Source organism: Nostoc sp. LPT (assembly GCF_017115165.1).
Lineage (GTDB): Bacteria > Cyanobacteriota > Cyanobacteriia > Cyanobacteriales > Nostocaceae > Nostoc.
In genome coordinates, this window is sequence record NZ_JABXKF010000113.1 from 1 (window position 1) to 52,581 (window position 52,581).

The 52,581-nt window shown below is 42.3% G+C and carries 25 protein-coding genes and 1 pseudogene; 21 read left to right on the plus strand and 5 right to left on the minus strand.

Annotated elements, in window-relative coordinates:
* Nucleotides 1–443 precede the first annotated feature (443 nt).
* From HWQ58_RS21610 to HWQ58_RS21645, 8 genes are all read left to right on the plus strand, one after another.
* Entirely contained in the window at nucleotides 444–1,220 is a 777-nt protein-coding gene (locus tag HWQ58_RS21610) for a COP23 domain-containing protein (protein ID WP_292866987.1), read from the plus strand.
* Nucleotides 1,221–1,609: 389 nt separating this feature from the next.
* Entirely contained in the window at nucleotides 1,610–6,544 is a 4,935-nt protein-coding gene (locus HWQ58_RS21615; RefSeq protein ID WP_292866989.1) for a putative Ig domain-containing protein, read from the plus strand.
* A 141-nt stretch (nucleotides 6,545–6,685) separates the two neighbouring features.
* Entirely contained in the window at nucleotides 6,686–12,157 is a 5,472-nt protein-coding gene (locus HWQ58_RS21620; RefSeq protein WP_292866991.1) for a phytase, read from the plus strand.
* Between the two features lie 488 nt (nucleotides 12,158–12,645).
* Nucleotides 12,646–17,418 (plus strand): esterase-like activity of phytase family protein, encoded by a 4,773-nt coding sequence (locus HWQ58_RS21625; RefSeq protein WP_292866994.1) that lies wholly within the window; start codon nucleotides 12,646–12,648, stop codon nucleotides 17,416–17,418.
* A 411-nt stretch (nucleotides 17,419–17,829) separates the two neighbouring features.
* Complete coding sequence (locus tag HWQ58_RS21630; RefSeq protein ID WP_292866996.1) at nucleotides 17,830–20,502, plus strand: alkaline phosphatase family protein; 2,673 nt, start codon at nucleotides 17,830–17,832, stop codon at nucleotides 20,500–20,502.
* A gap of 1,511 nt (nucleotides 20,503–22,013) precedes the next feature.
* Nucleotides 22,014–25,502 (plus strand): beta-ketoacyl synthase N-terminal-like domain-containing protein, encoded by a 3,489-nt coding sequence (locus HWQ58_RS21635; RefSeq protein ID WP_292866998.1) that lies wholly within the window; start codon nucleotides 22,014–22,016, stop codon nucleotides 25,500–25,502.
* A gap of 295 nt (nucleotides 25,503–25,797) precedes the next feature.
* The gene (locus HWQ58_RS21640; RefSeq protein WP_292867000.1) at nucleotides 25,798–29,208 is read left to right on the plus strand and encodes an amino acid adenylation domain-containing protein; all 3,411 of its coding nucleotides are present in this window, start codon (nucleotides 25,798–25,800) and stop codon (nucleotides 29,206–29,208) included.
* Complete coding sequence (locus tag HWQ58_RS21645) at nucleotides 29,205–33,476, plus strand: amino acid adenylation domain-containing protein (RefSeq protein ID WP_292867002.1); 4,272 nt, start codon at nucleotides 29,205–29,207, stop codon at nucleotides 33,474–33,476. The genes HWQ58_RS21640 and HWQ58_RS21645 overlap by 4 nt, the downstream gene beginning before the upstream one ends.
* Nucleotides 33,477–33,505: 29 nt before the next feature.
* On the opposite strand, the gene HWQ58_RS21650 is transcribed toward HWQ58_RS21645, so the two are convergent.
* A complete protein-coding gene (locus HWQ58_RS21650; RefSeq protein WP_292867004.1) occupies nucleotides 33,506–33,766 on the minus strand; it encodes a hypothetical protein in 261 nt (86 codons plus the stop codon).
* A gap of 288 nt (nucleotides 33,767–34,054) precedes the next feature.
* On the opposite strand from HWQ58_RS21650, the gene HWQ58_RS21655 reads away from it, so the two are divergent.
* From HWQ58_RS21655 to HWQ58_RS21675, 5 genes and pseudogenes are all read left to right on the plus strand, one after another.
* Nucleotides 34,055–36,223, plus strand: coding sequence for a DUF4347 domain-containing protein (locus HWQ58_RS21655; protein ID WP_292867006.1), 2,169 nt, complete (start codon nucleotides 34,055–34,057; stop codon nucleotides 36,221–36,223).
* Between the two features lie 1,072 nt (nucleotides 36,224–37,295).
* Nucleotides 37,296–40,307 (plus strand): peptidase domain-containing ABC transporter, encoded by a 3,012-nt coding sequence (locus HWQ58_RS21660; RefSeq protein ID WP_292867008.1) that lies wholly within the window; start codon nucleotides 37,296–37,298, stop codon nucleotides 40,305–40,307.
* 87 nt (nucleotides 40,308–40,394) lie between these two features.
* Nucleotides 40,395–41,978 carry an HlyD family efflux transporter periplasmic adaptor subunit gene (locus tag HWQ58_RS21665; protein WP_292867010.1) on the plus strand — a complete coding sequence of 528 codons (1,584 nt, stop codon included), beginning with the start codon at nucleotides 40,395–40,397 and terminating at the stop codon, nucleotides 41,976–41,978.
* A gap of 109 nt (nucleotides 41,979–42,087) precedes the next feature.
* The gene (locus HWQ58_RS21670) at nucleotides 42,088–42,585 is read left to right on the plus strand and encodes a DUF427 domain-containing protein (protein WP_292867032.1); all 498 of its coding nucleotides are present in this window, start codon (nucleotides 42,088–42,090) and stop codon (nucleotides 42,583–42,585) included.
* A 65-nt stretch (nucleotides 42,586–42,650) separates the two neighbouring features.
* Nucleotides 42,651–43,136 (plus strand): annotated as a pseudogene (locus tag HWQ58_RS21675) (GrpB family protein).
* A 172-nt stretch (nucleotides 43,137–43,308) separates the two neighbouring features.
* Here the strand turns inward: HWQ58_RS21675 and HWQ58_RS21680 are convergent.
* Nucleotides 43,309–44,301: a zinc ABC transporter substrate-binding protein gene (locus tag HWQ58_RS21680; protein ID WP_292867012.1), complete on the minus strand. Its 993-nt coding sequence runs from the start codon at nucleotides 44,299–44,301 to the stop codon at nucleotides 43,309–43,311.
* Nucleotides 44,302–45,074: 773 nt separating this feature from the next.
* Between HWQ58_RS21680 and HWQ58_RS21685 the strand changes: the two genes are divergently transcribed.
* The 3 genes from HWQ58_RS21685 (at nucleotide 45,075) to HWQ58_RS21695 (ending at nucleotide 46,723) form a co-directional block, all read left to right on the plus strand.
* A complete protein-coding gene (locus HWQ58_RS21685; RefSeq protein ID WP_292867014.1) occupies nucleotides 45,075–45,410 on the plus strand; it encodes a hypothetical protein in 336 nt (111 codons plus the stop codon).
* 411 nt (nucleotides 45,411–45,821) lie between these two features.
* Complete coding sequence (locus HWQ58_RS21690; RefSeq protein WP_292867016.1) at nucleotides 45,822–46,172, plus strand: YtxH domain-containing protein; 351 nt, start codon at nucleotides 45,822–45,824, stop codon at nucleotides 46,170–46,172.
* Nucleotides 46,173–46,183: 11 nt separating this feature from the next.
* The gene (locus HWQ58_RS21695) at nucleotides 46,184–46,723 is read left to right on the plus strand and encodes a DUF948 domain-containing protein (protein ID WP_292867018.1); all 540 of its coding nucleotides are present in this window, start codon (nucleotides 46,184–46,186) and stop codon (nucleotides 46,721–46,723) included.
* A gap of 265 nt (nucleotides 46,724–46,988) precedes the next feature.
* Here the strand turns inward: HWQ58_RS21695 and HWQ58_RS38545 are convergent, their stop codons facing one another.
* From HWQ58_RS38545 to HWQ58_RS21705, 3 genes are all read right to left on the minus strand, one after another.
* Nucleotides 46,989–47,120, minus strand: coding sequence for a PIN domain-containing protein (locus tag HWQ58_RS38545; protein WP_366838387.1), 132 nt, complete (start codon nucleotides 47,118–47,120; stop codon nucleotides 46,989–46,991).
* Between the two features lie 68 nt (nucleotides 47,121–47,188).
* Nucleotides 47,189–47,431, minus strand: coding sequence for a type II toxin-antitoxin system VapC family toxin (locus tag HWQ58_RS38550; RefSeq protein WP_366838389.1), 243 nt, complete (start codon nucleotides 47,429–47,431; stop codon nucleotides 47,189–47,191).
* On the minus strand, nucleotides 47,431–47,751 hold the full coding sequence (locus HWQ58_RS21705; protein WP_292867020.1) for a DUF2281 domain-containing protein: 321 nt from the start codon (nucleotides 47,749–47,751) through the stop codon (nucleotides 47,431–47,433). The genes HWQ58_RS38550 and HWQ58_RS21705 overlap by 1 nt, the downstream gene beginning before the upstream one ends.
* A gap of 755 nt (nucleotides 47,752–48,506) precedes the next feature.
* Between HWQ58_RS21705 and HWQ58_RS21710 the strand changes: the two genes are divergently transcribed.
* From HWQ58_RS21710 to HWQ58_RS21730, 5 genes are all read left to right on the plus strand, one after another.
* Nucleotides 48,507–49,313: a TPM domain-containing protein gene (locus tag HWQ58_RS21710; RefSeq protein WP_292867022.1), complete on the plus strand. Its 807-nt coding sequence runs from the start codon at nucleotides 48,507–48,509 to the stop codon at nucleotides 49,311–49,313.
* A gap of 223 nt (nucleotides 49,314–49,536) precedes the next feature.
* Nucleotides 49,537–50,166, plus strand: a complete 630-nt coding sequence (locus HWQ58_RS21715) for a precorrin-8X methylmutase (protein ID WP_292867024.1) — start codon at nucleotides 49,537–49,539, stop codon at nucleotides 50,164–50,166.
* A 105-nt stretch (nucleotides 50,167–50,271) separates the two neighbouring features.
* Nucleotides 50,272–51,687 (plus strand): right-handed parallel beta-helix repeat-containing protein, encoded by a 1,416-nt coding sequence (locus HWQ58_RS21720; protein ID WP_292867026.1) that lies wholly within the window; start codon nucleotides 50,272–50,274, stop codon nucleotides 51,685–51,687.
* Between the two features lie 278 nt (nucleotides 51,688–51,965).
* Nucleotides 51,966–52,187: a hypothetical protein gene (locus tag HWQ58_RS21725; protein WP_292867028.1), complete on the plus strand. Its 222-nt coding sequence runs from the start codon at nucleotides 51,966–51,968 to the stop codon at nucleotides 52,185–52,187.
* A 212-nt stretch (nucleotides 52,188–52,399) separates the two neighbouring features.
* Nucleotides 52,400–52,581: hypothetical protein (locus HWQ58_RS21730; protein WP_292867030.1), on the plus strand; the 182-nt coding region annotated here is incomplete at its 3' end.

The following is a 52,581-nucleotide window of genomic DNA, read 5'->3' on the forward strand; positions in this document are numbered from 1 at the left end:
TGCTAGATGCAAGTTTTCAGCTTACCTGCTTTGTATACCAATTAGATAGCTAGGGGGTAATTTGTTATCTTTGGGCAGTGGAACAAATTGAACAGGAACGCCAGCAAAAAGAACGGCTAATTGCTTATTTACAATCTCAAGGTATCGATCTAAATAATTTGCCTTAGCATATATTATGGATACGTGGCCCCCAGCACGAAACGAATTCTTCGCACCCAGGCGATGGTGAGCGAGTAATTTAGAAAACCTAATTAACCATAATAGCTAGAATCGTTACATTTACGAAAAAGTGGAGCGTCATGCAAAAATTCAAGCACGGGTGAAAAAGCTACTCGCAGACGAAAAAGCACGAGATAAAAAAATAAGTTTTTGCTGAATCAAAAGCCAGAATTATTCGTCACTTAAACTATCAATTCCCTACTTATTTCTCCTGGAGGATGATTATGTCATCACAAATGCTGCGGTTGATATCTTTGGGCAGTCTTGGCTTATCTTTATGTCTGGGCAATTCGGCAGCAATGGCACAATATGATTCTAATGGCGATGGTGTAGTAGTACCAACAGTACCATCAGGCGGCACATCAGCACCAGTCCCAATAGACACATCGACAGGCGTACCACCCTCAGCTGACGGTACAACCCGGTTTACTTGTCAGACTTACAATGGACAGTATACTGTTATGTATCAGCCCCAAAGTCAACCAGGACAATTCTTTCCTTGGGCAGCGCCTGCGGCTTTGGGCGGCGGTTGGGATGCACAAAGGCGTTGTGCAGCAATTGCTAGCCGTTTAGAACTTTATCGCCCAGATGGCTTACAAGAACTCCAGACAGCCGTAGAAAATAACGAAAATATTGTTTGCGTCACAACTGAAACTAACCCAACCTGTAGAATTGTGCTAACAGTCCCCAATGGGAAAGATCCGTATGTTATCCGCAATAGCATTTTTCAAAACTTGACTACTGCTGACAGTGGACAGCAGACTATAGCCGTTAACACTTATGGCGATCGCAGTAGTGGAGGCAACGAATTATATAATTTAGGACGTACACTTCTAGGCGGTGGCAATAATCGGGTTAGTTCATCTAGAAGTGCGATTAATTTGAAACCTTTCCTTGATCGCCAAGATGGCGGTACTGGAAACAATTTGCGGAGTGGAGTAGCAATTCGTCGTCAGTCTCAACCTAACGGTGCTCGTCTAAATCCTGGTAAGTTCCGGTAAGCAAGAGTGGCTTTTAATACAAAATGACTTTCAAATAAAAAATATCCAACTACTTCTTGTGGGGCGGGCATCTTGTCCGCCTTTTTTTATGAGCGTGAAGTTGCTGTCCCCCGACTTATTACAAGTATATTCTGAGGGCAACTCACTACCAAATATTTGTTCTTTTAACCTTTTGCTAGCGGTTTCTTAACATTCCTGAGATAACTTGAGGTTGCTGAATATGGATTAATACAAGTAAATTACGTAGCTTTTTTTACTAAAAAATAGTTTTTTTGATAGTGATACTGCGATTTTCAATATGACTTGATTATGTTTACAAATTATTCCTGAATATCGGCTCTTCAAGGGGTTCTTAAACAATACAAAATAAATTGAAGGAGACGTTATTAATGGCTTTGACACAAGGCGATATTGCTTTTATCTCTTTCAATGCCGATGAAGATGGCTGGTCTATTGTCACATTTGTAGATATAGATCCGAATACTACCATTTACTTCACCGATAATGAAGCTACTAGCCTTACAGCTTTTAACACTGGGGAGTCATATTTTCAGTGGAACTCAGGAGTTAATACAATTAATGTTGGTACTGTAATTCGCTTCAGCGCAATTGACAATGCTGCTAATCTAGCAGCGTCAATCGGTACATTTAACCGAGTTAGCGTTTCTGGTAGTTCTAACTACGGTCTGAGTGCATCTAGTGATACTATTTATGCTTATCTTGGCAGTAGTGCTAATAGTCCTACTGTATTTCTGTCAGGCATATCAAATGATACTAACAGCCAAGGAACAACTGATTTAACTGCTGCGGGTTTAAGGATTGGGACTAATTCAATTTTGCTCAATAGTAGCGCTGATTACGGTGTATACAATGGCTCACGCAGTGGAGAGTCCAGTTTTGCAACCTATAAACTGCCTGTTAACAACGTCAACAATTGGACAGTCGATACCGTTAATGGGGACTATACTACGACAGTTCCGAACACCACAAACTTTGCGATCGCCAATGGAATTCCCACAGTCAACTTATCTGTCAACACTAACTCAGGAACTGAGGCCGGGACAACCCAAATTACCGTCACTGCTACGGCTTCTAGTGTTGTTTCTGGTAATCAAACAGTTAACTTGGCTGTAACGGGAACTGGCATCACAGCCACAGATTACAACCTCAGCAACACTGCGATCGCAATTCTTGACGGACAAACCGCAGGTTCAATCGCTTTCACCATTGTCGATGATGCTGTGATTGAAGGTACAGAAACCGCTACTTTAACCATCAGCAACCCTTCCCCTGGTATCAGCCTCGGCAACACTACTACTCAAAACATCACCATTACTGATAATGATCTGGTAGTGGGACAAGCCCCAACTATTCAACTAGATACAGCCAGCACCACAGACCTTTTAGATGCTAACGGTGCTTTGTCCGCGACAGGAACAGGGGCAATTAGCGGCGTGATTGGCAATGCCAACGATCCGGCAAAGACACTAGGTGTAAACTTTGTGATCGCTGACTCCGATACCCCTGTAGAAAATTTGACCGTTACAGTCACTAGCAGTAATACCGCAGTGGTTCCTAACGGGAATTTAACTCTAACTGGCACTGGAGTCAGCCGCAATCTGAAAATTAATCCTGCAAGTGTTAGTAATGCAAATATTACAGTAACCGTCAGTGATGGTATTAGTACGGCTGAGTATGCGATCGCATACTCAGCATCGGCGAATGACGGTACTGCCACAACTCAATTTTTAACGGGTACGAGTGATGCTTCTACAGCTATTCCCGTTGGCGGGACATTTTTCTTAGAAGCTGATGACGAAAATCAAGTTTTGCGCCTCTACGATGACAGCAAGTCGGGACTCCCTGTAACTGGCTTTGACTTCACAAGTTCTCTAGGACTGACACAGACTGACGGTTCTGGCGTGTTACGAGAAGTGGATCTGGAAGCTTCTACTAAGGTAGGCAATCGCATTTTCTGGTTAGGATCGCAAAGCAATAGCGATGATGGGAAGAATCGCCCTAACCGCGATCGGGTTTTTGCTACAGATATTAGCGGTACGGGAGCAGCCACTACACTTAGCTATGTCGGTCGCTACGACTTTTTAAAAGAAAACATCATCAACTGGGATGTGAATAACGGTCACGGTAAAGGAGCTAATTACTATGGCTTGGCTGCCAGCGCTGCAACTAATGTCGGCTCAAAGCAAGCGGACGGCTATAACATTGAAGGCTTGGAAATTGCCCCCGACAATATCACAGCCTATATCGCCTTTCGCGCTCCCCAAATTCCCCCTACTGAACGCTCCAATGCGCTCATCGTTCCCGTCACCAACTTCGCAAGCCTGATATCAGCTAGCGGTGGTGGTATACAAAGCTCGGCACAATTTGGCGCTCCCATTGAATTAGATTTAGGCGGTCGTGGTATTCGAGAAATTCGCAAAAATGCCAATAACCAGTATGTGATTATTGCTGGCCCAGCAGGAGATGCAGGAGCAGCACCCAATGATTTCCGCCTCTACACTTGGGATGGCAAACCCAACAGCGCTCCGCAATTGCGTGCAGCAACATTTTCTGCCAGCTTCAACCCAGAAGGAATTATTAGCATCCCTGATAACTTAACAAATACCTCTCAAATTCAATTCCTCAGCGATGATGGCAACAGCGTTCTCTACAACGACGGTACAGCAGCCAAAGATTTATCAGAGAACAATTTCAAAAAGTTTCGCACCGATAGTATTACACTTGGCGCTGTAGTTTTCACTCCTCGCATTCATGACATCCAGGGCGCATCTCACATCTCTGGGTTAAACGGGCAAAAAGTCGCTGATGTCGCGGGAATTGTCACAGTCCTAAAATCTAATGGCTTCTATTTGCAAGACCCCAACCCAGATAGCGACGATCGCACCTCGGAAGGTATTTTTGTTTTCACCTCATCAGCACCAACTGTGCAGGTGGGCGACTTTGTACTAGTTGACGGTACGGTGAGCGAGTTCCGTCCTGGTGGTGCTACCAGCGCCAATCTGACTACTACTGAAATTATTAGCCCCACAATTGCTAAACTCTCCAGTGGCAATGCTTTGCCAACTGCCACAATTCTGGATAATGGCGGTAGAACTATTCCAACGTCGGTAATTGATAACGATACCACTGGTAATATCGAAACTGGAACGACCACCTTTGACCCTGCCCAAGATGGCATTGATTTCTACGAAAGTTTGGAAGCAATGCGAGTACAGGTAAATAATCCTGTAGCAGTTAGTCCGACTAATTCTTTTGGGGAGATTTGGTTACTGGCAGACAATGGCGTTAATGCTACCGGACGCACAGCAAGCGGTGGTGTCGCGATTAGTCCCAATGATTTCAATCCAGAGCGCATCCAAATTGATGATACCCTATTTTCCTCTGGTAGCTCACCCCAGGTTAATGTCGGTGCTACATTCAGCACGATTACGGGTGTGGTTGATTATAGTTTCAGCAACTACGAAGTTCTGCCCACCTCAGTGACAGTGACTTCTAACACGCTGAACAAGGAAGTTACTAATTTAACTCCCACCACTGACCAACTGACAGTTGCTACCTTCAATGTCGAAAACCTTGACCCCGGCGATGGTGCAACCAAGTTTAACAACCTTGCCAGCCGCATTGTCAATAATCTCAAAGCACCAGATATCATTAGTCTCGAAGAAATTCAGGACAATAACGGGCCGACGAACGATAGCGTAGTTGATGCTAGCACCACCTTCCAAACATTAATTGATGCAATTACTGCTGCTGGTGGCCCCACATATCAATATCGCCAAATTAACCCAGTAGACGATACGAATGGCGGTGAACCTGGTGGAAATATCCGAGTGGGTTTCTTGTTTAATCCCAATCGTGTCAGCTTTGTAGATCGTCCCGGTGGTACTTCCACTTCCAACACCACAGTCAGCAATGTTTCTGGTGTTCCTACAGTTTCTAATAGTCCTAGTTTGATTGACCCCAGCAACTCCGCCTTTACTAGCAGTCGTAAGCCCTTAGTTGGTGAATTTACTTTCAAGGGGAAAACTGTTTACATAATTGGCAACCACTTTAATTCTAAAGGTGGCGACCAACCGCTATACGGGCCAAATCAACCGCCAACCCTCACCAGTGAAGTACAACGTCAGCAACAAGCGACGGTGGTGAAAAACTTTGTTGAGAGTATATTGGTGATCAACCCCAATGCCAACGTAGTAGTGGCTGGTGACTTAAATGACTTTGAGTTCTCCAACCCCGTCAGCATTTTAGAAAGCGCTGGACTGACTTCTCTAATTAAAACCCTGCCTCAAAATCAGCATTACACCTACAACTTTGAAGGCAACGCCCAAACCCTTGACCACGTTTTAGTTAGCAACAACTTACGCAGCAAGCTAGATGGGTATGATGTAGTTCACGTTAACTCAGAGTTTGCCGATCAAGATAGTGACCATGACCCTAGCGTGGCTCGGTTTAATCTGGCTAAAAACAATGCTCCCACAGTGCAACCGCTTGACGACCAAATCATCTCTACTAACAAACCCTTCTCTTTCAATGTCAGTAACAAATTTGCTGACATCGATGGCGATCCCCTCACCTACAGCGCTACGGGCTTACCTACTGGATCTAGTATTGTTACTAATACAGGTGTGATATCTGGTACTATCTGCCAAATTGGTATCTTCGGAGTCACAGTTACAGCTGCTGATGGCCAAGGAGGTAATGTTAGCGATACCTTTGACCTAACTGTTGCCAATAATAAGGCGACATCTGGCAATGATATCATCTTTGTCAGCGAACTTACTGGTTTAAACAAATACATAGTCAATGTTCTAGCTGGGAGCGATCGCGTCATCGGCACTAATAACAATGAGTTAATCGACGGTGGATCGGGCAACGATTACCTTGATGGCAAGGGAAGCGCCGACGTACTCCTTAGCGGCGATGGCAATGACACAATCTTAGGTGGGCTTGGCAGTGACGGACTTTCTGGGGACAATGATAATGACCGTCTGATTGGTTGGGGGGGTGGCACAAACGAAATCGACCTCCTCAACGGCGAGCAGGGTGCAGATACTTACGTCTTAGGTGATGCCACTTCAGTTTTTTATACTAGTTCTCGCAACAATGATTATGCTGATATTCTCAGCTTCCAAGCAAGCGATCAAATTCAGCTTAAGGGAGTTGCTAACAATTACTCACTAAAGTCAGTTCGATCGGCTGTGGGCATTTTCACCAACAATGGAGCGGAATTGATTGCTGTTGTGGAAAACGGGTTAAACCGCAATACGAATTTGGCAACAGATACTCGTTTCGTTTTTGTTTAACGCAGATTTAATAGGACTTACGCAAAATAGCTCTCAAACTCCGATTTCTTTGTGTACTCTGCGCCTCTGCGGTTCCTTATTCCTCACTCCCAATTTTCAAAGCAGTCTCATTCACGTCTAGAATCTATTTCAGAATTAAACATGGTAACTACTAATACAATTCGCTTTTCCCAGTTCAACGCTTCTTTAAACCGTAATGCTGAAGGTCAGTTAGTCAGTGACTTATCTACCCCTGACAATGCTCAGGTAAAGGCGGTTGCTGAGATTATCCAGCGCAATAACCCAGATGTATTGCTAATTAACGAGTTTGACTACTCCCCGGAGGCAGTTCAACTATTCCGGCAAAATTACTTAGCCGTTAGCCAGAATGGTACAACTCCCGTTGACTACCCCTACTTCTATATCGCTCCTTCCAATACAGGTATTGCCTCTGAGTTTGACTTAAACAACGACGGTACAGCAGTTACAACCCCAGGTGCAGCAGGATACGGCGATGATGCTTTTGGATTTGGAAATTTCCCTGGTCAATACGGGATATTGCTGCTGTCCAAATATCGTATTGACACTGCCAACATCCGCACCTTCCAAAACTTCCTTTGGAAGGATATGCCCAGTGCCTTACTTCCCGACGATCCGACAACCCCACAGCCAAATGATTGGTATTCTGACCAGGAATTGGCAGTTCTACGCCTTTCTTCTAAAAGTCACTGGGATGTACCCATCCAGGTAAACGGCGAGACAATTCACATCCTCGCCAGCCACCCCACACCCCCAACCTTTGATGGCGCGGAAGACCGCAACGGTAAGCGCAACCATGACGAGATCCGCTTTTGGGCAGACTATGTTACCCCTGGTAATGGTAATTACATTTATGATGACGAGGGTAAAACGGGTAGTATTGATGCTGGGTCAAGCTTTGTGATTGTGGGCGACCAAAATGCCGATCCGTTGGATGGTGATAGTTTTGACAACGCTATTCGCCAACTGTTGCAAAATCCTAATATCAATACTAATGTCATTCCTACCAGTCTGGGTGGTTTCCAACAAACAGACTTACAAGCTGGTGCAAACGCTAGCCAAAAAGGTAATCCTAGCTTTGACACCGCAGATTTTGCCGATACCACTCCCGGAAACCTGCGGACTGACTATGTGCTACCCTCAACTGATCTAACAATTGCCGACTCAGGAGTATTTTGGCCTCTAAATACCGATTCGACGTTTCTCTTGGTAGGTACTTTTCCTTTCCCCAGTTCTGACCATCGCTTGGTGTTTGCAGATGTACAAACTGGGCCAACTAAAGCAGGTAAAACCATTCCCAGTATAGGATTTCTAAAACAAACTACCTTTGTTACTGGCTTTATTCCTGCTGACGCGGCGGGAACTGTGAATGGGGTACAGACTCCAGCGGGTGGATTATCTGGTGTTACCTATGATCCTGCGAATAACCGCTATTACGCTATCTCAGATGATCGCTCCCAAGTTGCCCCTGCCCGTTTTTATACCTTCACTGCCACCGATTCCGGGGTGACTTTTACTAATGTTACTCCCCTAAAAGATACCAAAGGCAACTTTTTTGCAACCAACAGCCTCGACACAGAAGGTATTGCTTTAACTAACAATGGCACAGTCTTCATCTCTTCAGAAGGCGAAGTTAATCCTGGTGCTGGTCGCGTTACTAATCCCTTTATTAAAGAGTTTTCGCTGACTACAGGGCAAGAAGTGGCATCGCTACCTGTCCCCAGCAAATTCCTACCAGTAGTTGAAGATACCAATAACGACGGCGTTGTAGATATAGGTGATATGCAGACATCAGGTGTTTACAATAACTTAGCCTTTGAAAGCCTCACGATCACACCCGACCAGAAAACTTTATTCACCGCCACCGAAAACGCCCTTTCCCAAGATGGATTAAAGGCTTCACTTACCAGTGGCAGCCCTGCCCGAATTCTGCAATACAATTTAGTTACTGGACAACCAGAAAAAGAATACCTCTACATTACTGATGCAATACCCGAATCGCCCGACCCTAGCACAGGCTCAGCTGACAATGGTTTGGCAGATTTACTAGCAATAGATAATCGTGGCACTTTCCTAGCGTTGGAACGCTCCTTTGCCCAAGGTGTAGGCAACACGATCAAAATCTACGAAGTTTCTTTGCAAGGTGCAACTGACATTAGTTTCGACAATTCTCTCAATAGTTTGAGTGCTGAAAAACTAGCTAGTATTAAACCCGCTCAAAAGCGCTTACTATTGAATTTAACTGACCTGAATCTGGCTACTGATGTAAACCACCCGATTACAGGAGTGGATAACATTGAGGGTATTGCCTTCGGCCCCAAACTAGCAGATGGTCGTCAGTCCATTGTGTTAGTGAGTGATAACAACTTTGGTAGCACTCAATATACCCAAATCCTTACCTTGGGTGCAGACTTAGTTCCCACTGCTGCACCCACACTAGAAACTCGCCCTGCTTTATTTGACGATGACGATCCAGCACTGCCTGCTGTAAATCAAAATGCTGATGCTGATGACCCTGCTATTTATGTTAATGCGACAAATGCTGCTGATAGCCTAGTATTAACCTCAGTCAAAAATGCTGGACTGCGGGTTTATGACCTGTCTGGTAATTTATTGCAAACAGTTAATCCCGGTGGTATTCGCTACAACAACATTGACCTGCAATACGGTTTTAAATTAGGCAATCAATCTATTGATATTGCCTTAGCTAGCGATCGCCAAAATGATAAACTAGCAATCTTCAAAATTAACCCCAACCCCACCACTCCCCGTCAGTATTTGGAAGATATCACCGATAGCAATATTGGTACTATTTTCCAAGGATTGCCTTTTGAACCTCCTTATTCTGCATCCACTCGCAGTTCTTACGGACTTGCCCTATACCGTAGCCCCGAAACTAATGATTACTATGTTTTTACCAGTCGCCGACAAACTGGAGATATCGCTCAGTTCAAATTGATCGATAAAGGTAATGGCAAAATTGGAGCGGAACTGGTGCGGGAGTTCACCATCCCCTCGCCCACCACAGCAGAGCGTTCTCCCCAAACAGAGGGTATGGTGGTTGACCAAGAAACCGGCTTTCTCTACATAGCCCAAGAAGATGTGGGCATCTGGAAATTCCAGGCAGAACCGGACGGTGGTACAACAGGCAAGCTAATCGATCGCGTTCGTTTTGAGGGTGGTTCTCACCTCACCGATGATGCCGAAGGGTTGACCATCTACTACGGCAAAAACGGCACAGGCTACTTGCTAACATCCAGCCAAGGCGATAGCACCTTTGTAGCCTACACTCGTGAAGGTAATAACGAATACGTGGGTAACTTTGCCATTGGTAACAATGGGTCAATTGATAGCGTGCAAGAGTCAGATGGTGCTGATGTCATTAACGTGCCACTGGGGTCTAACTTCCCATTTGGTTTATTTGTCACCCAAGACGGCTCCAATGAACCTGCCAAGACCATCGATGGCGAAAATGTCAGTTCTAACTTTAAGCTGGTGCCTTGGGAAAATATTGCCAATTCTTTCCCTAATTCTTTAAATATCGACACTACTAGTTACGATCCTCGCAATCCTACCGCCCAACCCAAACTGACTATCTATGAATTTGAAAACTTACCCAAACTAGGCACAACCTCTGAAAATCAAGATATTTTCTTAGGTGGTTTTTCTGGGTTGTATTTCCAAGGGTTTGCAGCAAATGGCAACCTGAAATTTGTCACCAACACAGACCGTGGCCCCAATGGAGAACCTGATGGTGTCAAAAGACCATTTTTATTACCCGATTTCCAGCCAGAAATAGTTAGCTTTGAACTCAACCGCACCACAGGTGAAATCAGCATTACCAACAGAACAAAGCTATTTTGCCAAGATGGAACAACGCCATTAACGGGACTACCTAACTTGCAAGGTGTAGGAAACGGTTTAGCCTACACAGATGAAATTGCCGTTGACTTAGACAACAAGGTTCTAGCTAACGATCCTTTGGGTGCTGACTTAGAAGGAATTGTAATTGCAGAAAATGGAGATTACTGGTTGGTGGATGAGTACCGTCCGGCAATTTACCACTTTGATGTTAATGGTAAGCTGATCGACCGCTTTATCCCTCAAGGAACTGCTACTGCACCCAACCCAGATCAACCTTCAGGAACTTTTGGCACAGAGGTATTGCCAGAAGTTTATGCCCAACGTCGCAATAACCGAGGATTTGAAGCTGTTGCACTAGAAGGTAATAAATTATATGCCTTTATTCAGAGTGCGATCGATAATCCAGATGTTGCCAATGATGCGACTTCTAAAGCTTCTCTCAACCTGCGAATTCTAGAGTTTGATATTGTCAGCAAGCAGGTAACAGGAGAGTATTTATATCGCCTAGAAGGTCTACCAGGAACCGATAAGATTGGCGATGCAGTTTCTTTGGATAACGGCAAATTTGCAGTAGTTGAGCGAGATGACAATGCTACATCTGCTGGCAATAAATTAATTTACCAAATTGATTTAGCTGGGGCGACCAACATCAACAACCTTACTAACTTTACCTTGCCAGTTGGTAAAACTATTGAACAACTGACCTCTGCGGAGTTAGCTACTGCCAATATTACCCCTGTCAGCAAGAGTTTGATTGCTAATGCTGCTCAGTTGGGTTACACCGGGGTGGAAAAGTTAGAAGGTCTAGCATTGGTCGCACCCAACACCCTAGCCTTGATTAACGACAACGACTTCAACATTACGGGTAATACGGCTGCTGAGAAACTTGGCATTCTTGAACTACCCAATAACCTGACAACTGTGCAGCCTACTTTCCCGAACGGTTTTGGTTCTAGCAACAGCGATACTGTCAATCTTGAACCAGGACAATTCTTTAATGCAGGTGACGGAGCAGACTTTATAGAAGGCGCTCAAGATAACAAAATCCTGGCTGGAAACGGTGATGATACAGTGCTTGCAGGAAGCGACTCTTCAGTTTTCGGAAATGACGGTAACGATCGCATATTTATTGGTCAAAATGGCTCGGTTCAAAATACTAGTGCTGATGGTGGCATTGGTGATGATGTTATTACCGTGGTGGAAGCCAGTGGTAGCAATAATTTGTTTGGAGCAGCAGGTGATGATAATCTCACAGTAATTGAAGGTACTCGTCAATCATTATTCGGTGGCTCAGGTAACGATACCCTCACGAGTAACGGTAGCAATAACCGTCTCTATGGTGGTTCTGGCAATGACAAACTCTTCTCTAATGTCAATGACTCCCTGTTTGGTGGCGATGGTGATGATGTGTTATTTGCTAGTCAACAGGGTAGCGATCCCTACGGGGGGCTGCGCCAACGCCTCAGTGGTGGTACTGGTGCCGATCAATTCTGGATTGCTAACGCCAGTCTACCAACTAGCAAGAACATTGTGACTGATTTTGCGATCGGCATTGATAAAATCGGTCTTGGCGGTGTTGGTATCGCTCAATTTAGTGCTTTAACACTGTTGCAACAGGGTAGTGACACCTTAGTGAAAACCGGGAATACCGAATTAGCTTCATTGCTGGGAATTACATCAAATATTCTCACAGCAAATGACTTCGTTTTCTCTGCCAGTATTGTCGCTTAATTTGTTCGCCTTGTTACAGCTTCATTACACAACCAAAGTTAATGAAGCTGTACTCCATTATTGTTGCAAAACCTATTAAAGATAAGGGTTACAAAGAAATTATTATCTGACGATACTGACAATAAATACATCATGGAAGTATATAGAAAACAACCTTTACTTCGTCAAAAATACGCATGAAGTTGTTAATCGTCTATTAGGTGCAAGATTACAATACAAGATTTCTTAACCAGCCCACAATTTTTTCACAACTTTGGCTATGTATGTTAATTAATATGCAATTTTAATCGTTAATTTTGATACCAAAACGCTCTAGTGAGAAATCAATTGTAGTGGTGGTTGAAATTTAATAGTTCAGACTCAACAAGCTTACAAGTCAATTACATCTTTGAAGCCTAAAACTATTAGTTTTTACTCACCATATTACTTTTTTGATTCCACTGGAGCGAAGACCATCTCAACAATTAAACACAGGGAGATTCTCTTTCATGGCTAAGAACGTCATCATTATGATTGGAGATGGTATGGGCTGGGAAATGGCTCGTGCTGCATCAATCTATAAAGAGATTCAAAATGGAAAGACAGGTGCTAATTTAAGCGATTTTTATACACAAGGTAAGGGTCAAGGACTTAACTTTCAAACACTCCAAGGCTACGGTTTGGCAACCACCTATGGGACAACGATCGCTGATAGTAATGGAGTTTTTAGTACTGCTAATTCCGCTCTTGACGGGACTAATCCGATCACAGGAGAAAGCCTAGTTCGCCCTGGTTTCACCTTCGATCCAACTTTTAACCCAGGTAATACCCCAACAGGTAGAGCAAAAGTCAGTGATGGTGCTGTTGGGAATCTAGTAGGTTATGACCCTACCAGAGGTGGTGTTAATCCTTGGACTCCTGGTAACGATCCTGAATATATTAAGTACAGCTATCCTGACTCTGCAAACACCGCTACAACTCTGTACACTGGGGTCAAGAGCTACAACAACGCTGTTGGCGTTGATATTTTTGAGAATCCTCTAGAAACAATTCTCAAAACTGCAAACGAAGTTGGTAAATCTACTGGTTTAGTAACTTCAGTTCCCATTGACCACGCGACACCTGCTGCTGCTTCTGCCAACGTTAACCGTCGCAGCAAGTATGATGCTGACTATCCAGCATTAGACAACATCCTGCAACAGCAACTCCGTGTCTATCAACCGACGGTATTACTTGGTGGTGGACACCCACTTTCAGCTCCTGGAGACTTACTACCAGCAGGGGTTGAGCCGAATACGAGCAATGAATATATTAGTCAATCTACCTACACAGAACTTAGCACTAAACCAACAAACAACCTCTACGATTACACCTTTTTGGAGCGGGGTGAAAATGCCGCACAGAAACTCGCTGAAACTGCGGCGACAATCGATCCAGAAAAAGGCGATCGCCTCTTCGGTCTATACGGTGCACGTGGTCAAAATGGTAACTTGCCTGTAAGTTCTGCCAACGGCGACTACAGCACCACTGGTTTAGATATGTTCAGCGTTTTCACTAACCAAGGTGATAACACCAAAGTGGACACCACACGTCCACTGCTTCCTGGAGAGACGGATGCATCTTTCATTGCCAAAGAGGTTAACGAAAACCCAACCCTCAATGACTTGACAAGTGCTGCATTAAATGTATTGGGTAAAGACCCCGATGGTTTCTGGTTAATGGTTGAAGGTGGCGATATCGATTGGTCTGCCCATGATAACAACATGGACAATTTGATCGGCACCACATTAGACTTCGATAAGGCAGTCGGATCTACAATTGACTGGATCGAAAAAAATGGTGGTTGGGAAGAAAACCAACTTATCGTTACTGCTGACCACGATCACTACCTGACTCTTAATGGTGACTTTCCGACTTTAGTAAAAAATCAAGGTGCTGAAGCATTAACCAATTTGGATACTCCAGCAGAAGTTGGACACTATTGGGGGTCAGATCCTACTGTCAAGTATGGTTGGGGAACTCACACTAACCGTCCGGTACCTGTTTACTACCAAGGTGCTGGTTCTGAAGTGTTAAACAGCTTGGTAGGTAAAGGTTATAACGCCTACGGTTCTGATATTCCAGGAATTGCGGGTTTAAACGATCAAACCCACATCTACCAAACGATGTTTGCCTCAATAGTGCCAAAAGTTGAGTTAGTAGGCTTTGCCTCATTACCTGCTGATACTTTTAGTGATGGGCCTGCTTCTGGCGAAGATGTTTCAGCCAATGGTAGAACCGGGCCTTTCCCAGGACAGCCAATACAAGGCTTTAGTGGTGTTCAATTTGCTAACAACAACTCTTTCTACTTCCTGTCAGATAACGGTTACGGTAGCAAAGATAATAGTGCAGATTTTCTATTGCGAATCAATCGTCTAGACCCAAATTTTAAGGGAACAGAAAATGGAGACGGCAGCGTTAAAGTTTTAGACTATATTCAACTGTCTGACCCTAACCACAAAGTTCCTTTTGGAATTGTTAACGAAGGAACTAATGACAGATTACTAACTGGTGCAGACTTTGATGTAGAGTCATTCGTCTTTGATAAAGATGGGACAATCTGGATTGGAGACGAGTTTGGCTCCTACTTACTGCATTTTGATGCCACTGGTAAGTTATTAGAGGTTCCCATTGCTACACCCGACCAATTCAAAACGTTAGATGGAGAAGCACCTAAAGTTATTGGTCATAGAGGTGCAAGTGGCTATCGTCCAGAACACACCTTAGAGTCTTACAAGCAAGCAATTGAGCGCGGCGCTGACTTCATTGAGCCTGATTTGGTTGTGACAAAAGATGGTGTGCTAATTGCCCGCCATGAGCCAGCTTTAGCAGTTTTGAATGCTGATGGCACTGTCAATTTCAACAACACAACCACAGATGTTTACAAGCATCCAGAGTTTGCCGATCGCAAAAAAACGGTAAGTTTAGATGGAAACACAATTACAGGTTGGTTTGCTGAAGACTTCACTTTAGCCGAAATCAAGACTTTACGCGCAGAAGAGCGTCTACCTTTCCGCGATCATTCCTACGACGATAAATTTGAGATTCCTACTCTTACGGAAATTATCGATTTAGTTAAGCAAGTAGAAGCCGACACAGGTAAAAAGATTGGCATCTACCCAGAAACTAAGCATCCGACTTACTTTGCCGGTGAAGCTACCTATGTAGGCACCACGGACAAAATAAACAGAAACACCAGTCAGTTACTCATCAATACGCTCAAGGCAAATAATTTTACCGATCCCAGTCGGATTTTTATCCAGTCCTTTGAAGTAAGTAACCTCAAAGAACTGCACGATCGCATTATGCCTGCGGCAGGGGTAGATATTCCACTTGTCCAACTTCTAGATGCCAGTGACATTGACATCAACGGCAAGATTATCGAGAGTCAGCCTTATGATTTGAAAGTCAGTGGTGACACTCGCACTTATGGCGACTTACGAACTCCAGAAGGTTTAGCTGAAGTTGCCACTTATGCTGATGGCATTGGCCCTTGGAAGCGGATGATTGTTAGCGTCAAAGGTACTGATGCTAACAATGATGGCAAAGCCGATGATGTCAATAACGATGGAGTAGTTGATGATGCCGACAAGACAACATTACCTCCCACTACTTTAATTCAAGATGCTCACAATGCAGGGTTGCAAGTTCATCCTTACACCTTCCGGGCGGAAGATCAGTATTTAGCAGCAGATTACAATGGCAAGCTAGAGCTAGAAATTCAGCAGTTCTATCAATTAGGTGTAGATGCGCTATTTACAGATTTCCCAGATATCGGGGATAAAGTACGGGATCAACTCAGAGACGATCCTGAATATAATGTAGTGCGATCGCCACAAAATCCCGATGTGCTTTCAGGTGATGCTTTTGCTAACTTGGGTGGCTCCAAAGGTTTTGAAGGTGGAGCAATTAACGCCAGTAAAACCAAGCTTTATTTTCTTCTAGAAGGTACGGTTCAAGGCGATACTCCCGGTGCTTTGCGGATTAACGAATTTGATCTCGCTAGCCACAAATACAGCGATCAGTTACGTTACTACAGATTGGATAATCCGTCAAATGCGATCGGGGATTTAGCAGTCATTAATGATAATGAATACCTAGTCATTGAACGGGATAACAATCAAGGGGCTGCGGCTAAATTTAAGAGGATCTACAAAATAGATTTGTCTAAAACAGATTCTAACGGCTATGTCGCTAAAGAAGAAGTTGCAGACTTGTTAAATATCAAAGACCCCAACGACCTGAATGGGGATGGTAAGACCACCTTCGATTTCCCATTCCAAACTATTGAGAATGTTCTGGTTGTTGACAAAAACACTATTTTGGTCGCTAATGACAACAATTATCCCTTCTCTACAGGTCGTCCTGGGAACGATCCTCAAAATCCAGTCATAGACAACAATGAAATTCTACAGCTAAAACTGGAGAAGCCCCTTAATCTTGCTCCTGGCTTAGGTCAACCTCAAGCTGAAGAAATTAATTTTGGCTCCACTACCAGTGATGATATTACTGTTGAGCCAAATCAAACCTTATTCACAGGTAACGGAGCAGACTTTGTAGAGGGTACTAAAGGTAACACAATTCAGACTGGAAACGGTGAAGACACGGTGCTAGTCGGTAGTAACTCCTCGGTGTCCACAGGAGACGGTAACGATCAAATCTTAATTGGCGCAAATGGCCCTGCAAACAGCACTAATGCTGATGGTGGTGCTGCTGATGATGAAATTACCGTAGTAGAAGCCAATGGTACTAATAATTTACTTGGGGCAGCAGGTAATGATACTTTGACAGTTGTTGAAGGTTCGCGTCAATTATCCTTTGGTGGCTCAGGTAACGATACTCTCAAGAGTCAAGGTAGCAATAACCGTCTCTACGGTGGTTCTGGTGATGACAAACTCTTCTCTAGTGTGAATGATTCGCTATTTGGTGGCGATGGTGATGATGTGCTATTTGCTGGTCAAGGGGGCGGCGATCGCCTCAGTGGTGGTACTGGTGTCGATCAATTCTGGATTGCTAACGCCAGTCTGCCAACTAGCAAGAATATTGTGACTGATTTTGTGATCGGCATTGATAAAATCGGGCTGGGCGGTGTTGGTATCGCTCAATTTAGTGCTTTAACACTGTTGCAACAGGGTAGTGATACTATCGTGAAAACTGGAAATACAGAATTGGCTTCGTTGCTGGGAATTACAGCAACTAGCCTTACAGCAAATGATTTCGTTTTTTTTGCTAGTGTCGTTTAGCCAAAAGATAGATTACAGCTTAGATTCAACATTCATTCATTAGTTAAGCTGTAGCGATTTTGCTAATGCGGGGGAATCATATTCCCTCGCTTTTTATATCTATTAGTAATTTTGTCTTTAAAAATTATTCTACTTTTTGTCCCAAATCTTAACTTGTTTATAACTTTCCTTAAACATTGAAAAACTATCTTTTGAAACAGTAACCAAAATTAAGTTTATTTAATTGTCTGCACTAGTTTGTGTGGACACTAAGCATTTTGTCGCCAAATACTACTTAGGTTTCTGTAGCCAATAATTTTTTGCTTGGGTTGAGTGTAATTAATCGCTCAGTCTATAAACACACAATTGCTGCGTAGGCGTAGCCATCTGTAGGCATCGCTCGTAGATCACAATACTTAAGGAGTAATCGGTATGGCTGATACAAATGGCAACGGTAGAAATGTGATTATTTTTGTTGCAGATGGCTTGCGTAACGGTTCTGTAAACCCCATTGATACCCCAACTTTATATAGCATCCGTCAGCAAGGAGTTAGTTTCGCCAATAGTCATTCGCTATTTCCGACATTTACCACCCCGAATGCTGCTGCGATCGCCACGGGACATTATCTTGGTGATACAGGTGACTTTAGTAACACTATCTACACTGGTTTTCCTAGTGCTAATGCCAATGGTAGTGTCACGCCATTCATCGAAAATGATGCGGTTTTGGGGGATATCGATGAAAAGTTCCCAGGTAACAACTTTTTAGATGAAGAGTCACTATTAGCTTACGCGCGATCGCAGGGTTTCAACACCGCAGCCGTTGGTAAATTAGGGCCAGTTGCCATCCAAGATGTTACACAAGTTAACCGAGAAGGTGGTACTACGGGTACTATTCCTACTCCCGATACAATAATTATTGATGATACTACAAATGGTGCAACACCGCCGACTACAGCCGCTGGTTCACCTTCTGGTGTTCCACTCGATCCAGATATTGTCAATCGCTTACAAGCCGCTGGTCTAGATGTAAAACCGACACCGCGAGTCCAACCAGCTGGTAACAACACAACTCCAGGCACCCTGAACGCCAACGTGGCTCAACAACAATACTTTGCAGATGCCACTACCAAAGTAATTTTACCCAAGTTTCAGGAAGATGCTAAATCATTCGCATTAGTTTACTGGTCAAGAGATCCTGATGGTACTCAACATAATCAAGGTGATAGCTTAAACACCTTGACACCAGGTATTAATGGCCCTACTTCCAAAGCTGGGGTCAAAAATGCTGATAATAATTTAAAGCAACTTCTTGACTATCTCAAAAGTACAGGCTTGGACAAGACTACTGATGTCTTTATTACTTCCGACCACGGTTTTTCTACCATCAGCAAACAAGCTATTGATAGCCAAGGCACAAAAACTACAAGTTATGCTGCCACCCAAACTTATGCAGGTGTAAATCCAGGATTTTTACCCGCAGGCTTTGTTGCGATTGATTTGGCTCACGATCTAAATCTACCTCTATACGATCCTAACCCTACGACTCTTCCCCCAGACCTGAACCACATTCAGTATGCCACTGTTGATGCTACACAAGGTCAACGCCCTATTTCTGGGAATGGTGTAATCGGAGGTACAGGTCAGGTAATTAATGGCCAACTTGACCCAGCTACAAAGATAGTTGTAGCTGCCAATGGTGGTTCTGACCTGATTTATCTACCTAATGGCAATGCTGATTTAGCTAAACAGGTAGTGAATTTGCTTTCGCAAAAAGACTACATCAGTGGTATTTTTGTAGACGATGCTTATGGAAACATCCCAGGTGCTTTACCATTGAGTGCGATCGGGCTAAAAGGTGATGCTCAAACACCAGTTCCATCTATAGTTATCAACTTCAAAACCTTTAGCAGCGACCCAAATAACCTAAACAACCCTCAAGCTCAAGTAGAAATTGCTGATACAACTTTGCAGCAAGGGCAGGGGATGCATGGCAGCTTTGGCCGAGGTGATACCTTCAATAATATGGAGGCTATTGGCCCTGATTTTAAACAAGGTTATGTGGACTATGCACCCGTCAGTAATGCTGATGTAACACCTACACTTGCTCGTATTTTAGGGTTAGAAATTCCCAGTAATGGCGATTTGAAAGGTCGTGTCATTACAGAAGCACTAGTGGGAGGCCCGGATGTAGTTCCCTCGACGAAAGAAGTCTTGACTTCGGAAGAAACTACTAATGGTCAAGCAACAATTCTCGATTCTCAGAGTGTAGGTAATACTCATTACTTTACAGCCGCAGGGTTTGATGGTCGCACTGTTGGACTAACAACACTAGACCTTCAATTTGGTACCAATAGTGATGATGTCACCCTTAAGCCAAATCAAACCTTATTTACAGGTGACGGAGCAGACTTTGTAAACGGTACTAAAGGTAATACAATCCAGACTGGAAGCGGTGATGACACGGTGGTAGTCGGTAGTGACTCCTCTGTGTCCACAGGAGAGGGTAACGATCAAATCTTGATTGGTGCAAACAGCCCTGCTAGCAACACTAGTGCCGATGGTGGTAATGGTGATGACGAAGTTACTGTAGTTGAAGCCAATGGTAGTAATAATTTATTTGGGGCAGCAGGTAATGATACTTTGACAGTAATTGAAGGTTCGCGTCAATTATCATTTGGTGGCTCAGGTAACGACACCCTCACCAGTAATGGTAGCAATAACCGTCTCTATGGTGGCTCTGGAAATGACAAACTCTTCTCTAGTGTGAATGATTCGCTCTTTGGTGGCGATGGTGATGACGTGCTATTTGCTGGTCAACAGGGTAGTAATAGGCTGAATGGTGGTGCTGGTGCTGACCAGTTCTGGATTGCTAACGCCAGTCTGCCAACTAGCAAGAACATTGTGACTGATTTTGCGATCGGTATTGATAAAATCGGGCTGGGCGGTATTGGCGTTACTCAGTTTAGTGCTCTAACCCTATTGCAACAGGGTGCTGACACTATCATAAAAACCGGAAATACAGAGTTGGCTTCATTACTACAAATTACCTCAACTAGCTTGAGTGCAAATGACTTCGTTTTCTCTGCTAGTGTTGTGGCTTAGCCTGTTCGGCTAGCGCTGCGTGGCAGAAATAACTATCAGTTGAAACAGCGGTTTTCAATTACGTAGACTACAGCAAATAGTTCGTTATTGTAGGGTGAGCATTAAAATGCCCACCCTATTCTCGTTTCACTGAAGTTCAACCTATCTCGAAAAAGTTACATTACTTATTAATTGTTAAAATCGCTGTATTCCTTGTTATTCAAGGTATTAATTATTATTGTTTTCTCAAACTAAACCTACGTACAGTTAATATTCCCATTGCAAATATCTCTAAAGTTTTAATTTTTAATGAAGATGTATTGAAAATAACTACGATTTTGAGGAAATAGGTCAAAATAGGAGAACTAAATATTAGAGCCAGTGCCCTTTCGTACAAACATTGTAAAACTGCGGAATAATTTGTTGCGAAATTCGTTTTTTAATATAATTTCAAAGTTAACGACAGAACTATACTTTGTAAGTTAAGAATACTAATGCTTAAGTATATAAAGGCTTAAGCATCCTTGCGTAGTGTTACAGCTACATTAATTTTCATACATCATTATGTTGGTTATCTCATACCTAATTTAGCTAAGAGTATGACTTCGTGTAGTAATTTTTTTAATTAATGGATATTTATGTGTTGACTTCTTTTTTATTTTGAGCGGTTTGATATTAAGTCATGTTTATACTGAAAATTTTAAATAGTAATTATCGGAAAATCTAAATCTTCACTTTACTGTAAGTTTATTCTTATAAAGGTTAATTATTCTGTATGATAATATCAGGAAATCCTGATATTATCAATTTTAATTTTATTTGTTTTTACAAATACTAGAAAATAACAATATTATATTAAGTACACCTAATTATTCGTTACTCATTTATCTCAGAACAATATCGTACTCAATTTATATAGTTCCCTGGTTTATCGAAAAATCTATATCGTTAATATACAAAAGTGTCTTTAATGTAAATTTTTGAATAACCTTTAATATTTCTCACTCAGTAATCATTCTGATTTTATATATTTTAGTAGTTACATTCAGGGTAAGCGCATTTCAAACCCTATTGAACGGTAGTTTTGGGGTTCACCCAAAGCACAAATAAGTTTAAAATTACTACACTGAGCCAAGGGGTGGGATTGACATTTTCGTCTTTATATGGCCAAAAAACATAAACAGCTATTTGAACCATGTTTTTTCAATCATTTATGACAATTCGTCCTATTTTGAATGAAAAATTAATATTTAGATAGAGCTTTAAGCTTTTTCTTTGTATCAAGAGTTACAAAACTAGATGTGCTTACCCTGAGTTACATTAACTGCATCGTTAACCCATAAATTGCTTAAGTGAAAAATGCAGCAACATTTAAAAACTACACATTTTGTAAAACAATATATTTTTTGCGGAAATTAAATTTGTATTCAAATCAGAATAGCCAGCCGTCTTCTCACAAGCTGCAAAATCGCGCCCAACGCCAACAAGCCGCTCGTACTCGTCGCCGTAATCATCAACAAGGTGTTTAAGCAATGGTAAATATGCAAGCATCCGAGAACCAAGATCCTATTGATGGTGTTGCCATTATTGGCATGGTAGGAAGATTTCCTGGCGCTGGAAATGTCGATGAGTTGTGGCGCAATCTGTGTGAGGGATTAGAGTCAACGACTTTTTTTGAAGATGAGGAACTAGATCCCAGTATTGATCCGAACCTTTGCAAAGATCCTAGCTACGTAAAAGCTAAAGGAATCATTTCTGGGGGAGAAACCTTTGATGCTGCATTCTTTGGCATTAATCCCCTGGAAGCTGTAGTTATGGACCCACAGGCTAGAGTTTTTCTAGAGTTGGTTTATGAAGCCCTAGAAAATGCTGGTTATGAATCAGAGTCTTTTGAGGGTTTGATTGGTTTGTACGCTGGTTGTGGTCAAAATACTTATTTTGCTAACCACATTTCTGGACGTATGGAAATTGTCGATCGCATCGGTGAATTCCAGACAATGCTAGCAAATGAAAAAGACTTTTTGACGACCCGTGCTGCTTACAAGCTCAACCTCAAAGGCCCAGCTGTCAGTGTCAATACAGCCTGTTCCACTTCTTTGGTAGCAGTCATTCAGGCTTGCCAAGCCTTAACCAGCTATCAGTGCGACCTGGCTATGGCGGGTGGTGTATCTATGACTACACCTCAAAACAGTGGTTATGTGGCTCAAGAAGACAGTATGTTGTCTGGTGATGGGCATTGTCGTCCCTTTGATGCCAGCGCTCAGGGCACAATGTTCAACAATGGCGCAGGAGTGGTTGTCCTCAAGCGTTTAGAAGATGCACTCAATGATCGCGATCGCATCTATGCAGTAATTCGGGGTTGTGGTATCAATAATGACGGTGCTGATAAGGTAAGTTTTACAGCTCCCAGTGTAGACGGACAAGCAGAGGCCATTGCGATGGCGCAAGCTTATGCCAACTTTCACCCAGAAACCATCTCTTATATTGAAGCTCACGGCACAGCTACACCCTTAGGCGACCCGATTGAAATTGAAGCGCTGACGCAAGCATTTCGTATACATACAGATGCTAAACAATTCTGCGCCATCGGCTCTCTTAAAAGCAATGTCGGACATTTAGTTACTGCGGCTGGGGTAGCAGGATTAATAAAAACCGCTCTTGCTCTGTATTATAAAAAGATTCCACCTAGTTTAAATTTTGAGGCTCCCAACCCCAAGATTGACTTTACCAACAGCCCCTTTTATGTCAATACCAAACTAGCTGAATGGTCAGAAGGTGAAACTCCACGACGAGCTGGTGTGAGTTCTTTTGGTGTCGGCGGTACTAATGCTCATATAGTGCTAGAAGAAGCGCCACAAATCCAAAGTTCAGGATCTTCGCGTCCACAGCAGCTATTGTTGCTCTCAGCAAAAACTAGTAAAGCCTTAGAGGCTGCAACAGCGAATTTACGGCAATATTTACAGTACAATGCCGAAATTAACTTAGCTGATGTAGCTTATACCCTACAGCGAGGGCGCAAAGCCTTCAACTACCGACGCAGTGTAGTTTGTCACGATATCACAGATGCGATCGCAGCCCTGCAATCTTTAGATCCAAATCAAGTAAATACCCGTCATACAGAAGTCCGCAATCCAGCCGTTGTCTTCATGTTCCCCGGACAAGGATCGCAATATGTGAACATGGGACTGAATCTCTACAACCGTGAAACTGTGTTTCAGGAGGTAGTAGATGAATGTGCTGAAATACTTAAACCTTTACTGGGCAGGGATTTACGAGAAATCATCTATCCTGTACCGAGCGATCGCGAAACTGCGGCTATCTACCTGCGGCAAACCTGCTTTACCCAACCAGCATTATTTGTCATTGAATATGCGTTAGCGCAACTGTGGCAAAGTTGGGGAGTCAAGCCGCAAGGCATGATTGGTCACAGTATTGGCGAATTTGTCGCTGCCTGTATTGCGGGTGTATTTACCTTAGAAGATGCGCTGATGTTGGTTGCAACTCGCGGTCGCTTCATGTGGGAGTTACCCGCAGGAGCTATGCTCTCAGTGCGCCTACCAGCCAAAGAGTTAGAGCCGCGATTGAATACAGAACTAGCGATCGCCGCAATTAATAGCCCTTCCCTGTGTGTAGTTTCTGGCCCCACAGAGGCGATTGCAGTTCTGCAAAAACAATTAGAAAGCGAAGAAGTTGTCTGTCGTCATTTACACACTTCCCACGCTTTCCACTCTCCCATGATGGATAGCATCATAGCCCCCTTTGCAAAGGTAGTTGGGAAGGTTAAATTATCACCACCCCAAATTCCCTTTGTTTCCACAGTTACCGCCGACTGGATTACAGCCCAGCAAGCAACCGATCCGATGTATTGGGCTACGCATCTACGCCAGACTGTGCGATTTGCTGAGGGCGTACAAACCCTATGGCAGCAGCCAAAACGAGTGCTGTTAGAGGTGGGGCCGCGAATCACAACGACGACCTTAGCCCGGCAACAAGCAAAAGATATTAAACAACAGATGGCGATTCCTTCTCTAGGTGATAACGCTGAGAATGAAGCCGAATGGACGGCATTACTCAAGGCAGTAGGACAACTGTGGCTAGCAGGAGTATCTATTGACTGGAGCAACTTCTATCAAAGAGAAACGCGACAACGAATTCCTCTGCCTACTTATCCCTTTGAACGCCAACGCTTCTGGATCGATCCTTTACCTCATCCCAATCGTGCAGCAACTCCCAAACTTTCAAATCCCCAGTTATTAGAAAAGGCCAAAACTCTGACAACATCTCCTCAGCAAAAACTCATTCCCCTGCTCAAAGAAACTATCGTAGAAACTTCTGGATTGGAAATCGCTAGTGTTGACGACTCGACAACGTTTTTAGAAATGGGATTAGATTCCTTATCTTTAATGCGAGTCGGGTTAGCTTTGAAGAAAAAATTTCAAGTCAAGATAACACTTAGGCAGTTACTAGAAATTTGCCCGAATTTAGAAACGCTAGCTGACTTAATCAATCAAGCCTTGTCTCCCGAAGCTTTATCCACACTAGGATTAACAGAAACTGTTGCAGATCCCACTCCAGAAGCACCATCACCAGCACTTACAATCACATCACCCACTTTGGTAGTCCACGAAGTTCATACAAATGGATCTGCACCTCAGATTTCTCCCCAACCAGCTGCATCTAGTTTCCTAGAAAATATAATTAATCAGCAGCTACAAATTATGAGCCAGCAATTAGCACTATTGGCTAATAACAGCCAATCAACAATTCCAGTTGTACCTGCAGTGACATCTGAAAATAATAGTATCAAGCCACAAAATGTTGTATCTGTTCCCCCAACCCAAACCAGCAAAGAATCAGCATCGGTAGACACAGAATCAGCAGAAGTTACCAATAACAGCCTACGCAATCGTCCTCCGCAACCTGATGCCAAATTAGGACGAGATCCCCAAGGGAACCCCGCTTGGTATATTCCTGATACTGAGCGACCTGGCAAATATCTACAAGTTGCCAGTTTTTCCTGAAGCGGGGGTAGTAAATATTTAGTAAAAAATTGATATGTCAATTACCTCCGAAAATTAGGTTTTGAACCGACCCATCTGGTTAATTTACAATCAAAGATTACGCCAAAATATTAACACTGGTAATCTTATCTAAGTGTCAGGTAAAATTGAATTATTGTGTTCAGGAGCAAAAAAGCAGAATGTTTACAGAAGTCAACAATAAAACTAAGTAATTTGTTTTATCGTTAGTCGCATTCAGTTTAAATACCTCCAATTTTGAGCCATTAAAAAAAAGCTAGAACATCAAGTTTTTTTTATGAGTTTATTACCCTTGAATTCACAATCTGTATTAACATCTGTTGATTTCGATCCATTTTCAGGTGGAGAGTTATTATTGACTGCCCCTGCAACCGAATCTCAAAAAGAAATTTGGGCTTCTGTACAAATGGGAGACGGTGCCAATTGTGCTTATAATCAATCCCAATCTCTGCGACTAAAAGGAAATCTGGATGTAGAAGCTCTCCAGTCTGCTATGCAAGAGTTAGTCCAACGTCATGAAGCGTTACGGACAACCTTCAACACAGATGGCAATACACTCTGCATTGTTGCTTCCCTGAGAATAGAAATCCCCATCATCGATCTTTCTAGACTGGAGTCACACGAGCAAGAAACAAAAATAGCTAGTATCTTGCAACAAGAGGTAAAACAACCCTTTGATTTAGAACACGGCCCTCTATTTCGGGCAAAAATTGTCAAATTGCATCTGCAAGAACATCTAGCAATTTTGACTGCCCATCACATTATTTGCGATGGTTGGTCATGGACGGTGTTGTTGCCAGATGTGGGTAAACTCTATTCTGGCTTGCAACAGGGTATTGTTTCTGAATTGGAAGAACCAGATCGCTTCAGTGAATATGCGACGTTGCAAGAAGAAGAAACCCAAAGTTCAGAAGCGATCGCTATAGAAAAATATTGGTTAGATCAATTCTCTGATTCTCTGCCTGTACTGGATTTCCCCAGCGATCGCCCACGTCCATTATTCAGAACCTTTAATGCTGCCCGTGAAGATTGGCATTTAAATCCCGAACTAGTTGTCAACCTCAAACAACTAGGAACAAAACTTGGTTGTAGCTTTATGACTACCATCTTGTCAGGATTAGAGGTATGGCTCTACCGCCTGACAGGACAGAACGACTTGGTTGTAGGTGTTTTTGCCGCCGGACAAGCTGCTTTAGGTCAATATAATCTCGTAGGACACTGTGTTAATTTACTACCGCTGCGTAGCCGCATCAATGGAGAAAAATCCTTTATTGACTACTTGCAAACGCGGCGTTCGGCTGTATTAGATGCTTATGACCACCAACAATTTACCTTTGGCAGTCTGATCAAAAAATTAGTGTTTCCACGGGATTCTAGTCGTATTCCCTTAGTACCAATCACCTTTAATATCGAGCAGGGCTTGGACGGAAACAGTCTGCCATTTGCAGGGCTAGAGGTAGAGTGTTTCTTCAATCCTCGCGAATTTGAGAATTTTGAACTATTTATCAATGCTACGGAATTACGTGGTCAGCTTATTCTGGAATGTCAGTACAACACCAATTTATTTGATGCTGATACTATCCGTCGCCGAATGGCAGAGTTTGAGGCTCTGTTAGCAGGTATAGTTGCTAACCCCAATCAAATTATTGCCAAATTGCCAATCTTGCCAACAACTGAGCAACAGTTGTTGGCAGCATGGAACAATACTCAAACAGCTTATCCTCAAGATAAATCCATTCACCAGCTGTTTGAAACTCAAGTGGAGCGAACACCAGATGCGATCGCTGTTGTGTTTCAAAATCAACAACTGACTTATCTGGAACTTGAGGAGCGTGCCAATCAGCTTGCTCATTATCTCCAAACCTTGGGAGTGAAGCCTGGAGTGCTAGTTGGCATCTCCTTGGAACGGTCAATAGAAATAGCGATCGCTCTGCTAGCTGTACTCAAGGCAGGTGGTGCTTATGTCCCCTTAGACCCCACCTATCCCAAAGAACGCTTGACCTTCATGCTTAATGATGCTCAAGTATCTGTGTTACTTACCCAAGCCAACCTACTTGATTTGTTACCAAATCAGGTAGAAGTAGTTTGTTTGGACACAGATAAAGAAAAAATTACCCATTATCCAACTCACAAACCTGCTTACCTAGTAACTGCTGAGAATCTAGCCTACGTCATTTACACTTCCGGCTCCACAGGAACACCCAAGGGAGTAAAAGTTTCTCACCAAAATGTTGTCAACCTCCTGGGAAGTATGCGTGAGCAACCAGGTTTGACGCAGCAAGATATTCTGCTATCTGTCACCACACTCTCCTTTGATATTGCCGTTCTGGAAATCTTCTTGCCGTTAATCGTGGGGGCAACTACTCTGATAGTCAGCCGTGAGGTGGCTACGGATGGTGAGAAACTGCTCAAAACTCTCAACCATTCAGGAACAACAGTCATGCAGGCCACTCCTGCAACCTGGCGATTGTTGCTGGCGGCTGGCTGGCAAGGTTCCAAACAACTCAAGATTCTGTGCGGTGGGGAAGCATTACCACCTACTTTAGCTAAGGAACTGGTGAATCGTGCCCACAGTGTTTGGAATATGTACGGGCCAACTGAAACAACAATCTGGTCTACCTGCTATCAAATTAAAGCAGACGGAATGCCTCTGATTGGTCAGCCCATTGCCAATACTGAAATTTATCTATTAGATGCCTATCAGCAGCCCGTACCTGTAGGAGTTGCTGGTGAACTTTATATCGGCGGTGCAGGTGTAGCGTTGGGTTATTTGAATAGACCTGAGCTAACTACAGAAAGGTTTATCTCCAACCCATTCAGCCAAGAACCTCATGCTCGACTCTATAGAACAGGTGATTTAGTTCGTTACCTCGCCGATGGCAACCTTGAATATCTGCAACGAATTGACAATCAATTTAAAATTCGCGGTTTTCGGATTGAATTGGGTGAGATTGAAATGGTGATGGCTCAACATCCTGCTGTGAAAGAAGCTGTCGTTGTTGTGCGAGAAGATATCCCCGATGAGAAAATTTTAGTCGGTTATCTAGTTTCAAAACCACCATCGGAAGTTGAGTCTTCAGCGGAGTCTGCTAGCAGTACTCAACATATTCAAGCCTGGAATCAAAGGTCGGACTTACTGTCTGAATCAGAATCTTTACAAGACCAGACTTTAAGTGATGCTTATGTCAATAGCCCCATACAGAAGCAGACAGTAAATAATCAGCTAATCCCACAATTACGCCAGTTCTTGAAGGAAAAGCTCCCAAATTATATGGTGCCCACTACTTTTGTGACACTGGATGCGATGCCCCTTACTCCTAATGGCAAAGTAGATCGGAAGGCTCTACCAATACCCGATTTTGCTCGTCCAGAACTGACGGAGGGTTATGTTGCACCTCGCACCTTGGTTGAACAGCAGATTGCTGGCATTTGGGCACAAGTCCTCAACTTAAAAAATATCGGCATTCATGACAACTTCTTTGAGTTAGGGGGACATTCAGTACTAGCAATTCAAGTCACTTCACCATTGCGTCAAACCTTTCAAGTAGAAATACCTTTACTCAACTTATTTGAAGTATCAACTGTAGCTGACTTAGCTGAACGAGTTGAAACACTGCAATGGGCAGCGCAAAATTATCAAGCTTCTTTGACTGAAATGATCGGCGACTACGAAGAGGGACAACTATGAAAACCATTCATGAGTTTTTATCAGAACTACGTCATCTAGATGTGAAATTATGGATCGAAGACGGTAGCCTGCGCTATCGCGCTGCTAAGGAGAGCCTGACACCAGATTTACTAAAGCAGATGCGAGAACGGAAAGCCGAAATCTTAGAATTTCTCTTCCAGGCTAACTCTGTTGGTAGTAACAATCTTCCTCATATATTACCTAACATCAGAGATGGCAAACTCCCTCTTTCTTTTGCTCAACAACGTTTATGGATTTTAGAGCAATTTGATCCTGGTAATGTCTACAATATACCTCTAGCCTATCGCCTCACAGGTTTACTGAATGTGGCACTACTGGAGCAATGTCTAGTAGAAATTGTCCGCCGTCACGAAATCCTACGAGTTACCTTTACATCTATAGATGGGCAACCCAGCCAAGTCATATCTCCAGATATGACCCTGAATCTGCCACTTGTCGATTTGAGTCAGTTGCCTCTAGAACAGCGGGAAATTGAAGAAAAAAGACTGGCTGCTCAGGAAGCTCAACAACCTTTCGATCTTTTGCAAGGGCCATTGTTTCGCTTTAAACTGCTACGCCTAACTGAACAGGAGAATATGCTGCTCCTGAACCTGCATCATATTATTGCAGATGGTTGGTCTTCAGAGGTTTTCTTTCAGGAACTCACAACACTTTATGAAGCCTTTGCTGCTGGCAAACCCTCCCCACTATTGGAATTACCTATCCAGTATACTGACTACGTTCACTGGCAGCGTCAGTGGTTACAAGATGCAGTCCTAAAATCTCAGCTTGATTATTGGAAGCAGCAGCTAAGTGGCAACTTACCCATACTAGAGCTACCCAGCGATCGCCCACGGCCACCCGTCCAAACTTATTCGGGCGATATCTGTCGCCAGATGCTACCGCAGACGTTAACTGATGCCCTCAAGGCTTTGAGTCAGCAGTCAGGGGTAACACTGTTCATGACTTTATTAGCAGCCTTCAAGGTATTGCTTTATCGCTATACAGGACAAGAGGATATTCTTGTTGGCTCCCCAATTGCCGATCGCAACCAGATAGAAACCGAAGGATTGATGGGTTTATTTGTCAATACCTTGGTCATGCGGACTGACCTTTCCGGCAATCCCAGTTTTCGGGAAGTACTCGATCAAGTGCGTCAGGTAGCTTTAGGTGCTTACGATCACCAAGATTTACCTTTTGAAAAACTGGTGGAAGAACTTAATCCAGAACGTGATCGCAGTCATTCACCACTGTTTCAAGTAATGTTCGCCATGAATCCTCCTTGGACAAAGGGGGCACGAGAAGTAGCAGGTTTGAAAATTGCCTCCACCTTTGGATACACTCACAGCGGTACGGCAAAATTTGATTTAACCCTGATGATGCGTGATACGGGCAAAGGATTGAGAGCCTCTTTTGAATACAATACTGACTTATTCGATGAAGCCACGATCGCTCGGATGCTTGGACATTTCCAAACAATGCTTGCAAGTATTGTTGCTAACCCAGAGCAACGCATCTCAGAGTTACCGTTATTAACGCCAGCCGAACGGCAGCAGTTACTTGTAGAGTGGAACAATACTCAAACTGACTATCCCCGGCAGGCTTGCATTCATCAACTGTTTGAGTCACAAGTCGAAAGTACACCCAATGCTGTAGCACTCGTATTTGCAGGACAAGAACTAACATACCAACAGTTGAATGAACAAGCCAATCAGCTAGCACACTACTTGCAAAGCCTGGGTGTAGGGCCAGAAGTAATGGTGGGATTGTGTGCAGAGCGATCGCTCCAAATGGTAATCGGGTTACTGGGTATTCTCAAGGCAGGTGGAGCTTATGTTCCTTTAGATCCCATGTACCCCCAAGAGCGCCTTAGCTTGATGTTAAAAGATGCTCAAGTGGAAATCTTGCTCACTCAACAACATCTGCTCGAAAAATTACCTGTGTGTGGAGCAAAGGTGGTTTATTTGGATAGTGATGCTGAAGCGATGTCTACGACGGGCTACGCCTACGCTCAACATAGTCAAGAGAATACAGTTAGCCAAACTACCCCTGAAAACTTGGCTTATGTAATCTACACATCTGGTTCTACAGGCATCCCCAAAGGTGTTACCGTCACACATCGGGGTGTCGTGCGCTTAGTTAAAGACACCAATTACATTAGTTTGGGTGCAGAAAATGTGTTTTTACAGTTAGCGCCCATATCCTTTGATGCTTCCACTTTTGAAATTTGGGGATGTTTGCTCAACGGCGCAAAGTTAGTGCTCATGCCACCTCACGCACTATCGTTATCAGAACTAACAGAAGCTCTGAAATATTATCGTGTAACGATACTGTGGTTAACTGCTGGTCTTTTCAACTTAATGGTAGATGAGTATGTTGAAGACTTAAAACAAGTTCGACAACTTTTAGCTGGTGGAGATGTTTTATCTGTCCCTCACATCCAAAAACTTTTGCAAGCAGGTGGAGATTGTCACCTGATTAATGGTTATGGTCCAACGGAAAATACAACTTTTACTTGTTGCTATTCTTTAGACAGCAATATTAAAATTAATGGTTCTATTCCTATTGGCCGACCTATTTACAATACACAAACTTACATACTGGATAGCAATTTGCAACCTGTCCCGATTGGTATACCAGGTGAGTTATATATTGGCGGTGATGGTTTGGCTAGGGGTTATCTCAATCGACCAGAATTAACCACCGAAAAGTTTATTTATAATCCCTTTAAAAATTCAGAATTTGAATCGGATCATCTATATAAAACTGGCGATTTAGCTCGTTACTTACCAGATGGCAATATTGAGTTTATCGGACGTTTAGACCATCAAGTAAAGATTCGCGGCTTCCGCATTGAGTTGGGAGAAATTGAGGCGATGCTGGGTCAACACCCAGGAGTACAAAAAAATGTCGCTGTTGTTAGAGAAGATGTTCCTGGCAATAAATTGATAGTTGCTTATCTTGTTCCTCAGTTAGGTGAAACTATTGTTAGCGATGAAATGCAAAGCTTTCTCAAGCAAAAATTGCCCGATTATATGTTGCCTGCGGTCTTTGTCATACTAGACTCTCTGCCACTTAATGCTAATGGCAAAGTTGATCGCAAAGCTTTACCTGTGCCCAATTTCACTAATTCCAAAATAGAAAAAACATTTGCTACAGCAGAAAATCCACTACAACTTCAATTAACAGAAATCTGGGAAAATGTTTTAGGAGTTCATCCGATTGGAATAACAGATAACTTTTTTGATTTAGGTGGACATTCACTGCTGGCAGTACGTCTGTTTTCTCAAATTGAAAAGATCGCAGGCAAAAATCTAGCTCTATCTATCCTATTGCAAGCACCAACTATTGAGCAGTTAGCTAATGTTATTGAGCGAGAAATATGCTCAAAACCTGGGATTGCAGCAACACCAATAGCTGATATCAAGTCTGAAACATCAATTCCTTGGTCATCTTTAGTACCTATTCAGCCCAACGGTTCTAAGCCTCCTTTCTTCTGTGTACATGGTTTTGGTGGAGAAGTTTTACGTTTCCGTGAATTGGCAGTGCATTTAGGATCAGATCAACCATTTTATGGACTACAACCACAAGGGTTAGATGGAAAACAGCTTCCATATACCCGGATTGAAGACATGGCAGCGCACTATATTCAACAAATCCAGACTATTCAGCCCCATGAGCCTTATTTGATCGGCGGATACTCTTCTGGGGGTATAATTGTTTACGAGATGGCTCGGCAATTAGTCATGCAAGGTAAGAAAGTAGCTTTGCTAGTTCTATTTGATACCTACGGTTCCAGAAATATTGAATCTGTGCCTTTGCAAAAACCAACCTCTGGTAATTGGAAGAGTCTTTTCGCAACTGCATCTAACTATGTTATTAAGCAGGTAAAAGGAAATACAGAGCTGCTTAAGTATCAGATCAAAGAGATACTCTGGCGGATTGTTTTTTACTTTCACCTGATTCTCAAACGCCCTTTACCTTACTCCAACCGGAAATTCATGGTGGAACAGGCCACCAGAGAAGCGCTCAGAAAGTATGTTTTACAAGTTTACTCAGGTCGAGCAACCGTATTCCGAACAGAAGATAGTCTTGTAGTTGGACAACAGGAGGGTGATCCTAAAATGGGTTGGGGTAAATTGGCATTAGGAGGAGTGGATATTTATGATGTTTCTGGGATTCATAATTCCATTTTTAAAGAACCCCATGTACGAACTGTATCCGAAAAAATGAAGGCTTGCATAGATGAAATTATTGCAGAAACCTAAATCTTTCTAGACTTATAGGAATATTTAACTCAGTGAGGTACAAAACTTAAGTCTTTAAGCCAGATATAAAGCCTGTTTTGCTTGTGACTCTCAAAATTTAAGTAGACGATCAAAGTTATTTCTAAATTCTGTTTTAGTGATAGCTTTCTGACCTCATCTCGCTTGCGGGATGGGGTTGTTTTATGCACGGGTAATAACTTTAACTTGCGGCTTGTATAGATGTGTAAATGCGATCGCCAATAAAGCCTTTGCATCAGTCCTAAACCTGTGTGTAGGCGTGTTACAGGCATTTTTTGACGGTGAATAAGGAAAGCATTTTACACCGCGACTTTCAAAGCTGATTTCCTGTTTGCACTATTTATTGCTATTGATGCTAGACCTGATGTTATTTTCGATGGCAATGGTAATATTGATCCGCAGGTTTAGGCAGTAAATTTACTGGAGTTAACTATTTGCCTTTTATATAAGTTTAATAATTGACTCCTTTACTATGCCAAAAAAATCCTGCTTCTACGTGATTTACAGGATATAGCACGTAACGTCTGTAACGAAAAAACTATTAATTAATAAGAGTAATTATGTCAGACACCATCCCGATCGCGATTGCAAAAGAGCCAACTCAAGACTTGTATGAGCAAATACCTGCTACTCACCTAGTTTTTATCGACCCACAGGTTGAGAACTACCAAAGTCTGGTAGCAGGTGTATTGCCGAACACCTCTGTTGTAGTCTTAGATCCTCACCAGAATGGCATTGAACAAATTAGCCAAGTGCTGGCAACTCATCGTGAAATCAATACCTTACATATTGTTTCTCACGGGGCACCAGGGCAAGTTTATCTGGGGAACAGTCAACTCAGCTACGAAACCCTCAACCATTATGCTCGGCAACTCATGGACTGGGCAAATGTTTTGAGTGCAGATGCACAACTGCTGTTGTATGGTTGCGAAGTCGGGCAAACAGAGCAAGGTAAAGCATTTGTACAGCGCCTGAGTGAATTGACAGGTGCAATAGTAGCGGCGTCTGATAACTTAACGGGGAGTACTGCATTCGGTGGTGACTGGGAACTGGAAGTTTCTACGGGGGCAATTGTTCCTACTCTGGCGTTTCAGCCAGAAGTAATGGCAGCCTACGCTTCAGTACTAAGTGTTCCAATAGTAGCGAATGCAATTCAGGATCAAGAAGCCACCGAAGAGATATTCTTCAAGTTCACTGTCCCAGATGACACCTTCACTGATGCGGATGGTGACACCCTCACCTACACTGCAACCCTGGAAAACGATAATCCTCTGCCAAATAAGTTGATATTCGATCCTACTACCCGTACCTTCAGTGGCACTCCTGAGAATAAGGACGTAGGTAGTATAAACATCAAAGTTACCGCTAAAGATATTGCTGCAAATCAAGCCAGTGATGTGTTTAAAATCACAATTAATAATGTCAACGATCCTCCAGTCTTGATAAAAGAAATTGCAGATCAGCAAGTCACTGAAGACACAGTTTTTAACTTCACTGTCCCAGTTGACACCTTTAGCGATGTGGATGTTGGAGACATCCTCACCTACACTGCAACCCTAGAAAATGATGACCTACTACCCACTTGGTTGAACTTCAATCCTACTACCCTTACCTTCAGTGGTACTCCTGAGAATGAAGACGTAGGTAGTTTGAACATCAAAGTTACCGCTCAAGATGTTGCTGGAGAGCAAGCCAGTGATGTGTTTCAGCTTGCAGTTGCTGACAATACTCCTCTAGTGACGGTTACAGGCGATATCTTTAGTGTCAAGACTAAGCTGAACATTGAAGGTGATAAAGGAAAACTCTCAATCCAGATTAAAAACAACACCTCTAAAGAGGTGAATGAACTAAATGTATTTACTGTTGACGATGAAGAAGGTAGGATTAACGGCATAGCCCCTGGTGCAGAAGGCTATACACAAGCGGCTCTTTTGCGTTCAAAGGTGGTTTTCTCCACTCTTGCCAATTTGCCTAATGGTTTTAATCCCGCCGACCTGAAAAACATATTAGAATTCGACTCTGATACCAAACTCAGATTTTATCTGGTATCCAACAGTACTACTCAGGATGTACTGTCTGGAAAAACCCCCTTCTCAAGTGTGCTTTTTTCCTCAGGTACAAATAACAACATAGAAGATGAAGGGTTTTCTCTTAATTTTCAGAATTTGGTAGTGAATATTCAGCCAACCAATCAAGAGGTATCTTTGGGTACTGATCTGCAAGGCGAATATCAAGGCGAACTGATTGATTTACGGAGTGTAACACAATCGGTAACAGCTGAGTTTCAAGTCAACAGAGAGGCATCTTACAATAACTTTGTCGGCTTTTATCAGGTGGCTGATGAAAATGGTGGTATTGACACCAATGGTGATGGCACGGCAGATATTCTCGTTGGCCAGGCTGGCTACGCCGAAGCTGCTGTGCGTGGGCGTGTTGCAGGCATTGACTTGACGGTAGGCAACCAAGGCACTGCAAATTACACTGGTATTTTCGATCCGAATTCTTTGTTTGCACCATTTATTATTGTGGATGGCACACCTGATGCGATTCTTAATAGTAATACCAATAAAAATGTTTATTTCACATTCTTGGGTGCTAATTCAGATAAGGTAGATCACATTCGACTGTTGGGAAATAACACCTTTGGTTTTGAAGATTTAGCAAATGGTGGTGATAAAGATTACAACGATGTGATTGTGCAGGTTAATTTGAGTGTTAATCTTGCTTAGTATCAAAGACGAGTAATTACTTAGGAAAATTAAACAACCTCATCCCGGGTGCGGCATGAGGTTATTTTATGCATGGTGATTAAATGGACTCGCTATTAATTAAACTAGTAAATTTACTGAAGGCAGTTATTGTCTTTCATTCATAAATTTAATAGTTGATTCCTCTAGGGTGACAAAAAATCTTCACCTTTACCATACTCAGTGCTGAGTGCCTCGGCTTAGAGTGCTGAGTGATAAAAAGAGTACGGGCTAAACGCCCCACTTCCGCTAACAGCACTTTCGCACTTGGGTTTTTGCCCCGCACGGCAGTTGTTCATGGGGGAAACCCCCAAGACCACACTGCCTCCCCTTGTGGGCAGAATCTTGCAATCGGGAGAAGGTTGATACCCCGCCCGATGTTAAGCGGTCTTTTAACTCGCTTGCCGAGGCACTTTCAACTCAGCACTCTTCATTTTTCCAGTTAATTTTTATTAAATTAAGCTAGCAAAAAAGTGATGATAATTCTTTCATAATCAGGTATAGGTGATGTTTAATGAGGAAAGCTCTTGTCTTTCGTCATTAGTGATATTGTCAATCCCTGTATTCAAGAATTTGTAAAAAATAATTCAGAAATTTAAAGTTTTTTTTATTACATAATTCTTAACTAGGGTATTTACTTAGGAAAACATCTATGATATTTTCATGTTGATTATCATAAATTAAAATATGCAACGCAAAATTTAACAACCGCGTTTATGTGTCTTGGTTTGATGATGAGTATCCATATTGCATACTTGCAATGCTAAATATTAATTTTAATTTTGTATAAATTATGTAGTGTTAACCAAGTGATAACTTGTCCTCGATCTATTTATACTATGCTTGATTTTGAAAAACGCATAAAATCGTAACCGTGTGATATAAATACAGGTCTGCAATTAGACGAACCTTTCCTCTGTGCTTTTACACATTTAAACGCCTGAATTCCAGAAAAGTATTGTCACTGCTGGCATAAAACCAAACACTGCCACTGTTAGTAAAAGATATAGCCCCTAATATTTTCGACTTAATTCTTCACTTTTACTTGTTTTATATGACTTATATTAAGAACACTTTTCCCGAATTTTTCACCGCCCTAGAGGGGTTTGAGCAGTTGCCAGATGGGGCGATCGCTAATCTATCAGAACAACTGCAAGCCTGGCGCTATCGCATAGGTCAAAAAATCATCGGTAAAGAAAGTCTCCCGGAACGCATCACCATCATTTATGAAGGACAAGTGCGGCTGTTGGGATACGACCCCCAGACGCAAATGCCAATCACCCTAAAATTACTGCAACCAGGGGAAATTATCGGTGAAATTGGTTTATTGCGCGATGTCGCCTGTGAAACAGCGATCGCTTCCACCGAAGTAGTATGTTTAACCTTGAGTGCATCAGCATATTTTAGCTTTCTGGCTTCATACCCAGCTTTTGCCGAAGCTCGTAAGAACCGCAGTTATTTGGTAGAAGTTTTCGATATTCTCAGTTCCTATTGGCAAAAGCAAGCGATCGCTACCTTAAATCTCAGAGAACTGGCAGAAAAAGCCTTACCCCAAGCGAAAATACATTATCTCCCTTTAGGAAAAACTCCATTCAACCAGCTGGATAGCAAAAGCGTTTGGTTTGTGAGTGGCGGTGGTACAGTCACGAATTTCTCACCTGGCGATCGCCTAGAATCAGACGATGACAGAGACAGGATTCAGGTTATAGGTCAAAACCCCGCACGGTTGCTTGGTATACATCCGTCAGATTTGATCTTAGAAGATAGTCATCAGATAGAGCTTGCGGTAACTGAAACCAGAGTAGATAGAGATAGCGCTGACGACCTAGATATTATTCCCTACGCATCAGACGAAATAGTTCCACAGACAGCCCCCCAAAACTCAAAGAATTCGTCAAAACAAAAATACCCATTTTTTGGCGGTAAGGGAGAACTAAATACAGCCTTCGCCTGCTTCCAAATGATCGCGAAGCACCTAGAAATGCCGTTTCGTCGAGAAGTGGTTCGCCGCATCTTAACTGAGCAAGTCAAACGTCAGGGCACTATATCGTTTCAAGTTACTGCTTACCTAGCAGAGTCAATTGGACTTAAAGCGCAGTTGATAGAGTTACCAGTCGCCTCAGTGACGCGCATTTTGACACCGGCGCTGATTCGCTATGGTGATAATTTTGCCGTTTTATATGAAATAAATGCAAATACCGTAGTTGTGGGTGTCCCATCCAAAGGAATTGTGCGTTGCAAACCCGCTCAATTGGTTGAACAATTAGATGTCGATCCAACTGACTTTCCGCCCAAAATTAGGGTATTACTGCTGACTGCTACCAATCAAACGCCGCAAGAGCGTTTTAGTTTGCGGTGGTTTATACCCTATTTGTCACGCCACCGTCGAGTCCTGATAGAGGTCTTTATCGCTTCCTTTTTCGTGCAGTTGGCAGCGTTGGCAAATCCCCTAGTCGTTCAGTTAATTATCGACAAAGTTATTACTCAAAATAGTATTGGCACACTACATATTTTGGGGATTTTGCTATTAGTAGTCGGACTATTTGAAGCAGTGTTGACTACCTTACGAACCTACTTATTTGTCGATACCACTAATCGGATCGATATGGGTTTAGGGTCGCAAATCATTGACCACTTACTACGTCTACCGCTGCGCTATTTTGAACGCCGACCGGTGGGTGAACTTTCCACTCGCATCAACGAATTAGAAAATATCCGCCAATTCCTCACGGGTACTGCCTTAACAGTGGGGTTGGATGCTCTATTCTCGGTGGTTTATATCGGTGTGATGCTGATTTATAGTTGGCAACTCACCTTGGTAGGCTTAAGCACAATCCCCGTGTTTGTCGTGATTACCTTAGTCGCTTCTCCCACTATTAGCAGACAGTTACGTGCCAAAGCAGAACGCAACGCCGAAACTCAATCTTATTTAGTGGAGGTGATGTCAGGCATTCAAACAGTAAAAGCGCAAAATATCGAATTGCGATCGCGCTTTTCCTGGCAAGAGCGTTACGCCCGATTTGTCGCTGCTGGTTTTAAAACAGTTGTGACTTCTACCCTCGCTAACTCTACTAGTAACTTTCTCAACAAACTTAGCAGCTTATTAGTTTTATGGGTAGGAGCTTATTTAGTACTGCAACAAGAATTAACTTTAGGCGAATTAATTGCTTTTAGGATTATATCAGGTTACGTCACCAGCCCAATATTGCGTTTAGCTCAACTCTGGCAAAGCTTCCAAGAAACAGCCTTGTCTCTAGAGCGTTTAAGCGATATTGTCGATACCCCACAAGAAGCAGAAACAGACCGCTACAATATACCTTTACCTTCAATCAAGGGAGCAGTGAAATATGAAAATGTTTCCTTCCGCTTTGGTACAAGTGGCCCTCTGCAACTTTCTAATGTCAACCTGGAATTTGCGCCAGGTAAATTTATCGGCATTGTCGGGCAAAGTGGGTCTGGTAAAAGTACGATGATGAAATTACTGCTGAGACTTTACGAAACTGAGTCTGGCAGAATTTTAATTGATGGTTATGATATTGCCAAAGTAGAACTTTATTCACTGCGACGACAAATTGGCGTAGTTCCCCAAGAAACATTATTGTTTGACGGCAGCGTTCAGGAAAATATTGCCCTAACCAATCCCGATGCCACAACCGAAGAAATTATCGAAGCGGCTCAGGTTGCGTGCGCCCACGAGTTTATCATGAACTTACCAAACGGTTACAACACGCGGGTGGGAGAACGGGGTTCTGCACTTTCAGGTGGACAACGACAAAGAATTGCGATCGCTCGTTCTGTTTTACAACGACCAAAATTATTAGTTTTAGATGAAGCAACTAGCGCGTTAGATTATCCCACAGAACGGCAAATATGTCTCAACTTAGCCAAAGCATTCAAGGGTGATACAGTATTTTTTATTACCCACCGACTGAACACCGTGAGTAATGCAGACATGATTGTTGTGATGGATAACAGCAGGGTTATAGAACAAGGTAGCCATCAAGAATTAATGGCTACTAAAGGTCATTATTATTACCTGTATCAGCAACAAGATGTAAACTTGTAATTAGTCATTCTTGAGGGCAAAGGTTTTTGGCATCGGGAAACATTGCCCACCTTACAAAAAAGTCAAAATCCAAAATCCAAAATCGTTATGACTCAACTTAATGGGAATCATCTCAACGGCAATCATAAAAACGGCAATCAAAAAAATGGAGTGAAGCACGATTCATCGGTACTGACAAAACAACAGAAAGCTGCTCAAGAGTCTTTAACTTACTCAAACACTCAGGAATTTGAGCAATCTATTGTCTTGCGCCAATCTCCAATTTGGTCGCGTACAATCATGATTACACTCATGGCGCTAGCCTGCTTTGGAATTGCTTGGGCTTATTTTGCAAAAATTGAGCAAGTAGTGCCAGCAACAGGGCAATTAAAACCGCAAGGAACAGTCAAAGAAGTTCAGGCTCCTGTTAGTGGAGTGGTGAAAACAGTTAATGTTAAAGATGGACAAGAAGTCAAGCCAGGAACTTTACTGCTAACTTTTGATTCCATAGCCTCTGTTGCCGAATTAAATTCTTTGAATAAAATTCGCCTTGCATTAATGAAAGAAAACCAGATTTATCGCCGATTGATGGGTGCAAGCACGGCTACTGGATCTGAACTGTTATATTTGCGTGGGAATTTGCCACAAGAAACTACTTTTCTGCTGAAAAGTCGAGCAGCATTAGTAGCAGAAAATGAATTATTCCGCACTCAATTAAAAAACTCTGGTCAAGATTCTGGAGTAGGAATTGATGAACAACAACTTCTACGAGTTGCCAAACAGGAATTAGACTCTCGCTCATCTGCTGCGCGGTTAGAAGTAGAAAAGATCAAAAAACAACTAATTCAAAATCAAATTAAGCTGGAAGATAGTAAATCAAGTTTAGCTATTCAACAGGGGATTTTAAATAAGCTGAAGATATTAGCAGAAGAAGGTGGTATTTCTCAACTTCAGTATCTTAACCAGCAACAAGAAGTACAAAACCGCACAGCGGAAGTAGCGCAACTAGGTGAGGAACTGAAACGCCTCCAGTTTGATATAGAAAAAGGACAACAAGAGTTAAGCAATACGGTGGCTGTTTCTGATAAAAACATTTTGGATAAGATAGCTCAGAACAAACAGCAGATTGCCACAATCGATAGCCAATTCATGAAAGTTGTGTTAGATAACGAGCAGCGTTTGGCAGATGTCAATAGTAAAATATCTCAATCACAGTTAAACGTTAAATATCAAGAACTCCGCGCACCTGTAGCTGGAACAGTTTTTGATTTGCAAGCAAAAAATCCTGGATTTGTCGCAACTCCAACTACAAAACTGTTGCAAATTGTCCCCAATGAAAACTATATTGCTGAAGTTTTCATCACTAACAAAGATATTGGGTTTGTGCAAAAAGGTATGAAGGTAGATGTCAGAATTGACTCCTTTCCTTACAGCGAGTTTGGCGATATCAAGGGAGAAGTGACTGGGATAGGTTCAGACGCATTACCGCCAGACGAAACCCATCAGTTTTACAGATTTCCGGCAAAAGTCTCATTAGATAAACAATCCCTAGTGATTAAGGGTAAAAAAGTTAACTTGCAATCAGGTATGTCTATCAGTGCCAATATAAAAGTGCGCGAAGAACGGACTGTGCTTAGTTTATTCACTGAGATGTTTACTAAGCAAGTAGATGCTCTTAAACAGGTACGATGAAGAGGGTTGAGTTAAAAGACCGCAGTGACTCCACAAGGAGAGTTGCTGCTTCACTAAGTATATCAGTACTAAGTACTTTTTCCTCTCTAAGCACTCAACACTCTTGATGATGGTTAATTTTCAACGCATCGAACCTGCTCCCGGACAAGAATCAGTTTGGGATTATCCCCGTCCTCCTCTTTTGGAGGATACAACCAAACATATCCAAATAATCTTTAACGGAGTAGTAATTGTAGATACTCACAGCGCCAAACGTGTTTTAGAAACCAGTCATCCTCCTTCTTACTACATTCCCCCAGCGGATATCAAAATGGAATATCTACAGATGACTCCGCAATCTAGCTTTTGTGAGTGGAAGGGAAGTGCTGGTTACTACACAATTCGAGTTGGTGATAAAGAAGTCCATAATGCTGCCTGGTTCTATCCCAAGCCCACACCAGCCTTTGAATCTATCAAGCACTATGTAGCTTTTTATGCTCATTTAATGGATAAATGCTACGTTAATGGCGAAGAAGTGCAACCACAACCAGGTAATTTCTATGGCGGTTGGATAACCAGTGATATTGTTGGGCCATTTAAAGGCGCTCCTGGTACTTGGGGATGGTGAGTCGATTTTGGATTTTGGATTTTAAATTTTGAATTCAAATTTAAGAATGTTGTTTCTAAATCCTGATGAAAGTAGAAGTAGTACCACATAATCCAATATGGCGCGGCAAATTCGACGATGAATCAAAGTATGTTGCACTTACACTAGGTGAAAATGTAGTTGCTATTCACCATATTGGCAGCACAGCAATTCCATATATCTACGCCAAACCCATTATTGATTTGTTGGTTGAAGTTGAAAACATCGCTAAAGTTGATGATCATAGTTTGGGTATGGAAGCATTAGGTTATGAAGTAATGGGCGAGTTTGGCATACCAGGTCGTCGTTTCTTCCGTAAAGAGAATGAAACAGGTACAAGAACACATCATGTCCACACCTTTACAGCCAGATAACCGGAAGTAGAACGACACTTAGCATTTCGGGATTACATGATTGCACATCCCGAAGATGCACAGAAATATAGTGAATTAAAACGTAAGTTAGCGAGACAATATCCTAACGATATCATCGGATATATGGATGGGAAAGATGGGTTCATCAAAGAGATGTAAAAGAAAGCATTGGTATGGTGGACACTTGATAAATTTAAATAACACAATCTCCTTTACCCATCTTCCGTAACATTTAAAACTCCAATTCTGTCTTCCAAAGATAGATTAATAAACCAAGTTTTCTGAAATCTCAAAAAACCCGGTTTTTAGGATTACTGAATTGATGTTCTAGCTACCTAGCAGCTTTCGTTTCAAACATCAAATACGTCCCACCTAGTCCTTCTACAATTGTGCGTGTATTGGCAATCATCATTTTCTGATAAGTGTCCGCGTCGCTTCCTGGTTCACCAAGTCCCTCAGCATATAGCTTTCTGTCAGAAATATTCACTTCAGCTTCTGTGGCTACAGATTGAATCAGATTAGGATTAATTTCCACTTCAGCAAAAATTGTTGATACTTTAGCCCGTTTAATGTTTGTAGCCAAATTTTTGACTCGTTCGGCTGTCAGCTTTTCGTTAGTACTAATACTTTGCAATCCTCCTGCCAATGAAATACCGTATGCTTTGGCGTAATAACTTAGTGCATCAGAGGTTGTAACTAACTTCCGTTCTTTGGTAGGAATGCTGACAACTCTTGACTTAATCCAGCTATCTAGTTGAGTGAGTTCATTTGTAATTTTTTTAGTATTACTGGTATAAGCTTCTGCATCACTAGATTGTAATTTTCTCAAATTACTATTAATTACCTCCACCATTCTGATAGTATTTTTGGTATTGTGCCAAACATGAGGATCGGTTACATTCTTACCACCTGCCTGAAATTTTTGTGGCTTAGGCACTGCCAGTTGAGCGACGGCTATTTTTGGTGTAGGGTTTTTAGTCGCTTTAATTAACTTGATCAGATTTGGTTCAAAATTGTAACCATTATAAAGAATAAGATTAGCTTGCTGAATGGCTTTACGATCTTCCGGTTTTGGTTTATAAAATTGGGGGTCGGCAGTAGGAGAAATTAAGCAGGTAAGGTTAACTGTATTTCCGGCAACCTGCCTGGTTAAGTCACACAGTACGCTTGTAGTCGCTACAACTTGAGGAAGATTCTCATTTACCTGGGTGTTAGTCTGAGTGAATGTAGTTCTTACAGCTTGATTTCCACACCCAACAAATCCAATCGTCAAGGCAGCAAGAATAGCTCGGAATAAATTATTCAATGGTGATTTTTTTGACATCCTCAGCTCCTACTGGATGTATAAAAAAAGATAATCATTATTGGTAAAGTATTAGTAAAATACCAGGGGAAAGTCTTCAGCAGGGAAGAGGTTAAAGGCTGATGGGGAAGCCTTCGGCAAAGAAATAGGGTAAAAGTTAAGGGAAGAGGAATTAATAGACTTTCTCCTTTATCACTTGTCTGTTTCCTCAGTCCATACCCAGCAATTTTTGGTTAGTGAACACACTAGTGAGGTTTTTACAGGCAAAATATTAGTTAACTGCACACGACAGGCTGGAAAATTGGTAGAGGTAGGAGCACAATAATAAAGGCAATGCTGGGGAGTCTCCAAGGAGTGTAGTGTAGTTCTCTTACCATCTGTTGAAGGGTCTATACCATTGTGCTTACATCCCACAAAGGTCGCAAATTGACTAGGATTATCAGGTTAAGGAGTGGGAAGTAGTAATGATGGGGCTTATGGAGCATACAGGTTGATTTCGCAAACCGAGTCGTGAATCTAAGGCAATTGTAGCTGTGGTTTTGCGAGGTGTGGATATATCATTGTTACAAAATTGGCAAATTGGCGATTTTTTAGCCATCAGCCTTTGTTACACTAATTTTCACCTAGTAAAACCTTTCAATAGCGCTTAGAGCATCATCTAACTACTTTTTATTGCCAGAATCCAGATGTACTTTGTGCCATAAATTTTATCCTTTAGTTTCTTCATGATTAAATAAGAGCCAAATCAAGTATATAGAACAGTTCCTCAAAGCTAATATTGGTGAAGATAAACAATGGTAATTTTAGTTGTCATAATTAACACCCTGATTTCGCTGATACTAATCTATGTAGCTTGGCGGGTGTGGCAACTTAAGCAGCAGCTAGCATACATAGCAGATAGGTTAACCGCCTATGAAATTTGTACCAATGCAGCCCTGAATAAAGCACCCGAAAATATTTATCTCAGTCAACAGAATATTTATAACTTACGGCAGAGAAATCAAGCGCTACAAATACAAATTCAGCAAGTGCGGCAAATTATCAGTCTACTTTTGCTAGGGCGGCAAATCTGGCAGCGTTATTTTCTGAAGCTAGAGTTAACATCTGGGAAAAGAACAGTTGCAAAATGAGTTATGTCAGGTTCAGATGAACATTTATGATTAAGACTGACGGGGGTACATACAGAGAAGTCCGTAGTAAGCTCCCACAGGGTGTATTGGCTTGTGGCGTAGGCATAGCCCGCTGCAGGCATCGCTTCCCCTTTCCATAACCTAATCTTAAACAAGCTAGCAATACCCGATACGGAACCGGAGCAAGATGTAACACAAAGAAACGCCCGCCAGAAGGCTTACCAGAGGTATGAAAACTTTGGGAGATGCGGGGAGTTTTGAATTATAAGTAATTAATGCTTTTAGTATTAATGAATAAAAGCAACATTTCTGGCTGATATTTTGTCACCATAGATTAACTGAATAAAATCGGTTGAGTCTTGCAAGGGGAGAAAACCCACCTAAAATGGGTGTAAGGAGAGAAACAATAAGATGTCTAATAACCGTTCTGGAGTATTTTTTGGCGGTTTGATGCTAGGAGCTACCATCGGTGCTTTAACCGGTTTACTGGTGGCTCCACGCACAGGGCGCGAAACGCGTAAAATTTTGAAAAAATCTGCCAATGCTATCCCAGAATTGGCAGAAGATTTATCAATGAGTGTGCAAATTCAGGCAGATCGTCTCTCTGCTAGCGCACTACGAAACTGGGATGACACTTTAGATAGATTACGAGAAGCGATCGCAGCAGGTGTAGATGCCAGTCAGCGAGAAAGCCAAGTCTTGAAACGACAAACATCTGTTGAAGACTCAGATTCGCTTCCCCAGCAATTAGAACGTTCATAAATGACACAACCGTGATTGAACCCCTGTTTTGGTTGGGACTTTCCTTACTTTTAGTCGCCACAAGCTTGACTGCGGTTTTAGTGGCGGCAATACCGGCTTTGCAGGAGTTAGCACACGCGGCTCGCAGTGCAGAAAAGCTATTTGATACTCTCTCACGGGAGTTACCACCCACTCTAGAAGCTATCCGCGTGACTGGCTTAGAAATCACTGACTTAACTGATGATGTCAGCCAAGGCGTAAAAAGTGCTAGTCAGGTTGTGAAACAAGTTGATCAAAGCTTTGATAGCGCCAGAAAACAGGCTCAAAATCTGCAAGTAGGTACACACAGTATCTTTATTGGCGCGAAAGCTGCTTGGAGAAACTTCACGCGCCAAAAACCCGTAAGGCGGACGAGCGATCGCTTGCCAAGCAATGAAAAACCACCACTAACGTTGCGAGAACGAGAAGTGCTGAGGCAAGAAAATCGCCGAATCAAAGCAGAAGTGTACCGCGCTAATGACGGTTACAACGACGCTGCTAGCTGGGAAAACAATTTCGATGACGAAGATTGACCAAAAAAAAAAGGGCATAGGCCATTGCTTATCTTCCTTGTTGCGGTGTCAAAACGTGCTATTTCATCAGCTTAAAAAAAGCGATTTTTGTTTATGGATAAACTTTGGCATTGTATTCGGCAATTTGGGAAAACGGGTGAAGCATATTTTAATGAAGCTGTCTTTTTAGGAGAAATGTGCTTGTTCCCAAATTTCTGTTATGAACCGAGTATATACGGATGGGTACTGTAAAGTTAATTATGCAGCTATAGCTCTATGCTACAAATCAAACCCAAGATGACAGCGAAAAGCTTCTCACCTGTTGAATTCTCAAAAAGTCACTATCACTGGAAACCACAATTAAATTATTTTGCAGTGCAATAGCAGCTATCCAAATGTCATTTTCATCAAAACCCAAATCAACAATTTTAGTTTTTCGCCGTTTATTTTTATCTTTGGGTGCAAATTGATTGAATAAAGCTGCTTTTATTTGACCGTAAATTGTTGCTGTTGTTCTGTTATGTGGTAAATACGAATATCTTCTAAAAATTCTGTCAATCGAACCAGATTATTTTCCTTGCGTTGGGATTTTTCCATCATGAATGTCAGTTCACCCTGGACAATTACGCAAGTAGCAATGTTATTTTCTCCAACTTCGTTCACGCGACGGATAACATTTGGTTCGCCTAAAATAATGGCACTACAATGATTTGTATCCAGTAAATACATTATTCAAATAGGTTTTCGTCATCAAATTTAGCTTGACCACGGGTAGCATATACTGCTTGAAGGCATTCTTCAAAGTCGTCACCTTCCCAAGTGCCAGCGTGTCGAAGAATGGAGCGTCCCGAAGCAGGACGGTATGTAAGTTGCTCTTGATCGCTAGAAGTTTCTGTAGAATCGCTTAAAGGGATAGGTTCAAGCTTACCTCGTTCCAACTCCTTTTTTGTATAGTTAACCTTAATAGAACGTATCAAATCGAGTGCTTCTGTTAGCAACTCCGGCGGTAAAGTTTCTATTTCTTGGATTAATAATTCTTTGTTAGTCATCTCTCACCTCTAAATCATTCCCCTTTTATTGTAAATTCAGGGGTTTAAGACCCCTACATCTATATGTAGCGCGGAGTCGGAGCCACTCTGCCTCCGATCAGTTGTCGGGGTTTAAATCCCCCGAAGTTGCCACAACGCTCTTAACCCGCGCATCGCCCTTGGCGTCTCCCTTTGGGAGAAGGCACTTCTCAACTCTTAGAGACGCACTCGCGTTCGTCTGAAATGTCTAAAATGTTTGAACTTTGAATTTTGAATTTTGAATTGTTAATGTATGGGGAACTTCGCTATGACTTAGTCAATTTTGAGTTGTTAAAAACTTTGACGATAAAAGCTAATACGCCTATATATATATTGCACAAACTCCGTATAGACCGTCATTAGTCATTTGTGTTTTTAAAGACAAAGGACTTTTGACAAAGGACAACCCTCTCCTGAAGGAGACGCTGCGCGAACACTAGTTAATGTGCAATTTTCTTTGCGTAACAGCTTAATAATCAAGGAGGAGAGGGGATGAGTCTAGTGTCTATGCCTCCTCCCCTCTCCCTAGTAACAGTAATGTTTTGAGTATTTTAACTGATTGACAAAATGCGCTTTATCTTTAGGTATCACGAAAGCTACTCTCCACTCCCAAAAACCTTTTGCTTTGATCCCCTAGATTAGAGTAAAGTAAACAAGTGTAAAGGACTATCATTTTTTTAGTATTCTTTTAAAACAACTTGTTCGCTTTTACCGTTGATATTTGTATAAAAACGTCCATGCAATCTTGTTTTTGGCGACGAATTCTAGTATCTATTGCAATATTTTTCCTGGCTGGGTCAATTTGGGTGATGCATTCTCCCCCAGCACTGGCTTATGACAATCCTGAGTTACTGCCTGACACCTTTACCCCAGTTGTAGATTTAGCTAAATCTCTGCCTGTGCTGGAAGAAGAACAGCTTGTCAAAGATTTAGAGCAGTTTGAAGCCGACACAGGCTGGAAATTGCGAGTCTTAACCCAGTATGACCGCACCCCAGGTCGCGCGGTTATCAAATATTGGGGTTTGGATGACAAAAGCATTCTACTAGTTGCTGATTCTCGTGGCGGTAACATCCTCAGTTTTAGCGTCGGTGATGCTGTTTATAAACTTTTACCCCGGACTTTCTGGATAGAACTGCAAACCCGCTTTGGTAATTTGTATTTTGTCCGAGAAGAAGGCGAAGACCAAGCCATTCTGCAAGCCTTAGAATCGGTTAAAGGCTGTTTGCTTAAAGGGGGTTGCAATGTTGTCCCCGGACTACCACGAGAGCAGTGGATTCTCACCTTGATTACCTCAGTTATTGGTGGGGTGATTTGTGGATTTGCAGCTCAACCCCGCGAGAAAGGACAAGTTTTTGCTTGGCAATGGGCTTTAATTTTCTCACCTTTGTGGGGAATCTTGTTTATTGCCTTCGGCATTGGGCCAGTTGTGACACGCACAAGCGACTGGTTGCCTTTAGTTCGCAATATCTCTGGGTTTCTCATTGGCGTTTTGGTTGCCTACCTATCTCCTATTTTCAGTCGGTCTTCTAGTAATGAGTTATGAGTGAGTAGTTTAATTAACTTATAGCAATCCTAAATGAAATTGTGAAAATTTTTGTTATGGTCGTCCTTGGTCATTTGCAATTTACTTAGGACAAATGACTAATGACAGCCAACTCCAAAATATTTCACAAATGATTTAGGACTGCTATATAAATCCTAACTCCTAACTCTAAACTCTCTGAAGCTGATAAGCTGAAAGCTAATATTTGAGAAGCTCAACAAAAATGGAATGGCACGTAACTGATGCTCAAAGTTTAGCAATCATTGATAGTGAAATTGGCGATCATGTCTTTTCACCCGCAGAGTATGAGATTGTGCGTCGGGTAATCTACGCCACGGCTGACTTTGGGTATAAGTCTTTGATTCGCTTTTCTGAGCGTGCCTTGCAAGCTGGAGCAGCAGCGCTAGCCGCACGTACCACGATTGTAGTAGATGTCCCGATGGTACAAGTAGGTATTGCCTACGACATTCAAAACACCTTTGCGAATCCAGTGTATTGCAGCATGGAAGCTCTAACACGCCCTCAAAAAGAAAAAACTCGCGCAGCATGGGGAATAGAAACCTTAGCAAAGCGTTATCCAGAGGGCATTTTTGTGGTAGGCCAAGCGCAAACTGCCCTGACTGCACTCGTGGATTTAATTGAAGTTGAGGAAATTAGACCTGCTTTAATAATCGCAACTCCAGTGGGATTTGTAAATGTTGATGAAGCTAAGGAGCGTTTACAAGACTCTCTAGTGCCTCACATTATAATTGACAGCCGCAAAGGTAATGCAGTTGTAGCAGCTGCGATCGTTGATGGATTGGTAGACTTAGCTTGGCATGCCTATGGACAAGATGGAAATCGGGGGAGCTAGAAAAGTCAGCTCTATATACCCTTGATGCCAAATAGTATTTAAAAGGACTGACATATCCTGATATTATATTTTTGTTAAGTAGTGCCTATAAAGGAGCCTTTTGTTGTGGTAATTCGAGGTTTCAGGTTAAGCGCATATCTTGCAATTCCCGTGGTATTAGGTCTTTTGGTTGAGCGAGAAAGGATAAAAACATATTTAGTTGAAAACATCCCTCAGATATTCACTAACAAACAAATTATCCTATCTAACCATCAGCTAATCAGCAGTAGGGCAACTCCGAAAACATACTATGTTAGTGGTACTGGAAATGACGCAAATAGCGGACTCTCTACTTCATCTGCCTTTAGAACAATTCAAAGGGCAGCAAATCTGACTAACCCTGGCGATACAGTCTTGATTATGAACGGAGTCTACAGGAATGCAAAACCAAGTGGGAACGTAGTATCTATTACTCGCTCTGGAACAGCAAATGCATGGATTAAGTTTAAAGCATATCCTGGACATCAGCCGAAAATTCAACACAATGGATGGCATGGAATTTTGATTCACAAGGGAGCGTCATATATTGAGATAAATGGGTTGGAAGTGATAGGAAACAATGCCAACATAACCCTTGATTATGCGATGAGTCAGAAAACTAATAAACAAAACCCGCTAACGAATGGAAACTGCATTAATGCAGATGGACGAAAAGGTGGTCGTAGTCACCATATACGAATTGTCAATAACAAGGTACACGGGTGTGGAGGAGCAGGCATTTCCGCGATTGAATCAGACTACGTAACAATAGATAATAACGAAGTTTTCGATAATGCCTGGTATAGCGTTTATGGTAACAGTGGCATTTCGATTTTGAATAGTTGGAATTATGACAACAAGCGGGGATACAAGATTTTTGTTATTAACAACAAAACCTACAACAATCGCATGTACATTCCTTGGATTGCAGTCGGAAAGATTACAGACGGTAATGGCATTATTATCGATAGTTCTAGAAACGATCAGAATAACTCAAAATTGGATGCATATAAAGGATATACTTTAGTTAAAAATAATCTTGCATTTAATAATGGTGGATCGGGTATTCATGCATTTTTAAGCGAGCATGTTGATATTGTAAATAACACAGCTGTTTTAAATAATCAGAGTCCAGAACTTAATGGCGGACAAATATTTGCTCATACGTCATCTGATGTCAAAATTCTCAGGAACATTCTTTATGCTTTTCCTGGAAAAAATATTAATAATAAGACTAAAAATAAAAACGTTATTTATGATTATAACATCTACATCAATAGTTCTAAAATAAATGTTAAGGGGCCTCACGATATTGTTGCAGGCTCACAATTTTTAAGCAAGTATCCCACTCTAGAAAAAATATCTGGCGATTGGAAATCGCGGTTAGATAAACAAAATCCGCCAACACGGTCTTACGTAGAACCTAAGTCGGCAGGTTTTGCCTGTGGGGCAGTGACTTATCGTTTACAAGGGAAACTCATCAAAGTGGGATGCTCTCGTTAGCAAGAAGGCAGGAAATTCAGGGTAGGAGAGATAGATTTATCCCGAGTCCGAAAGCTCAAACCTCTTGTCGCAATTTTGTATAAATATGCGCCAAATTATATAAAGAAGAAACCGCATAGACGCTGCATCGGCTACCCTGCTGGTAGGGCGCATAGACACGAAGTGGTTTCCCGTTCGCCTAGCGTCTCCGACAGGAGAAGCGGGAACACTAAAATCAAATAGACAAATTTTAATGAGATATTTCTTATTAAGAGCTAAGTTTTTATCTCAAGATTGCTATGACAATCACCCTTTCCCAGCAAGCCTTTGATGAACTATTTCAGGAGACAGTGGAACGTTCCCAACACCCAGATCCAGATGATGTGTTGGATGTGGTATACAAATATCCGCGACGGCTGGGACAAGGTTACTGGCAAAGAATTGAGTTACGCCAAGGGTTGGAGTTGATAATTGGCAATTTGCAAATGCGCGATCGCCCCAAATCTAACTCTACAACTTGAAAGGCGATCGCTTGTCACTACCTCAACTGTCGGACTTCTGCCACAGTTAAACCAGTTTTCTGAGCGATTGTTTCCTCATCTAACAAATCCAATAGCGATGTCTAACGACAAGCCGAGGAAGCGTCTACGCTTGCTGATTCTAGTTATCTGGCAGACAATGGCGTTAGCGTAGCTTACCGTAGGTATCGCTTCTGTGTTTAATCAAAGCAAATTTGCTAAGTTCCTATATTGAATTCGGGCAGTCGTTTATTGAATTCGGGCGATCGTTTATTGAATTCGGGCGATCGTTTATTGAATTCGGGCAGTCGTTTATTGAATTCGGGCAGTCGTTTATTGAATTCGGGCGATCGTTTATTGAATTCGGGCGATCGTTTATTGAATTCGGGCGATCGTT

What these genes read in the sequence shown, in the direction of transcription:
- HWQ58_RS21725 (WP_292867028.1), top strand. Translation starts at nt 51,966, where the DNA reads ATGACAATCACCCTTTCCCAGCAAGCCTTTGATGAACTATTTCAGGAG.
- HWQ58_RS38550 (WP_366838389.1), bottom strand. Translation starts at nt 47,431, where the DNA reads ATGTATTTACTGGATACAAATCATTGTAGTGCCATTATTTTAGGCGAA.
- HWQ58_RS21690 (WP_292867016.1), top strand. Translation starts at nt 45,822, where the DNA reads ATGTCTAATAACCGTTCTGGAGTATTTTTTGGCGGTTTGATGCTAGGA.
- HWQ58_RS21620 (WP_292866991.1), top strand. Translation starts at nt 6,686, where the DNA reads ATGGTAACTACTAATACAATTCGCTTTTCCCAGTTCAACGCTTCTTTA.
- HWQ58_RS21660 (WP_292867008.1), top strand. Translation starts at nt 37,296, where the DNA reads ATGACTTATATTAAGAACACTTTTCCCGAATTTTTCACCGCCCTAGAG.
- HWQ58_RS21705 (WP_292867020.1), bottom strand. Translation starts at nt 47,751, where the DNA reads ATGACTAACAAAGAATTATTAATCCAAGAAATAGAAACTTTACCGCCG.
- HWQ58_RS21615 (WP_292866989.1), top strand. Translation starts at nt 1,610, where the DNA reads ATGGCTTTGACACAAGGCGATATTGCTTTTATCTCTTTCAATGCCGAT.
- HWQ58_RS21670 (WP_292867032.1), top strand. Translation starts at nt 42,088, where the DNA reads ATGGTTAATTTTCAACGCATCGAACCTGCTCCCGGACAAGAATCAGTT.
- HWQ58_RS21645 (WP_292867002.1), top strand. Translation starts at nt 29,205, where the DNA reads ATGAAAACCATTCATGAGTTTTTATCAGAACTACGTCATCTAGATGTG.
- HWQ58_RS21665 (WP_292867010.1), top strand. Translation starts at nt 40,395, where the DNA reads ATGACTCAACTTAATGGGAATCATCTCAACGGCAATCATAAAAACGGC.
- HWQ58_RS21625 (WP_292866994.1), top strand. Translation starts at nt 12,646, where the DNA reads ATGGCTAAGAACGTCATCATTATGATTGGAGATGGTATGGGCTGGGAA.
- HWQ58_RS21635 (WP_292866998.1), top strand. Translation starts at nt 22,014, where the DNA reads ATGGTAAATATGCAAGCATCCGAGAACCAAGATCCTATTGATGGTGTT.
- HWQ58_RS21710 (WP_292867022.1), top strand. Translation starts at nt 48,507, where the DNA reads ATGCAATCTTGTTTTTGGCGACGAATTCTAGTATCTATTGCAATATTT.
- HWQ58_RS21650 (WP_292867004.1), bottom strand. Translation starts at nt 33,766, where the DNA reads ATGCCTGTAACACGCCTACACACAGGTTTAGGACTGATGCAAAGGCTT.
- HWQ58_RS21610 (WP_292866987.1), top strand. Translation starts at nt 444, where the DNA reads ATGTCATCACAAATGCTGCGGTTGATATCTTTGGGCAGTCTTGGCTTA.
- HWQ58_RS21630 (WP_292866996.1), top strand. Translation starts at nt 17,830, where the DNA reads ATGGCTGATACAAATGGCAACGGTAGAAATGTGATTATTTTTGTTGCA.
- HWQ58_RS21685 (WP_292867014.1), top strand. Translation starts at nt 45,075, where the DNA reads ATGGTAATTTTAGTTGTCATAATTAACACCCTGATTTCGCTGATACTA.
- HWQ58_RS21680 (WP_292867012.1), bottom strand. Translation starts at nt 44,301, where the DNA reads ATGTCAAAAAAATCACCATTGAATAATTTATTCCGAGCTATTCTTGCT.
- HWQ58_RS21655 (WP_292867006.1), top strand. Translation starts at nt 34,055, where the DNA reads ATGTCAGACACCATCCCGATCGCGATTGCAAAAGAGCCAACTCAAGAC.
- HWQ58_RS21715 (WP_292867024.1), top strand. Translation starts at nt 49,537, where the DNA reads ATGGAATGGCACGTAACTGATGCTCAAAGTTTAGCAATCATTGATAGT.
- HWQ58_RS21640 (WP_292867000.1), top strand. Translation starts at nt 25,798, where the DNA reads ATGAGTTTATTACCCTTGAATTCACAATCTGTATTAACATCTGTTGAT.